The following is a 56412-nucleotide window of genomic DNA, read 5'->3' on the forward strand; positions in this document are numbered from 1 at the left end:
GCCGGTCTCCTTCGTCCGCTACCCGGACGGGCCCGGCGGCCAGATCTTCGTCACCAAGCACCTGCCGCCCGGTACACCCACCTGGGTGCACACCACGGAGACGCCCAGCAAGTCCAAGGAGTCGATCCGCCAGGTCGTCGTCCAGGACCTGCCGACCCTCGTGTGGGCGGCCAACCTGGTCGCCGAGCTGCACACCCCCCAGTGGCGCGAGGACGAGCCCGGGATGGCCGACCGCCTCGTCGTCGACCTCGACCCGGGGGCGCCCGCCGACATCCTGGCCTGCCGCGACGCGGCGCTGCTGCTGCGCGAGCGGCTCGCGGCGGACGGGCTGACCGCGTACGCGAAGACCTCCGGCTCCAAGGGGCTGCATCTGCTGGTGCCCATCACGCCGACGCCGTCCGCGCAGGTGACCGCGTACGCCAAGGGCCTGGCCCAGGAGCTCGCCGACGCGCACCCGGGGCTGGTCGTCACGACGATGGCGAAGAAGGAGCGTCCGGGCCATGTGTTCGTCGACTTCTCGCAGAACGCGGCCGCCAAGACGACTGCTTCCCCTTATACAGTGCGCGCCCGGCCGACGCCGACCGTTTCGGCGCCGGTCACCTGGGAGGAGTTGAAGGCCGCCGGGGACGCCGCCGAACTCTCCTTCACCATCGACGACATGCCCGCCCGCATGGACGAACACGGCGACCTGCTGGCGCCGTTGCTCAACCCGCGGAGGGCGGGGAACATCCCGGGGCCGGGGGCTGCGGGGGCATCGGGGGCTTCGGGGGCTTCGGGGGCGTCTGACGAGCGTGGGCGGGCGGGGGTGGCGAGGCGTACGCCCGCACGAGCTGCGTCCGATGGGGGTTCCGGGGGTTCTTCCGGCGCGGCGAGCCCCTCGCGCGCCGCAGGTTCGTCGGTCTCTCCGGCCTCCACTCGTCCGCTCGACCCCCCGCTTCAGGTGATGCGCCCCAAGGCGGTCCGCGAGGTCCCGGCCGAGGACGCGCTGCCGGGCGGCACGCAGTACTCCATCAAGCTGGACGGCTGGCGGGCCCTCGCGTTCGCGCGCGGCGACGCACCGGCCGTCCTCCAGTCCCGCTCCGGTCGCGACCTGGCACCCGACTTCCCGGGCATCGCGGCGGCGGTCGCCGGTCTGCCCGAAGGCGTGGTGCTGGACGGCGAGTTGTGCGCGTGGCACGAGGGGCGGTTCGCGTTCGGGCAGCTCGTACGCTCGGCGCGGGCCCGGGCGCGCGACGCCGTACAGGTCTCGTACGTCGCCTTCGACCTCCTCGCGGTGCCGGAACGCGACGTACGGGCCCTGCCGTTGTGCGAGCGCTGGGACCTCCTGCACACGCTGCTCGCCGAGGCCGAGCCGCCGCTGCAGATCGTGATGGCCACCAACGACCGTGCGGAGGCGCTGAGTTGGCGGGAGGTGCTGGCGCCGACCGGGGTGGAGGGGCTGGTCGCCAAGGGGCTGGACACCGCGTACCGTCCGCAACTCCGGCGCGGCTGGCTCAAGATCCGCGACGCGGACACCGTCGACGCCACCGTCATCGGCCTCACCGGGACCCCGCGCCGCCCGCGGGCACTTCTCACGCGCCTCACCGACGGCACCGAGGCCCTCACCTCACCGCAACTCGACGCCCGCCAGGCCACCGAGGTCGCGGCAGCCGCCGCGCACCGCACGCACGAGGCCGTCGACCACCCCGAACACGGACGCATCCACCCCACCGACCCGCTCCCAGCCGAGGTGCTCCGCGACCCGGGTCGTACCCCGTACGTCCGCTTCATCCGTCTCCGCGGAGACTGACCGAGCACCTGGTGGATGTCTCCCAGTGCTCCCAACTCCACTAATGGGAGAGTGCCCAGGCGGGCGACCGCCTGGGCACTCTTTCTCTTCTGCGCGCTGTTTACCGGTACGCGCTGTTCCGATTTCGTTGAAATCAGCCGCCGTGTTCCCAGCCGGTCGCCAGGTGGGCCCAGGATTCGTTCTTGTAGATACCGACGTCCGCGACGAGCTTCACCGCCCGGTTCTTTCCGTAGCGGTAGACGGGGCCGGCGTAGTAGCTGAAGTTCCCGTAGTTCGTGGTCCACGTGGAGCCCTCGCTGATCAGCTTGATGCCGGTCCAGGTCGGGTGCCCGTAGAAGTTGTTGCGGTCCGCGATGTTCTGCTTGAACGTGTAGGCGCAGTTGTTGCCGTTGGCCGGGTTGTACGCGAGCACGGCCTGCCCGAGCTGGAAGACGGTCCCGCTCACGGACCGGTACGAGACCGGGTACGTGTCCACCCACTTGTAACCGCTGCCGCAGATGGCCGTGACGCTGTTCGACGGCGCCGCATGCGCGGTGCCCGCACCCATGACCCCAATTCCGGCGGTCATCGCAACAATGGTGCCGGCGGTCAGCGTACGCCGAAGTGCCGAGTTCATTTCATTCCTCGTCTCTGCGGAGTCCGGGGACGTACGGACGAATTCGACTCCGCCGGCGCAACAGTAAGCGGGCCCGAAAAAACCGGTCAATGATCGCCGAATGATCACCATGGAAATGGTCGATTAACTTCCGATCAACAACAGATGCGTTCGCGCGTTCCGGACAATGACAGTTTCCGCGCTCCGGAATGACGCACCGTGATCACGAGCGGGCGCTCTCGTATGCTCGTTCCATGCAGCTGGGTGACTGGGCCTACCGCCTCGCCGAGGACACGCTCGCCGAACCACTGCCGCGCCGCTGGGCACACTCCCAAGGCGTCGCCCGACGCGCCGAATTGCTCGGACCCGTCCTCGGCAAGGACGCCGAACTCCTGTACGCAGCAGCCGTATTGCACGACATCGGCTACGCACCCGCACTGATCGCGACCGGCTTCCACCCCTTGGACGGCGCCCGGTACCTACGCGACATCGCACACGCCGACACCCGCGTGACCCGCCTCGTCGCGCACCACTCCTGCGCCCTCGTAGAGGCCGAAGAGCGGGGACTCGCACGGGACTTGGCCGACGAGTTCGAGATCGAGGAGCTGTCCCTCGTCGACGCGCTCATCTACTGCGACATGACCACCACACCGGACGGCGAACCCACCACAGCCGACGCGCGCATAGCGGAGATCCTGAGCCGCTACGGCAACGACAGCATCGTCGGCCGCTTCATCCACCGCGCCCACCCCGACCTCCAAGCCGCCACAGCCCGCACCCACCACCGCCTCTCCCCCTGACCGAACACGCGCCCCCAACAGCCGAAAAACGCAGCCCCCCCGCCCCACACAACTTCGCCCCCACGCCCTCTTGCGTAATCACTCGGGGACACGCTGTCATCAGATGGACCCGCGCCAAACCACCGAGGGAGTGCCATGCGTCTTCGCTTCGTCGGCACCACATCCAAGGACGGCGACTGCCCGACCCTGTACGAGACCGACACCGGGGACTTCGTCGTCCAGGGTGAGCGGCTCACCGACCCGGAAGCCTTGGAGCAGCTGCGGGATGTCAAGGACAGCGAGACGTTCGTCGTCGTCCCCCGCGAACTGCTCGCACGTTTCGCACCCAAGGAGTGACGTGCCCGAACTGATCACCGGGCCGGGCATCACCGAGTTCTTTCGCCACGGCTTCGAACACACGGCGTGGCGCCTGGAGTCCAGGCGCGCGTACGGCGTGGCGTCCGAGACGGAAGCGCTCCAGGCATTCATGCGCGGCGAGGACGTGTCGGATCCCGGACGGCCCTGGCTGGGCATGGTCCGTGAGCAGGTGAAGCAGGGGAAACGAATCGAACGTGTACGCGTCGTCGACGAGCCGCCCACCGACTACCAGCGGTTCCTGCTGGCCGATGTCGAGGACAGCATTGCCGCAGGCGAGGACATCCGGTTCCTTTGGCGCAGCGACGCCGAGACGGCCGGCCTTCCGTCACGGGACTTCTGGGTGTTCGACTCCCGACTGCTCGGCCGCTTCCATTTCGACGGCGACCGGTCGCTCGGAATGGAGCTGTTCGACGGTGAGTCCGCGGTCCTCGCGGCGTGCCAAATTCGTGATGCGGCATGGCACTTCGCAGCCCCGTACACGCTGTTTCAGTCCCAGGTAGCGTCACGCATGTGAGCACCGACCACCAACATGCGCGCGCATCGCTCGGTGCGCGGCTGCGGGAGCTGCGCACCGACGCGGGTCTGACCGGCCGGGAGGTCGCCCGCCGTCTGGACTGGCCGCCTTCGAAGGTGTCGAAGCTGGAGACCGGCAGGCAGACTCCGAGCACTGGCGACCTGGAAGCTTGGGCCCGCATCGTGGAGAGGCCCGACGCCGCTCACGAACTGTGCGCCCTACTGCGCAGTTTCGAGACCCGGTACCGCACGTGGAAGCGACAGCTCGCCACCGGCCACCGGGCGCGCCAGGAGGCCGGTGTCATCGAGATGCAGCGCACCCGCACGCTCCGTGGGTTCGAGAGCGGCATCATTCCCGGCATCTTCCAGACCGCGGACTACGCACGGAATGTCCTGACCCGCTACGCCGAGCTGCGCGGCACTCCGCGCGACATCGAGCCTGCCGTCAACGCGCGCATGAAACGCCAAGAGGCGTTGTACGCACCCGGGCGCCGGATCCATGCCTTGCTCTGGGAAGGCGCGTTGCGCGTCCTGGTGTGCCCGCCCGACGTCCTCGCGGGACAACTCGACCGGCTGAGCGGTGTCCTGGGCCTGAGCAACGTCTCGCTCGGCGTCATCCCGTTCGAGGCGCCTCTGGGCGTGGCGCCGGGCGACGGCTTCTGGATCTACGACCACCGGCTCGTGATCTCCGAGACCTGGCACGCCGAGATGTGGCTCGACGACCACGACAGCATCACGTTGTTCACCACCATCTGGGACTCGCTCAGCTCGGCCGCGGTCCACGGGCAGAAGGCGCAACGTCTCATCGCACGAGCGCACGCCGCTCTGCGTACCGGCTGAGCAACGCCGAGACTTCTTCGACGAGCTTCGAGAAATCCCGAGAAGCACCCGCGTTCGCCACAGTCACACGCTCCTACCGTCGACTGATGGCGAGCGACACCACACCCGGACGGCAAACGTGCGTCGGCCCGAGCGGCGATCCTGAGCGGCCCGTCGCGGTCCGGCTCCTCGCGGGCGGCGCCCCCGAACACCTCAGCCGCGAGGACGCGTGGCGACTTTGGCATCAGCTGCAAGCCGAGCTCGTCCGCACATTGCCGTATCCGCCGCCGTACCCGCCCACCCGATAAGTCGGCGCCGACCCACCGCGCGCCAACGAGGGCAAGGCGATACCCATGTTCATGACCCGGTTCCGCTTCTGGGACTACGGCGGCGTGATCGTCGAGATCCCCGTCGACGAACCCGACGACACCGTTCCACCCACCCACTTCAAGGACGTCCCGGCGCATTGGCCCCGATCAACCGTCCGAAGATCACCCACCCCGGCCGCCGACCGGCACCCCGCACAACCTCCCGGCTAGGACCAGGATGCGAGGGCGCCAACTGCTCGGTCTGAAGCGGCTGTTTGTGCCGTACGCGATCCGCCCGACCCATGTCGGGCAGCTGCGGGGCGGGGGGTGCGGGAATGAGTCGACCCCTGCCTGTTGTGCCAGGTCAGGGGTCGGCTCTGGTTCTGCTGTGCGGAGGGCGTGGGATTCGAACCCACGAACTGGGTCACCCCAGTTAGCGGTTTTCAAGACCGCCGCCATCGGCCGCTAGGCGAGCCCTCCAGGCCCGCGGTCCTTGGGGGTTGCGGGCCTGGACAGTCTCTCATGGGCGGGCGATGCGATCACCGGGGATTCGGGGTCGGCGCGTCAGCCGGACTGGTCGCCTTCGCGCTGGCCGAGGGTGACCTCGGTGGTGGCCTCCTTGCCGTCGCGCTGGTAGGTGAGCTTGACCTTTTCGCCCGGCTTGTGGCTCCAGATCTCGCTGAAGAGTTCCTCGTAGCTGGTCACCGGGTGGTCGTCGAGCTTGGTGATGACGTCGCCGGCCTTGAGGCCGGCCTTGTCGGCGGGGCCGCCGGGGGTGACCGGGGCCTGGCCCTGGACGGTGTTGGGGCGGATGCGGGCGCCGACGCCGGTGTACTCGGGGTCGGGGATGACGCCGACCTGGGCGTACACCGGCTTGCCGGTCTGGATCAGGGTGTCGGCGACCCACTTGGCCTGGTTGATCGGGATGGCGAAGCCCAGGCCGATGCTGCCGGCCTGCTGGCCGCCGAACGGGTCGGAGCCGCTGCCGGCCGAGCGGATGGCGGAGTTCACGCCGATGACGCGGCCCTGCGCGTCGAGGAGGGGGCCGCCGGAGTTGCCGGGGTTTATCGACGCGTCGGTCTGCAGCGCGTTCATGTACGAGGTCTGCTGCTGGTCGCCGGAGGCCACCGGGCGGTTCTTGGCGCTGACGATGCCGGTGGTGACGGTGCCGTCCAGGCCGTACGGCGAGCCGATGGCCAGGACCGCGTCGCCCACCGCGACGTTGGCGCTGTCGCCGAGCGGGAGCGGCTTGAGGTTCTGGACGCCGTCGACCTTCACGACCGCCAGGTCGTAGCCCTCCGCGCGGCCGACGATCTTGCCCGGCACGGTCGTTCCGTCGGAGAACGTCACGGTGAGCTCGCCGCCGTCGGCGGCGAGGGAGACGACGTGGTTGTTGGTGAGGATGTGGCCCTGGTCGTCCATGACGAACCCGGCGCCGGTGCCCTCCTGGGCGGTGCGGCCGGTGCCGCTCTTGGTCTTGATGGTCACGGTGCCGGGGAGTGCCTTGGCCGCTATCCCGGCGACCGACTCGGGCGCGCGGTTGAGCGAGGCCGGGTCGACCGGGCCGTTGGTGGAATTGACGCTGGACGACGCCTTGTTGTCGTCGCGGTCGGCCACCCAGGCGCCGATGCCGCCGCCGATGCCGCCCGCGAGGAGTGCGGTGAGGACGGCGGTGGCCACCAGCGGGTTCGGCCGGCGTCGGCGCCGGGCCGGGACAGGTGCGCCGAAGCCCGGGTAGCCGGGGTACGGCGCCGCGGGGAAGCCATACGGCGGGGTGCCGGGCGGGGCTCCCGGGGGCGCGGTCGCGGCGCCGACCGCGGTGTCACCCATACCGGCGGCCGCCCCCTCGTGGGGCGCGGGCATGCCGAACGCGGCGGCGGCGACGGATTCGGCCCCGGCCTGAGGTGCGGCCTGGTGTGCCGGTGCCTCCGGCTGCGCGGCGGGAGTGTCCTGGGGCAGGCCCACCGGGGCCTTCGAGGGCTCCGGGCCGGCCGCCGCGGCGCCCGATGCGGCGGCGGGGAAGGCCGGGGGCTCGGACGGCTCGGCAGGCTGCCGGGCGGACGGCTCCGCGGCGGAGGCGGACGGCTCGGGCGCGCCCGCCGGCGCGGCGGGGTCGGGCCCCTGCTCCACCGGGTCCGGGCGATGTGCCTCGCCCGGGGGTACGCCAGGGTTCTCGCCCGGGAATTCGCGATCGCTCATGCGGCCACCTCGCCACGTTCGGCGCCGCGTCCGCGAAGCCCGCCCCCCACATTGGTTCGCACGGTGAGCTCGCTCACGCGGCACCTCCACTCATCGGAAACTCGGCACGACCAGGGTTGCCGATGACCTGTCGGAACACGGTTAACACGTAGGCCGGATCGGTGCGGGACTCTTTATCCCGGGATTATCCGGCAGTGCGCGCGAGCGTGCCCGGCGACGCGTCCGAACGGACACGCCGCCGCGGGGCGAATGCGGGCGGACCGGCCTGAACACCCCTCGTACCAGCCCCGTCGGGGCCGCGGTCCGCGGCTGGGCCGATCAGCCGAACACCCCGATCAACCGAACACCGATCAACCGAGGAACCGATCAGTCGAAGAGCTGCTGCATGAAGCTCTTGCGGCCGTGGCGCCCGTGTCCGTAGTAGCCGCCGTGGCCGCCGCGGCGGTGGCCGTAGTAGCCCTGCTGGTGGCCACGCCGGCCGTGGCCGTAGTACGCGTGCCCGCCCTGCCCGTGCGGCGCCGCCGCCGGGTAGGGGGCCGGCACCGGGGCGACGTACCCGGGGGCGGCGGGCGGCGGCGGGGCCTGCTGCGGGTAGCCCTGCTGGGGGTACGGCTGCTGCGGGTACTGCTGCTGGGTCCAGCTCTTCTCGGCGTTCATGATGTGCTCCAGCTCGCCGTGGTCGAGGAAGATCCCCCGGCACTGGGTGCACTGGTCGACCGTCACACCGGCACGCTGGTAGGTCTGCATCATTCCGCGGCAGCGCGGACAGGTCAGGTTAGTCATGTCCGCAAACGTACTCGCGGATCGCCGCTGTGGTACCCCACCTCTGGGAGGAGATCGCGGCTGCGCGTACTCTGCCCTGCAAACCAATCGCGGGAGCTCGGACGAACCGGGCTGAGAGGGCGGCTGGAAGCGACGCTTCCCGGGCCGCCGACCGCTCGAACCTGACCGGGTAATGCCGGCGTAGGGAGAAGAGGAGAGCCATGTCGGCTCCTGCCGCCACCGAACCGCGTCCGAATTCGGGTGGTATATCCGGCCCGCCGGAAGCACCGCTCGTCCTCGACACGGACCCGCCGAAGCCCCTCGGCTTCCGCGACCAGTTCTCCTTCTGGGCCAACCTCGGCGTCAGCCTCATCGGCTTCAGCGGCGCCGCGGCGTTCCTCCAGCCGTACGGCTACCCGCAGTTGTCGCTGATCGCCGCCTCCCTGGCCATCGCGATCGGCACTGTCGTCGGCACCGCGATGGTCGCCGTGTCCGGCCTGCCCGGCGCGGCGACCGGCGCGCCGGCGATGGCGCTGCTGCGCGGGCTGTTCGGGACGAAGCTGTCGTACCTGCCCACCGGCATGAACATCGTGCAGTGCGTCGGCTGGGGCGTGTTCGAACTGACCGTCATCGCGATGGGCATCGAGAAACTGACCGACGGCAAGGGCCCGCACTGGCTGTACGTCGTGATCGCCGGCGTCGTCACCACCGCGATGTCGCTGCGCCCCCTCGGCATGCTGCGCATCCTGCGCCGCTACGTCACCATCGCCGTCGGCGTCGCGATGCTCTACTTCACCGTGCAACTGGTGCGCGCGGGCGTACCCGACCTCACCGAGGGCTCTTGGAAGGGCTTCCTCCCCGTCGTCGACGCGTCGGTGGCGCTCGCGGTCTCGTGGGTCCCGCTCGCGTCCGACTACACGCGCCATTCGCGCGACGGGAAGACCGCGTTCTGGGGCGCGCTCGGCGGCTACTCGACCACCGGCATCTGGTGCAGCCTCCTCGGCATCCTCGCGCTCGCGCAGACGAAGCCCGACCAGGACGTGTTCGACACCCTGCTCGGCATCTCCGCGGGTTGGCTGTTCTTCGCCGTGCTGGTGGTCCGCGAGGTCGACCAGAGCTTCGCCAACGTGTACTCGACGGCCATGTCGATCCAGAACCTCGTGCCGCGCCTCGACCGGCGCTTCATCTGCGTTGCGGTCGGCGCGCTCGTCACCGGGTTCGCGATGCTCATCGACGACTTCTCGAAGTACGAGAGCTTCCTCTACCTGATCGGCTCCGTCTTCGTGCCGCTCCTCGGCGTCACGGCCGTCGACTGGTTCCTCGGCCGCGGGCGCACCGCGTGGAACCTCGGCCAGGACGCCCCCGCGCGCTGGGCGATGCTCGTGCCGTGGGTGCTCGGTTTCGCGGTGTACCAGCTGATCAACCCGGGATCGATCGGTTGGTGGGCGCGTTTCTGGACAGATGTCCAGGACACCCTGAACGTGCACCCGCAGAGTTGGACTTCGGCCACGCTGTTCGCCTTCGCCGCGTCGGCGCTGGGCACGCTTGCCCTGGTCCGGCTGGACAGGGCCCGGACAGCGGGCCGCAAGACCCGCTGACCGGATGGCCGAAAAGGTGACCACCACGCGTCGACGGGTGGTCACCTGCTGTTGGGGACGAAGTGGCACGATGGCGAGGTGACCGCTCATTCCGCGGCGACCGTGCACGTGGTCGCGCACCGTGGCTCGTCCGAGGACGTACCCGAACACACGCTCGCCGCCTATGTGAAGGCGATCGACGACGGCGCCGACGCCCTGGAGTGCGACGTACGCCTCACCGCCGACGGCCACCTGGTCTGCGTGCACGACCGCCGCGTCAACCGCACCTCCAACGGACGCGGCCTCGTCTCGACGCTCGAGCTCGCGGACCTGTCGACGCTCGACTTCGGCTCGTGGAAGGCCGGCGGCCTGCACGGCAACGACCCCGAGGCCCCGGAGTGGGACCGCAAGTCGGTCCTGACCCTGGACCGGCTGCTGCAACTGGTCGTCGACGCCGACCGCCCGGTGCAGCTGGCCATCGAGACCAAGCACCCCACGCGGTACGCCGGTCTCGTCGAGCGCCGCCTCGTCGAACTCCTGGAGCGCTTCGGCCTCGCCCGGCCGCCGGACGACGGCCCCTCGCCGGTCCGCGTCATGAGCTTCAGCCAGATGTCGCTGCGGCGCATGCGCTACCTGGCCCCGCGCCTGCCCGCGGTGTTCCTGATGGAGCGCGTGCCGCTGCGCTTCCGGGACGGCACGCTGCCCAAGGGCGTGCGCATCGCGGGCCCCAGCATCGAGATCGTGCGCGCCCACCCGCGTTTCGTGGCCCGCCTGCACCGGGCCGGTCACCGCGTCCACGTCTGGACCGTCGACCGGCCCGAGGACGTGGAGCTCTGCCTGCGCCTCGGCGTCGACGCGATCATCACCAACCGGCCCGGCAGCGTCATCGCGCAGGTGACCGGCGGCTGAGCCGCCGACCCGGGGGCGCAAAAGCCGCTTCGCGCGCCAACTGACCTTCCGGGCACGGGAATCCGTACCAGAGTGTGTCGGGTGGCGGCGCGGATCGCGGCCTGCCCGGTGGTGGCATCGGTAACAACTCCTCATCAGGACCGGCCACCCCCTCAGCTTCCTCCGCCCATAGGGGGTAGAAATGGGGGCGTACGCCGGTGCCCGGCGCCGACACCCACGGCGCGGGGGCGGGGCCCGGCGTGGCGGGGGGACCGTCCCGGATCGCGCGGGCGGATGACGAGACTGTTTCCGATCGACGCACACCGGGCATCCCATGCCCGACGTGTGGGTGAGAAGGAGGTCCGGGGGTGGCAATGGTCGTGGCCCGTGGGGTGCCCGATTCAGAGGCTGTACTCGTCCCGCACGCCTCCGTCGGCGTCGGTGCCGCCCGGCACCGTCTGATCGCCGACCTCACCGATCGCGGACTGCCCGCAGTTCTCGTCGACGACGCCGCTCTGGTGCTGTCCGAACTGCTGAGCAACGCGCTCAAGCACGCGCACGCCCTGCCGTCCGGCAGTGTGCGGGCCGCGTGGGCGGTGCGTCCGGACGATCTGCTGGCCATCGAGGTGACGGACGGCGGCGGCCCGACCCGCCCGCGACAGGCGAGCCCGTCGCTGACCGCGCGCGGCGGACGCGGCCTGTCGATCATCGACGCGCTGGCGGCGGACTGGGGGGTGCGCGGCTCGGTCGACGAGGTCACCGTGTGGGCCCTCCTGCCGACCTGCCGCGAAGAGGCCGAGGAACCGGCGGAGAACTGGGAGTTCGACTTCGACGCCGCCGAGCCGCTGTAACGCGCGGCGGATCCCGCCGGTGCCCGCGCGGTGCCGGGGGTGAGGCGCCCGACGTCGCGGAATGGGCTATATGCCGGGAGCGGACTACGCTCGGCGGTCGTCAATCGTCTATCACGCGATCCGCGACCGGGAGAGATCTCAGCATGGGCAAGAAGGCCGCGCGGAAGGGCCAGCACAGCACGAAGACGACCACCGCCACGGACACGGTTCCGGTGGTCGGCGGGCGTGAACCCTGTCCTTGCGGCTCGGGCCGCCGCTACAAGGCGTGCCACGGTCGGGAGGCGGCCACCGCCGCCGAGACCCTGGTGCACCGGCCCTTCGAGGGACTGGCCGACGAGTGCGACTGGGTCGCGCTGCGGGAGCTGGTTCCGGCCGCGACGGCGCAGCTGAAGCTGGCCGCCGGGGTCGACGACGCGGACCGCTCGGTCACGCTCGCGACCGTCCTGCCGATGGCGTGGCCGGCGCTGCGCCGCGACAACGGCTCGGTGCTCATCGGCCTCCAGACGCACACCAGTTCCGGCGACGTCAGCCGCGACCTGGCCGACGCCCTGGAGCGCGCGCTGGCCGCCGAGGACGGTACGCCGGTCACTCCCGGCCCGCTGCCGGGCCCCGGGCCGCGCCTGCAGGACCTGCTCGACGTCTCGGCGCCGCTCGCGGTGACCGTGCACGAGGGCTTCGACTTCTGGGTCGAGGACGCCGAGGCCGCCACCGGCGACGTCGCGGCCTCGCTGGAGCGCGCGAACGCGGCGGCGACGCCGACCGCGCGCCTCACGTCGGTGGACGCGGCGTACTGGTGCAGCATGCGTGAGAAGAATCACCTGCGCTGGGTCATGCCGCACCCGGAGGAGGAGCTGCTCGACGCGATCGCCCGGCTGCACGCCGCCGAGTCGTCGTCGCTCGGCGAGGGCACCCGCTTCGTCGGGTCCTTCCGCGCGCACGGCCTGCTGGTCCCGGTCTGGGATCTGCCGGGCGGGATGACCGCCGACGACGTCGAGAAGCCCGCCGCGGACTTCGGCGTACGTTTGGCCGAATCCCTCGCAGACACAACGCCTCTGACTACTCGTCAGCGCAGCGCGCGGAACGGCCTCCTGAACCGCCAGATCACCCTGAACTGATGCCCCGCGGCCGCCGCGTGGACCACGCCGAGTGGTCCGCGCGGCGGCTTCCTTGATACCGGCAACTGTCGGCAAGAAGCGGGCTGGGAACCGGCGATCTGCGGGCCGTCAAGTCGGGATTCCCCGTGAAGGGAGCCCCGCCACACATTGGACTAGGTCCAATTACGCCCCGGACTTGGGTACTGGGAAGTTGCCTGTTACCTTTGATCCAGCCCGGCCGCTGATGCATCCCCCGTCTTCAGCGGCCGGGCCCTTTTCTTGTTCGGGTACCGGCCCGCTCCGCACCCGATCGGCCCCTCGCAAACGCCAGGTTCCGGCCGTACGGACGACCCCCGAACGGCCGGATCTCGCCGTCGCCGGACGCCCCGTCGGCGGAGCGCAGCCACGCAACCCGAGCCACCCGCACAACCGACCGAGCGGCGCGTCGAAACGTCACCCCGGGCGCGCCGCCGAACGGGTCGGGTGGGCGGGTCGGGCGGGTCGGGGTACGCGGGTCGAGCGCGGCCGGGTCAGCCGGCGGCGGACGCCGTACCCGCGCGCAGCACCTTGTCCGCGCCGTCCTCGGTGGCCACCTCGGCGATCGCCGACCACTCCGCGAGCGCGCTGTCGGTGCGCAGGCGCGGCGTCTCGCACACGCCGTCACCGGACTTCGCCGCAATGGTGCAGCGCATCTCGACGGTGCCCTCGTCCGGGCGCAGCAGGCCGAGGACGAGGAGCAGCGGCTCGGCGGTCGGGTTGCGGTAGTAGACGCGCCCCCACACCTCCCCGCCCTCGCGCTCGACGCAGGTCTGTGCGCGGACGCCGCCGGCGACCTCGACGGCCTTGCCGCACAGCGCGTTGGACACCGGGGTCGAGGCGGCCGCGGCGGGCGCCGCGGGGGAAGTGGCGGACGACGCCTTCGCGGACGGTGCCGTGCTGGCGCCCAGGAGCTGCTTGACCGCCTCGACACCGTCGGGCGCACTCGGGTCGACGCCGTTGCCGAAGTCGTGGGCGCCGGACGGCCCGGGCCTGCCGGACGGGGTCGCCGTGCCGCCCGCGACCGGAGCCTTGCCGGGCGTCTTGCCGTGCGATCCGTCGGCGGAGGCCGCGGCGAGGGGGATGAGCAGGCAGAGCCCGACGGTCGTGCCGAGCGCCGCCGTGCGAACGCGTGCCGTACGTGCCCGCTGCATGGTGTCTCCTCGCACGAAGGCCGCGTCCGCGGTGCGGATTCCGGGGCCTGGTCACCTGGTGTCCGAGCCTATCGCCTGGACCGGCCCCGAACGATCACCGCGCGTCCCGGAACTGCCACAGCCACGCCCCGGATTCGCGCCGCGCCGGACGCCCTCGCGATGTGCTTGTCATACCGCTCGCACGGGTTCGCACAGTTGTCGCACGGGTCCCGAGGACCTTCCCGAAGACGCCCGGTCCCGCGCCGCGCTCCCCCGTACTCCCCCGGCCCCCACTCCGGCGGCCCGCGTTCCGGCGGCCCGCACTCCCGCGCTCAGCCCGCCATCGGGCTGGTGGCGAGCCAGCCGCCCGGGGCCATGCCGAGGACCACGCCGTGGCAGCCCTGGGCGTACGCGCGCAGCGAGAGGTTGATGCCCGGCTCGCCGGTGCCGACCGGCGGATCCAGCTCGGTGAGCTCGTCGACCAGCTCGGCGAGATGCAAGTGTGCCTGGCTCCACGGCAGTTCCTGGGATCCCGCGGCACCGAGCGCGCGCAGGACGGCGTGGTGCGCACGCCCGAGTACGTCGTCGACCTCGTTGTTCCCGGTGAGCGGGCGCGGCAGCATCTCCAGCAACGCGCCCGCGTCGTCGAGCACATGGCGGATGTGGTCGGGGTCCCCGGCCGGCGCGAGGTCGTCGTCGCCGGGTGTGCGGCCGTCCACGACGGCCTGGAGCACGGCGGCGGCGGCCAGCGCGTACGCCGCGTTGCGCTCGAACGCGAGGCGGCGTATCCCGTTGTAGTGCGCGTACACCAGCGATTCGAGCTGCCACGCCACGGTGGTCCGGGGCTGGAAGGCGGCCCCGGACTCGTCCTGGCGGGCGCGTTCGTAGGCGACCCGGACCTTGCCGACCGACAGGTCGGCGGTCTCCAGGGCGAAGTCCATGTCGACGCAGAGCCGCGCGAGGCTTTCCAGCCCGCAGGAGACGGCCGGCGGCAGCTGTGAGCCGTCCCACCGATCGTCGGGCGCGGCACGGTCCGGTTCACGCGCGCCACGGTCCGCGAACTCCCCCGCGATACCGGCCTCGTACCCGTCCGGCTGACGCATAGCCGCCCTCCCCGAGCCGCCCGATGGCCTCACGCTACCCCCGTGCCCACCCCTCGCGGGAGTCATGCGGCGACTCCACGGAAGCGGAACACGACGCACCGTATCGGCCGCCCCGGACACCCGCCACGACGACCCGTCGGCGGGTCGCCGCGGGGGCCGGGCGGCGATCCGGCCGGGTCTCAGGCCGAACGGCGCACCTGGGTGACCGAGTGGCAGGTGTCGACGAGCGTGCGGACCAGGTCGGACACGTGCGGCAGCCACGGTGCCGGGGCACCCGGGACCGCCTCGCCGACGGGCGGCTCGATCCAGCGCAGCGGCCCGCCCGGTACCCGGGAGGGCGGCAGCGCCAGGTATCCGTCGTCGCCGTGGCAGCGCAGGGTGAAGGGCACGGCGCCGTAGCGGTCGAGGCCGTAGCGGTCGAGGAGGTCGGCGAGTTCGTCGAGCGCGTACGGCGCGACGAGGAACGCGTACCGGCCCGGCGCGGCCACGATGGGACCGGTGCGCACGCCGAGCATCCGCAGTTGGCCCATTGCTCTGATCCCGGCCTCCTCCGGCACGCTCAGTGCGGCGACCCGGCGACCCGTGGCCATCACGACGGGAGCGTCCGGGAACCGGCTCCACCACCACCGCACCATGCGCTCGTCAGTGGTCGCGGCGAGAATCGGCGGCCTGCCGGTGGTGCCCGGTGACCTGCCGCTGCCGTCCGGCGCGGCGGGTGGATCCGGATGCGCGCCCGGCAGCGGGCAGTCGTCACGGCCGCAGCTGCACGTGCAGGCCCACCGGTCGAGACCGGCCCCGGGGACCACGGGCCAGTTCCACTGCGCGCACGCCAGCGCGGCGGACAGCAGTGCGGAGCGTTCCCTACGTCGCTTTCCGAGGAGTTCGCGCAGCATGGCGCTCGTTCCCTTCCGTGAGCCTGCCGGAAACTGCCGGAAACTGCTGAACTACTGGGCATTGCGTGCGCTTGGCGCTGGTCTGCGGGCGCCCGGAGGTACTTGGCAGCGCACCACGGGCTCACCGGGTGGCGGGATATGGCGCGCCCTGGCGCGGATGGGCGGAGCACTCGCGCGGTGTCCACGGCGCGGGGCGACGGGCGCCCCCTGGCCCGCTCCGGGCCATCCGCCAAACCTCGAAGTCCATCGGCCTTGCGCGGCCGATACACCCGATCAGCTCTTCTCTTCTGCAATGACGATTCGTCACGCCGCAAGGTTCCGCAGGAGGTTGTGACAACCTCCACTTTCTTTGTACCCGTTTCGGGGTATCCGGGCACGCCGCCGCGCCGCGCCCGGCGCGAGCGGGGCACGCGACGGGGTGTGCTGGGTTCTACGATCCCTTGCCATGGCACTTCAGGCATCCGGAAGCGACGCATCCGACGAGGCGACCGGGATCCCGGGGCCCACGGCGGTGGTGATCCCGGCGCACGACGAGGAGCGCAGGATCGCCGCGACGGTCCGGGCGGCGCGCGTCGTGGACGGTGTGGACCTGGTCGTGGTGGTCGACGACGGCTCGCGCGACCGCACGGTGGCGGCCGCGGCGGCGGCCGGCGCGATCGTCGTGCGGCACGGCCGCAACCGGGGCAAGGCGGCGGCGATGGAGACGGGCGCGGCGGTGGTCGCGGCAATCGACGCACGCGAGGGCCGCGACAAGCCGGACACCGCGCATCTGCTGCTCTTCCTGGACGCCGACCTGGAGGAGAGCGCGGCGAACGCGGCGGTGCTCATCGACCCGGTGCGCGGCGGGGCGGCGGCGATGACCATCGCGGTGCTGCCGCCGCAGAAGCGGGCCGGCGGCGGGCACGGGTTCGTGGTGCGGGCGTCCCGCGAGGGCATCCGCAAGGCGAGCGGTTTCGCGGCGACGCAGCCGCTGTCCGGGCAGCGCTGCCTGACGCGCGAGGCCTTCGACGCGGCTCTCCCCCTCGCGGCCGGCTTCGGCGTCGAGACCGGGCTCACGATCGACCTGGTCCGCCAGGGGTTCGCGGTACGCGAGGTCGAGGTGGACCTGCACCACCGCGTGACGGGGAAGGACTGGGCCGCCCAGGTGCACCGGGCCAGGCAGTACGCGCACGTGGCGCGCGCGCTGGCCGAACGCGGGGCGGCGGGTGCCCTGCCGGGTGCGGTGCGCGGCAAGCCGTCCCCCGGCCCGTCGGGAGCGGCGGGAGCGGCGGGAGCTGGCTCGGACGCCGATTCGGGCGCGCAGGCGGGCCCGCACTCGGGGCGGACCGGGGCGGGAAGTTGACGGTCCGTCGGCTTGTCGATTCATCGGGCTGTTTCACGTGAAACATGAGTACGCAGGTCAGAGCCGGGCGTCACTCGTATGCCTCACGCTCGGCATCGCCCTCCTGCTCCTGACCGGCCTGCTCGGGACGAGTGCGGCCCAGCCGCCGCTGCCCGGCGGGCCCGGCTGGCTGCCGCCGTACAACCTGTCCTTCGACCCCTCCGCCGCACTGGTCACCGGGCTGCTGCTGGGGTCCGCGCTGCTGGGCGCGGCCGGCCTGGGCCTGGCGATGCTCGCGCTGCGCGCGGGGTGGTCGCCGGACCCGCGGCGGCTCACCGCGGCAGGCGCGGCAGCCGCGTTCGCGGCGGTGCTGGTGCCGCCGATGGGCTCGGCCGACCACCTGGTCTACGCGGCGTACGGGCGTCTCGCCGCCACCGGCGGCAACCCGTACCGCGACACCGCCCTCGACCTGGCCGCCGACGGAGACCCGGTGGGCCGCGCGGTGGAGGCACCTTGGCAGGACACCCCGTCGGTGTACGGCCCGGTGGCGACCGCCGAGCAGTGGTTCGCCGCCAAGCTGGGCGGCACGTCGCCGCACACGACGGTCCTCGTGCTGACCCTGATCGGCATGGCCGCCTTCGTCGCCACGGGCCTGCTGCTGCAACACGCGGTCACGGACGACGACCGCGCCCGGGCCCGGATCGCGCTGCTGTGGGGGCTCAACCCGCTTCTGCTCTTCGTCGGGGTCAACGCGGGCCATCTCGACGCGCTCGCGGTCGCCTTCGCCGCCGCCGCGCTCGTCGCGGTACGCCGTTCCCCCGCACTCGCGGGCGTGCTCGTCGGCGTCGCCTGCGCCGCGAAGATCACCCTCGGCCTGTACGTCCTCGCGCTCGCCTGGGCGCTGCGCGGCCGCCGCCGCGACCTCGGGGCCATGCTCGGCTCCGGACTCGCGGTCGGCGTGCTCGCCTATCTCCCGCTCGGCACCCAGGCGTTCGACCAGATGCGGGAGAACAGCAAGCTCGTCTCGCTGGCCATGCCGCTGCGCCTGACCGTCAAGCCGCTGGAGTCCGCGCTCGACGACGACACCGCCCGGACGCTGATCGGGCTGATCGGGTGGCTGTCGCTGGTGCTGGTGGCGTGGCTGCTGGCGCCGGTCGTGGCGCGGGCGGCGGGGCGTTCGCCGGTCGCCGACCCGGCGGTGCGGGACGCGGCGGGGGTGGCCGCGCTGCTGGCCGTCGCGTGGCTGCTGACCGCGCCGTACAGCCTGCCCTGGTACGACCTGGCCGCCTGGGCGCCGCTCGTGCTGCTGGGCGGGACGGCGGTCGACGGGCTGCTGCTGGCGCGTACGACGGTGCTCGTGTGCGCCTACGTGCCCGGCCGGGCGGTCCCGCTGCCGGACGGCGTCGAGTCGTTCGCCCGGACGCTGCGGGCGGACGTCGGGCCGTACGCCGGCATCGCCCTGCTACTCGGCGCCGTGTGGCTCGGCCTGCGCGCGCGCCGCGGCACCACCGCCACCGGCCCCGCCGCCGACGCTCCCAAGGCCTCCGTCACGCGTTCCTGAGGCGTCCTCCGCCTCCTCGGCGGCGACCGACGCCAGGACGGCCGCACCCAGCGGCACCGCGATCAGCAGGGCGATGGACGGGATCTGGATGCCCGAGTCGTTGACCGCGTAGCCGACGACCGCGGTCACCCAGCACGCGATGAGCACCGGGCGCAGCCACGGCACACGGGCGTACGCGGGCGGCAACGCGGTCGCGCGCAGCCTCGGCGGTGTGAGCACCGCGACGAGCAGGAGCGCCATCAGCACCGGGATCAGGAAGGCGACCACGTTGTCGAACGACCCGAGGTTGTCCATGATCTTGCGGCGCAGCACGGTGCCGGCCTCGCCGTCGACCACGTCCTGCACGAACCGGCCCAGGTGCGAACGGCTTTCGTCGGGGCGCATCCAGTCGAGCACCGCGATGACCCCGACCACGACCACGGCCGTGAGGGCGACCAGACCGGCCTTGGCCCATGAGATGCGGGTCCCGGTGAGCAGCAGGCCGAGCACCGCGAAGCCGGGGACGAGCGCGAGGACGCCGCCGAAGTCGCTGCCGAACGCGGGCCATCCGTCGACAACGATGGCGACCAGCGCGCACCCGCCGAGGACGATCAAGGCGGTACGCCGCCCGGATGCCGCGGGGTGGGCGGCGCGGTCCGTGCCGACGGACGCGGTGTCGGCGGTGTCGGCGTGCGCGTCGGCGTGCGCGGCAGTCGCGGTGTCGGTAGCAGCGGAAGTGGCAGTGTCAGTAGCAGTGTCGGCGGGGTCGACCGGCCCGGGCTGCTGTCCGGCCTTCGCGAGCAGGTGGCCCACCGGCCATGCCGCCGCCAGCAGCACGGCCATGCCGTACACCGACCACGCCACGTTGCCGAAGCCGTAGAAGCGGCCCGCCACCAGCGGGGAGAGCCCGAACAGGGTGTTCATCTGGAGGTGCGAGCCGGTGACCACGTCGCCTGCGAGGATCACGAAGGTCGCCGCCGCCACGAACCCGGCCGGGCCGTACGGGTGCCGCCGCCAGGGGCCGGCGAGCGCCAGAGCCGTGAGCACCGCCGCACCCGCGAGCGAGATCCCGATCGTCGCGGCCTCCGGGTTCCCGGTCTCGGTCCACGGGAACAGCCCGACCAGGAAGGTGGCGGCCGGGACGGAACCCGCCGCGATCGCCACCCCCTGGAGGCCCCGGTAGAGCCGGCGCCGCGTCGCCGCCGGGGCCCCGCGGCGGCGCATGCGCACCGCACCGGCGATGCCGCAGGCGAACAGCAGGATCGGCACGAGCGTCAGCCATGTGTAGAACTGGTAGACCTCGCGGACCGTACGTGCGGCCTGCGCCCCGACGTCCAGGCGGTCCAACTCGTCCGCGGCGGCCGCGCCCGTCGGACCGCCGGTCCGGGTGACCGCCGCGCCGACCAGCTTGTCGGGCTTCGCGACACCGAGGGGGGCGAGCAGGCTGGGGGCGATGTCGGTGAGCTGGGCCATGCCGTCGTAGCGCGTCGAGGTGGACGTCAGCAGGCCGGATCCGAAACGCCCGTCGGGGCCGGACGCGAGCAGGACGCGCAGATGCGGGGTGGTGCCGTCGTCCGCGATGCCGGCGACGACCAGTTCGGCGCGCGGCGGCAGTTCGGCGGCGATGCGTCCGACGGCGGCGTCGACGGCGCGCATCCGGTCGGCGCGGGCCGGCGTACCGGATCCGTCGGCGCCGGGTGCCGCGGCGGCCACCGCGCCGAGGTCCACGAGGGTGAGCGCGCAGCGGGTCATCGCCGCGCGGTCGAGCGCCGCGGGGTCGGCCAGGTAGCCGGCCGGGCTGCGGCCGTCGGCGTCGGCCGTGGCGACCGCCGCACCGGGGCCGACCGCGGTCACGCACAGCCCGGCACCGACCGCGGCATTTGCGACCGATCCGAACTGCGGGTCGTACGAGAACTTGTCGTTGTGGTCGGCGATGCGCGGCAGATCGGGCACCGTGAGGGTCCCGTCGGCGGCCGTGACCGGGACGGGCAGCGGGCCGCACGCGCCGTCCGTGCGCTTGGCGGTGGACCGGGCGCCGGAACCGGCGGTCAGCCAACCGTCGGTCGGGCAGGTGGTCTTCTCGACCGTGCGCACCGAGAGCGCGGCCGTCGACGAGCGTCCGGTGAGCGCCGCGAGGTTCGGGGTGCCCTCGGGGGTGATGTCGGACCACAGGAGGCCGGGTACGCCGACGAACACGACGTGGTCGGCGTTCGGCTCGGCGGCGGTCGCGGCAGGCGCGGACGCAGCGGCCGGGGCGGCCACCGCGGCGGTGCCGCCGCCCGCGAGAAGGGCGGCCAGCAGCAGAAACAGGACGGGCACCACACGGCGGCGTACCAGGGCACGCGGTTCCGAGCGACGAGATCCCCGGAGACGGGATACCGCGGGGAGACGGGACACCGCGAGGCGGAACGCCGGTCGGTCGGGCGTACGCGGGCCGGGCGCGCTGAAGAGGGGCCTGGCGGGGCGGGGCGTCACGTCGGGGCTCCTCGTACGGTCCGGTGCGGTGCGGGCACCAGGCTATGCGGAGCCGGGGGCGGCCACTGGGCAACCTGCGGCCGGGCGGGCGGGGCGGACTCGGGGCGGCCCGGGCAGCAGGGCTGGGCGGGGGCCGGGCGGGGCGGGGGGCCGGAAGGTGTCAGACCGGCAGCAGCGCGTCCTTGCGCCAGCGCAGGGACTTCTCGAAGCGGATCACGGCACCCTTGCGCGGGTGGTTGCGGAGCTGCACGCGGTCGCTCATCGCCTCGATGAGGAGCAGTCCGCGGCCGCTCTCGGCGCCCGGCGCGGCGACGTGGTGCAGCGGCGTGCCGAGGCGTTCGGGGCTGAAGCCCGGGCCGGCGTCGCTGACCTCGACGCGGCAGCGGTTGCCCACGATCCCGGCCCTGACCTCGAATTCCGCGTCGGGGTTGGTGCTCTTCGCGTGCTCGACGACGTTCGCGCACGCCTCGGAGAGGGCGAGACCGATTTCGGCGGCCACTCCGGGATCGACTCCGGCGGTCTCCATGGCACCCATCAGCAGGCGTCTCACCATGGGGACGCTCGCTGTCTCCCGGGGCAGGTGGACGGTCCACCGCATGTCCATGAACGGGCCTCCGCTCAGAGGTTCGCATTCAAGATCTCGGGTGATATCGGCCGACAGTCGCTGTTGTCCGCCGACGTCTGACGTCTCGGAATAGGAGACTCAGCGCATATACCCAAATCCCATTGAAAGTCAACAATTGAATTTTTCCCCGATTGCGGCCGCCCGTATCAGCCGGAACGGACTTTGACGGACCTTTGAGGGAGTTGCGAGGGAGCGTCCCGTGCCCGGCCGCCTCCGGCCGTCCGTGGCGAGGGCCGAATCCGGCCACCGCGCCCGAACGGGGACCTGCGTTCAGGGCGTTCCGGCGCGGTGAGACCATGGGGCGTCATGCTTGCCGTGTCCCGTCCCCTCCGCGCCGCGCGCGCCGCCGTTTTCGCCGCGGTGTGCGTCGTGCTGTCGGCGGCCGGACACGCCTTCATGACCAGCGAACCGCTGCCCGTGTGGACGGTGGCCGCCGGGTTCGCCGGGGTCTTCGCCGTCGCGTACGCCGCCGCCGGGCGCGAGCGCTCGTGGGCCGGGATCGCCGCCCTCCTCGCCGTCGGCCAGGTGGCGCTGCACACTCTCTTCAGCTTCGGCATGGCCGCCTCGGCGACCGCCATGAGCGGGCACGCGGGCGGCACCGCGCCGCTGAGCGTGCTGGACCGGCTGCTGTGCGGCGGCCGCGACGCGTCCGGGCACATCATCCTTCCGCCGGGCTGGTCGGCCCGCGACATCGTGGCCGCGGCCGGGCTCGACCCGGACGCGGCGGGCGCGCTGCCGACCTCGGTCCCGGCGGCCGACGCCGCGCACGGCGCCGGGCCGATGCTGTTCGACGGCGGCTTCGGCATGCTCGCGGCGCACCTTGCCGCCGCCCTGGCCGCCGCGTGGTGGCTAAGGCGCGGTGAGGCCGCGTTGTTCGGGGTCCTGCGCCGACTGCACGCGGTGGCGGTCGCGCCGCTGCGCGCGGTGCTGGCGCTGCTGTTCGGCACGGTGCCCGCGGGGTACGTGCCGTCGGCCGCGCGCCGGGTCGGGCGTACCGCCGCGAGGCCGCGTACCGCACACCTGCGCCACGACGTCGTACGCCGCGGGCCGCCCGCGTTCGCCACCGCCTGCTGAGCGCGCCGCCCCGGGCGGAACGCGCGGTTTCACCCGTTCGGCCGTAGCGGCCGCACGGCCTGGACCGGACGGCAGGCGGACTCCGTACCGCGCTTCCTGCCCCGCCCGCACCTCGCAGACCGAGGTCCGGGCCCCGGTCCCGCATGCCCCGGCCCGCTGTCACGGGCCGCGCGGGCGTGCGCCCATCCACGGAGTTACGACCATGCAGCCCACCACCATCCGCCGTCGCGCCGCCGTGCTCGCGGCCGTGTCGACCGCCGCCGTACTCGCGCTCGCCGCACCCGCGTCCGCGCACGTCTCGGTGCAGCCCACCCAGGCCGAGCAGGGCGGCTACGCGGGCGTCACGTTCCGCGTGCCGAACGAGAACGACAGCGCGGGCACCACCAAGCTGGAGATCAACCTCCCCGAGGACAAGCCGCTCACCTCGGTGCGCACCCGCCCCTTGGCCGGGTGGACCGCGACGGTCGAGAAGAAGCCGCTGGCCACCCCGATCACCTCGCACGGCAAGCAGATCACCGAGGCGGTCGCCAAGGTGACGTGGACCGCCAACCCGGGCGTGCGCATCAACCCGGGCCAGTACGAGGACTTCGAGGTGTCGATGGGCCAGCTGCCCACCGACACGGACAAGTTGGTCTTCAAGGCACTCCAGACCTACGACAACGGCGACGTCGTGCGCTGGATCGACGTGCCCGGCGCGGACGGCAAGGAGCCGGAGAAGCCCGCCCCGACGCTGAAGCTCGTGCCCAAGGGCGGCGCGGCGGCCCCGGCGGCGAGCCCCGCCGCCGACCAGGCCGGCGCCAAGTCCGGCGCCGGTGCGGCGGACCAGAACCTGACCGCCGCCGCGTCGTCCTCGGACGACAAGAGCAGTGACTCCACCGCCCGTGCGCTCGGCATCGCGGGCCTGGTCGTCGGCGCCCTCGGCGTGGCCGTGGGCGTCTTCGGCATCACCCGCGGCTCCCGGCGGACCGCGAACTAGTACCAGTTCCAGCACGACCGTCACGTGAACGGGAGAACCATGCGCAAGGCACTAGTGCGGACCGCGGCACTTGCGGCGGCGGGCCTGCTGCTCGCCACCGGCTGCTCCGACTCCGGCTCCGCGGAATCGCCGGCGGGCAACGGCGGCGCGGTGAAGATCGTTTCGTCCGGGCCGCCCTCCAAGTACCGGGGCACCGAACTGGGCAGAACGCTGGAGAAGCCCGTTCTCACGCTGACGGACACGTCGGGGCAGGCGTACGACTTCAAGGCGAAGACCGCCGGGAAGGTCACCCTGCTGTACTTCGGCTACACGCACTGCCCCGACGTGTGCCCCACCACCATGGGCGACATCGCCCTGGCACTGACCAAGATCTCGCCCGAGGACCGCGCCAACGTCAACGTGGTGTTCGTGACCACCGACCCGGAGCGCGACACCCCGGCCGAACTCGGCGAGTGGCTGCACGCGATCGACCCCTCGTTCGTCGGTCTGACCGGACCGTTCGACCAGATCACCGCGGCCGCGAAGAGCGTCGGCGTGAACATCGACCCGCCGCAGGTCGCCGCGGACGGCAAGGTCACCAGCACGCACGGGACGCAGGTGATCGCGTACTCGCCGGACAACGTCGCCCGGGTGATCTACCTGGCGAGCGTCGGCATGAACCCCGACGGCACCCCGGCCGGCAGCACCGCGGAGAGCTTCGCCCACGACCTGCCGATCCTGATCCGTCCGGAGGGCGGCACGTCATGAGGTACGCCGAACTCCGGCACCCCCGCCGGGCGGTGGCCCTGGTCGCGGGCGGCGTGCTCGCGGTCGGCGCGGGAGTCGGCCTGGTCGCGTGCGCGTCGGACGGCTCGGGGAAGTCCGACCGTCCGGCCGCCGAGTCGGCGGCCGGACCGCAGGTCAAGGTCGTCGACCCGTACATCCCGCAGCCGGTGAAGGGCGGCATGGCCGCGGGCTACCTGGTCCTGCAGAACGACGGCGGGACGGCCGACCGCCTCGTGTCGGTGACCACCGACATCGCACCGAGCGCGACGCTGCACCAGACCGTCGACAACCGCATGCAGCAGGTCGAGGCGATCGACATCCCGGCGCACGGCAAGGGCGTCCTGGGACGCGGCGGTGCGCACATCATGTTCGAGGAGACCACCCGACCCCTGAAGAAGGGCGACACCGTCGACGTGACGCTGACCTTCGAGAAGTCCGCGCCGATCACCGTGCGCGTGCCGGTCCTCGGTATCGCCGAACGGCCCGGCGACGCCGGTGCCGCCGGCGGTACGACCGGTTCCGCGGGTCAGCCGGGCGCCACGACCGAGGACCACACGGGCCATGGCGGTTGAGGTCAAGCGGGCCGACGTCACGGTGGCCGACGTCACGGTGGTCGGCGTCACGGAGGCCGACGCCGTCGCGGACGGGGTCCCGGCGCCGCCGACCACCGGCCGTCGGACGGCCCCGCGGCGCCGGCTGCTCACCTGGCTCCTCGCGCTGCCCGTGCTGCTGGCCGCCCTGGTGGTCGGCGGCGCGGGCCCCGCGTCGGCGCACGCGGAACTGGACTCCAGCAACCCCGCCGCCGAGTCGACGGTGCCGACCGCGCCCGCGACCGTGACGCTGCGCTTCACCGAAGGTGTGGAGACCGGGCTCGGCGGCGTCAAGGTCCTCGACCCGCAGGGCAAGCGGGTCGACACCGGTGACGCGGAACACGGCATCGGCGGGCCGTCGACGGTCACCGTGAAGCTGTCCCCGGGCCTGGCGCCGGGGACGTACACGGTCGCGTGGCGCGTGGTGTCGGAGGACTCGCACCCGATCGCGGGGGCGTTCACGTTCAACATCGTGCGCGCCTCGGCGTCGTCCGCGAACATCGGGTCGCAGGGCGCGGATTCGTCGGTGACGTTCGTCGACGGGTTGGCGCGCGGCCTCGCGTTCGCCTCGTACGCGCTGCTCGCGGGATCGGTGCTGTTCCTGGTCGCGCTGCGGCCCGCGGCGGTCGGCCGGTTCCGGGTGTGGATGCTGCTGTTCGCGTCGTGGGCGGGTCTGCTGGTGTCCACCCTCGCGGCCCTGATGTTGTACGGGCCCAAGGCGTCGGCGCTGCCCTTCTCCTCCGCGTTCGACCTCGACGTGCTGCGCGCGACGCTGGAGACGAAGCTCGGCCGTGCTCTCTCGGTCCGCATCCTCGTCCTGGGTGCCGCCGGGGCACTGCTCGGCTACCTGGTCGCGGTGCTCCCCGGCGCCGGCCGCCGCAGACGCCAAGTGCTGGGCGCCGCCTGGGTCCTGCTGTCCGCGGGCCTCGCGGCTACGTGGTCGCTGTCGGACCACGCGTCGGTAGGCATGCAAGCGCCGCTCGCGGTCACCGCCGACATCGTGCACCTCCTGGCGATGGGCACCTGGCTCGGCGGCCTGGCCGTCATGGTCCTCCTGCTGTTCGGCACGGAGCGCGACGAGGACGGCGAGCAACTCCCCGGTGCCCTCGACGTGCCGACTGTGGCGTGGTTCTCGAAGATCGCGATGATCTGCGTGTCCGTGCTGATCGTCACCGGCGTGTACGCGTCGTGGCGGCAGGTCGGCTCCTTCGACGCGCTGTTCTCCACGACGTTCGGCCTGCTGCTCATCCTCAAGGCGAACTTCGTCACGCTGATGATCGCGGCGGCGTGGACCGCCCGCCGCTGGCTCCAGGCCCGCCTGCGGGCGAGCGCCGGCGCGCGGGCGGGCGACCCCATGGGGCGCAAGCAGACGATCCGGCGCGCGGTGGCGGCGGAGGCGGCGCTCGCGATCGCGGTGATCGCGGTGACGACGGTGCTGGTGAACACCGAGCCCGCACGTACCGCGTACGCCCGCGAAGAGGCCGCCAAGCCGCGCATCGCCTCGGGCAGCACACCGTTCGACGCGGGCGGCTCGGCCGGCAAGGGCATCGTCGACGTGGCGATCGACCCGGCGAAGGCGGGGGTCAACACGATCGACGTATTCGTCCGCGATCCGCTGCGCAATCCGGTCGACCCGCCGGAGGTCACCGTCACCGTCGCGCTGCCGGACAAGCAGATCGACGCCATCGTCGTGCCGGTCGAGCACATCGCCCCCGGGCAGTGGCGTGCGCAGGGCGTGTCGCTGCCGCTGGCCGGCACCTGGCAGGTCTCGATCGCGGTACGCACGACCGACATCGACCGGGCCATCGTGACCGTTCCGTTGAAGGTGCGCTGAGCATGGCGAAGAAGAAGCAGGACGGGGAGAACGGCTCGGGCCTGTCCCGGCGGCGTTTGCTGGGCGCGGCCGGGGCGGCCGGGGCTGGCGGCCTGGTCGTGGGAGCCGCGGGCGGCGCCGTCGGCGCGTCCATGGCCTCCGACGACGGGGGTTCGGGCGCCCGGCTCACGTCGCTCGGCACGACGGCGGTGCCGTTCCACGGGACGCGCCAGCCGGGCATCACGACCCCCGCGCAGGCGCGTACCGTGCTCGTCGCGTACGACCTGGAGCCGGGCACCGACCGGGCCGGGACCGCCGCCCTGATGCGGCGGTGGTCGGACACCGCGGCCCGCCTCGGCAGGGGCGAACGCCCGGACGCCGACGGGCAGGTGGCGCTCGACGCGGGCCCTTCGTCGCTGACCGCCACCTTCGGGTTCGGCGGCTCGCTGTTCGACAAGCTGGGACTGGCCGACCGCCGCCCCGGCGCGCTGAAGGCGCTCCCGTCGTTCCCCGACGAGGAGTTGGACGCCACACGCAGCGACGGTGACATGCTGGTCCAGGTGTGCGGCGACGACGCCCTGGTGTGCTTCCACGCGGTACGCACCCTCCAGCGGCTCGCCCGGGGCGTCGCTCGGGTGCGGTGGCAGATGACCGGCTTCACCCGCTCCCCCGGCGCGACGCTGCGGCCGATGACGCACCGCAACCTGATGGGCCAGGTCGACGGCACCGGCAACCCGCAGACCGGGGACGCGGACTTCGACGCGAAGATCTTCATCGGGGACGAGGGCGCGGCCGGCGGCGCGGCGTGGGCGCGCGGCGGCTCGTACGTCGTGGTCCGCCGCATCCGCATGCTGCTCGACGCCTGGGACGACCTGGACGTCCCGGCCCAGGAGCACGTCATCGGCCGCCGCAAGGACACCGGCGCGCCGGTCACCGGCGGCGACGAACGCACCGAACCCGACTACGGCAGGCGCGGGCCCGACGGCCGCCTCGTCATCGCCGAGAACGCCCACATCCGGGTATCCGCCCCGGAGTTCAACCGCGACGCGACCATGCTCCGCCGCGGCTACTCCTACCACGACGGCTTCCGCCCGGACGGAACCCCGGACGCCGGCCTGCTGTTCATCGCCTGGCAGGCCGACCCCCGCCAGGGTTTCGTCCCGGTGCAGCAGAAACTCGCCCGAGGCGACGCCCTGTCGGCGTTCGTCCGGCACGAGACCAGCGGATTGTTCGTCGCCCCACCGGGCTGCCCGGAGGGCAGGTATGTGGGACAAGAGCTGCTGGAGGCGTGACGCAGTGGGCAATTGCCGGTAGCTGCCCGCTGGTTGCGGGTGGGCGCCGCCCACCGGCTATTCGCGCGGTGGCGGCGCCGCGCCCCACATGAGCTGCACTCGGTCGTACTGGCCGGTGATGATGGCGGCCTGGTTGTCGAGGCTGTCCGGGTGCTTGGGATTCCAATAACCGCTGTGGCCGCGGGCCCCGTCGGTGGTGAACCGGTTCGCGCCGAACTCGCGGTCGTCAGGGGTGACTCCGATGACCGGCGCTGTGTAGGCCATCCCACCGAGCACCGGTACGTGGTCACCCTCGGCGCGTGCGACCCACACGTGCTCGCGGCCCACCCCGAACTGCGCCGCGTCGTGGGCGTGCATGCCGGGGCTGCCGACGGCCACGATGTCGTCCGCCCCCAAGCCGTCCGGGCCACGCGCCGCCTCGCCGACGACGAGCGAGCCGTAACTGTGGCCGATCACCGTGACGTGGCCTCCCGCCGCGGGGTCGTGGGTCGCCCGTAGACCGCTCACGAACTTGCCGAGTTGAGGCGCCGCGTCTTTGGCCTGCTCGGGGTTGAGCGCGTGGGTGAGCGAGTCGGGGGTGTCGTAGCCGAGCCATGTGATGGTCGACGTGTCGCGGCCTCCGGCATCGCGGGCGGCCGTCCACAGGGCGCGTACGCGGTCGACCTCTTTGTGGGCGTCCTCGATGCCCACGCCCATGCCGGGGACGAACACGGCGGTGTTGCGGGCCCGGTCGGGATCACCGACCGCGACGACCGCCCTGCCGTCTCCCTTGGCGGAGAAGCCCAGCAAGTAGGAGACGGCCGTACCGGGACCGTCGGGGGCGAAGTCCAGGCGGGATCGCAGCGCCTCGATCGCGCCCAGACGGGCGGACAGTTCGTCGATCCGCACCGCGAACCGTACGCCGGAGCCTCGGGTTCCTCCGGTGACGCCCGCCAACTTCGCTTGTTCTGCGGCGAGTTCCTTGCGCAAGGCGTCCTCGGTGGCGCCGAGGACGACGCGGTTCGCCCGATCGCGTACGACGGCCGGCAGTCCGTCGAGGCCGCCGAGGATCTCGGGGCACGCCACCAGGAACCGCCGACGGTCGCTCTCCGGCAGGGCGTCCCACCACGCCCGTACGGCCTCGGGGCCGCCCTGCGGAATGCGGGACGCGTCGATGCCCGCCAGCATGGCGACCATGCGTCCGTCGGCGACGGCGTCCGCCCAGCGGTCCATCCCGTCGCGTACCGCGTCGGGCGCCAGGCGGCCGACCGCGTCACCGAGAAATGCGTCGGCCTCGGCGGCACGGGCGAGGACGTCGGTGATGGCGGCGGCCAACCGGGTCGCGCGCGCCTCCTCGGTGGCCTCGGCACCGGGCGGCGGGGTGACGCGGCCGTCGTCGGCCACCGCAAGTCCGTACCGCGAGGCGTCGGCGAGCAGCGCGACGAGCGAACTTTGCGCCGACCGCAGCTCGGTCGCCGCGGTCTCGACCAACGGCCCCACACCGCACGCCTCTTGGGCCGCGAGCCGCAGTTCGGTGTCCTGCCGGTCCAGGGACCGGTACCCCGCATCGGCGTCGGCTCCGGTCCAGCCCGAGGCGAGCAGCGGACCTGCGACGCCGGACGCGGTGCGTGCACCCGCGCCGTCGAGATCCACGGCGAGGGCGGTCCAGTCGCGGGCCGCCGCGTCGAGGGCGTTGAAGCCCGCGTCGCGGAGCTGGGCCAGCGTCACCACAGGATCACCACGGCGTCATCACCTACTCCGGTCTCTGGTCGGCGTGTTCGAGGCAGCGGTCGGTTCATCGCGGCACGGTCCAGGACGGGCCAGTACGCGACCGTCCGCACGCGACAGTCAGTACGCGACGGTCAGACCCGGCGGTCAGTACGCCGCGGTCAGTGCGTCGCCGTCAGCACGCCGCGGTCAGCGCACCGCTCCGTCGAACACCTCGGCGGCGGCGCGATCGGCACTCTCGTCGCTGTCGGCCGTCGCGGTAAGCACGGCGGCGGTATTCGCGAACGCCCCGCCTACCGCGGCGAGTCGGGCCCGCCACGCGTCGGCGACGGCGACGAGCGCGGCGCCGGTCGCGAACCCGGGGCATCCGGCGGACACCGCCTGTGCGCTGGACACGACGTCGTCGGCCAGCACGGGGAGTTCGGCGGCGAGGTGTTGTGCGCCCGCCGAGGCGGCACGCAGGGCTGCGGGGTCGGCGCGCATCATCGGCGACTCCGGGACGGTCGGTTCCGACGCGGCGGAACGGACGGGCCACCCGCAGTGCGTACGGGCGACGGGCGTGCTGCGAACGCCTGGTGCGAAGCTAGCCCGAGAACTCCGACGGAACGGTCGGTTGGCTGATCATTCACCGAAAAGAATGGCGAACTCCTGGTTTATCCACAGCCCTTCCCCGGCTTATCCCCAACAGTGACCCGGGTTTTCCACAGCCACACGCGGGGATCCACAAGCGCACTGCCGGAATTCGCCTAGCTTGTCGGGCTGTTCGTCTGCGGCCGCATGACGAGCCCGCGGGCGACGCACTCGAGGACGGCCGCCACGGCGACGGCCTCGGTCGCCAACAGCGCGACGAGGACGAAGAGTTGCACCGCACCCGCGTCCACCGGGGACGCACCGCCCAACAGCATCCCGACGAACGCCCCGGGCAGCGTCACGAGGCCGACGGTGCGGGTCTGGTCGAGAGCGGGGATCAGCGCACCGGAGGCCGCCGGGCGGCAGATCTCCAGGCGGGCGTCCCGATCGGAGAACCCCAGCGACAGCGCCGCCTCCACCTCGCCGCGCCGGGTCTCCAGTTCTTCGAGCGAGCGGCGGCCCGCCAGCACGGTCGCGGTGAGCGCGCCACCGAGCTGGCTGCCGGCGATCGGGATCACCACGAGGCCGTCGAAGGGGATCAGCCCGGTGGCCGCCAGCAGCCCGAGCACCGGAAGCGTGGCGGCGAGCAGGGTCAGGGCCACCCAGACGTCGACGCGGGTGCCGGTGACGCGGCCGGACGCGGTGACGGCCGCCACCGCGTACATGAGCGCGACGAAGAGCAGGGTCGCCCACCAGCGGTCGACGACGTGGGTGATGACCGCGGAGACGACAAGCAGTTGCAGCGCGGCGCGTACGCCGGCCACGAGGATGCCGCGCCCGTGTCCGAGGTGGGCCAGGGCCGCGACCAGCACCGCGGCGAGCAGCAGGCCTGCGACCACCCCGCCGAGCGCGGGCGTCACCGGCAGCAGTGACGCCGCGACGATCATGGGCTCGCTCATAGGAGGACGGTAGGCCGCGGTCGAGGGATCCCCGCGGAGCACACCGCGGCAGGCGGGGCGCGGGTGGGCTGCCATGCGGACGGGTGGGCTGCCATGCGGACGGGTGGGCTCCGGAAGCGGGCTACAGTGGCCGACATGTCTCCCAGTGCCTCGGCCGGTGCCCCCCGTTGGACCTATCTCGGACCCGAGGGGACCTTTACCGAGGCTGCGCTGCGTACCCTGCCCGGGGCCGGCGAGGCCGTGTCGATTCCGATGGCCTCGGTGCCGGCCGCGCTCGACGCGGTGCGCCGCGGTGAGGCGGACGGAGCCGTCGTCCCCCTGGAGAACTCGGTCGAGGGCTCGGTCTCCATCACCCTCGACGAGCTGGCGACCGGCGAACCGCTGCTCATCGAGCGCGAGATCCTGCTGCCGATCTCGTTCGCGCTGCTGGTGCGCCCCGGCACGGCGTTCGAGGACATCAAGACGGTCTCCAGCCACTCCCACGCGCAGCCGCAGGTGCGCCGCTGGCTGGCCGCGAACCTGCCGGACGCGCACTGGTCCTCCGCCGCGTCCAACGCCGATGCCGCGCGCCTGGTCCAGGAGGGGCGGTACGACGCCGCGCTCGCGGGCGAGTTCGCCGCCGCGCGGTACGGCCTGGTGCCCCTGGTCACCGACATCCACGACGTCGAGGGCGCGGTGACCCGGTTCGTGCAGGTGCGGCGCCCCGGATCGGTCGTCGCGCCGACCGGCGCCGACCGTACGTCCGTCGTCGCGTTCATCGTCGACGACCACGCGGGCGCGCTGCTGGAGATCCTCCAGGAGTTCGCAGTACGCGGCGTCAACCTCGACCACATCCAGTCCCGGCCCACCGGCGACGGACTCGGCCACTACTTCTTCGCGATCGAGGCCGAGGGGCACATCGCGGACGCCCGGGTCGGCGAGGCCCTCATGGGGCTGCGCCGGGTGTGTGCCGCGGTGCGGTTCCTGGGCTCCTACCCCCGGGCCGACGGCGTGCGCCCGCAGGTGCGGCGCGGTACCTCGGACCCGGAGTTCGCGGACGCCGCCGACTGGCTCGACCGCTGCCGCCGCGGCGACGGCTGACGGCTGACGGCTGACGGCTGACGGCTGACGGCTGACGGCTGCCGGCGAGACCTTAAGCCGCGACACCCGACGCTGCTACTCCCCCCGGGCCGGGCCGCGTCGCGCGGCGGTACGCGACCGCCGCCCGCTATGCCGGGAAGTCGAAGCGGTACCCCTGGGCGACCAGCCACGGCAGGAGCTTCGTCAGCGCCGCGACGGTCTGCTCGCGGTCACCGCCCGCGTCGTGCATGAGCACCACGCCGCCGGGCCGCAGTTCGCGCTTGACCGTCGCGAGGATCCGGTCGGCGCCGCCGCGCTCCCAATCGCGGCTGTCGACCGACCAGTCCAGCGGCTTCATGCCGAAGGACGCCGCCGTGCCGCGGACCGCCGCGGTCCAACTGCCGCCCGGGGAACGGAACCACGGGATGCGCACGCCGGGCACGGCCTTGAGGATCGCGTCCCGCGCCATCGTGATCTGCGACCTCAGCTTCGCCTGGGGCAGCCGGGCGATGCGCTCGTCGTGGGTCTCGGAGTGGTCGCAGAGCTGATGGCCCTTGGCGACGATCGTGCGCAGGAGGTCCGGGTGTTCGCGGGCCTGCTCGCCGACGACGCAGAACGTCGCCTTGGCGTCGTAGCGGTCGAGGAGGGCCAGCACCTGCGGCGTCCACTCGCTGCTGGGCCCGTCGTCGAACGTGAGCGCCACCGTGCGGCCGGACGACGCGGTGCCGCGTACCAGGGTGTCGGCGACGGGCGTCGGCACGGTGTTGAAGGCCGGCGGCAAGGCGGGCTCGGCAGCCGGGGCAGCCGGGGGCGCGGCCCGGCCGAGCCGTGGGTCCGGGGCTGCCCGCGGAGCTCCGGCCGACCGGTCGGCGGCCGACGACGGCGCACCGTCGGCGCCCGTACGGTCCTGGCCCCCGCCCGCTGCGTCGGCCTGCGCGTCGGGCCGCCCGCTCCGCGCGCCCCCGGGCGTCCCTCCGTCCGTCGCACACCCGGTCGCGGCCAGGACGAGGAGCGCGAGCAAGGCCACGGCACGATGTACGCGGGATCCCCGGGCAGTTCGGGCCCGGGCGGCACGAGCCGCACGAGCGGCACGAGCCGCACGAGCGGCACGGGCCCTACGACCCGCAACGGCAACCTCGGCGGGTGGGACGGCCTGGGCGGCATGCGGCACGGATCCTCCTCGTGGCAGGCGGTCGGCCGGTGCCCGGCCGCGGACCGGCCGGTCCACCGTGCCACGCCACAAGGGTGATTTGTCCGATTTTCAGGTCTTTTGATGATCGTGTCGCGCGTCCGACACCCCGTCGGCCCCACCGTCCGGACGGTCCGGGGCCACGATCTCGACGACGTCGTCCGCCACCGGGAACGGCTCCGCACGGGCCTCCGGGCGCACCGCGACCCGGCCCTCGGGCACCCGTACGACGAGCGCCCCGGGGCGTACCCGCACCGCGAGACGCGTGCCGGGCCCGATCGGGTCGCCGTCCAACTCGCGCGGCTCGGGCCGGGCCGTCGTGACCTCCACCGAACGGCCGGTGAAATGCTCGATAGGCCGCCACCGCCGCTGCCGCGGCGGCACTTCCGGCACGTCGCGCCGGCGGCGCCCTATGACGCGTACGGTCGCGTGCGCCCAGCCGGTCATGCCGTACGGCGCGAACACCACGACGTCCAGCAGCCCGTCGTCGGGCTCCGCACCGGGCAGCAGCTGCATCCCCGCCTGCAAGGCCCCCACGTTGCCGACCAGCACCATCCGGGCCCGGCGCTTGATCGGCTCGCCGTCGTCGATCCGCAGCGTCACCCGCATGCGCGCGTCCCGCAGGTGGCGCCCCGCCGACACCGCGTACGCCGGCCAGCCGACCTTCTTCTTCAGCGCGTCGGGCGCGTCCGCGACCATCGCCGCGTCCAGCCCGATCCCGGCCATCGCGGTGAAGTACCGCCGCTCGCCGTCCGGCTCGTCCGGCTCGATGCCGCCCAGGTCGATGTGCCGGTCGTGCCCGTGCACCGCCACGTGCACCGCGTCCGTCAGGTCGATCGGCAGGCCCAGGTTGCGGGCCAGCAGGTTGCCGGTGCCCGACGGCACGACGGCCAGCGGCACCCCCGTCCCCGCCAGCGCGCCCGCACACTCGCGCACCGTCCCGTCGCCGCCCGCGACCACCACCAGGTCGACGCCCTCCGCCAGGGCCGCGCGCGTGGCCCCGCCGCCCGGGTCCTCGATCGTCGTCTCCAGCCACAGCGGCGGCGCCCACCCGGCCTCGGCCATGATCCGGTCGATGCGAACCCGGTCGTCCGCGGAGTCCAGCTTGATGGGGTTCACCACGAGTGCGGCCCGCGGCACGTGGCCGTTCTCGCCGGTGTGCCGCAGATGGCCGCCTGCGCCGCCCCACACCGCGCGCGGCGACAGCACCGCCGCGTTCATGATCACCAGCACCGCCGCGGCACTCGCGAACGCCGCGACGACGTCGCTCAAATGGCTGTCACCCCGATACACGCGGGACAACCCGACCGCGAGGGGGACCAGCAGGCACAGGACACGCCAGACCCAGACCCGGACCTTGCCCTGGAGGCGGTGGGACAGCAGGACGGCGATGCCGCCGTACAGCGCGAGGGCGGCACCCGTGTGCCCGGAGAAGTAGGACCCGTCGCCCGGCACGTCGTCGAGGCGCTCGACGTCGGGCCGGTCCCGGTCGACGAAGGCGACGGTCAGGCCGTACACCGCCGTCTGCGCGAGGACGGTGCCCAGCAGGAACAGCGGGGCCCGCCACGACCGGTAGACCGCGTACGCGATCGCCGCGGCGACCAGCGCGACCCCGATGACCGCGGGCGCCGACGAGGCGACCGACAGGACGCGCGAGACCGCGTCCCACAGGTCCGAGCGGTGGTCCTCCAGGGTCCGCACGAGGTCTTCCTCGCGCGAAACCGGCCACACCCCGTCGAGCGCGCGAGTCACCAGGAGGCCGAGGCCGACCACCACCAAGGCCGTCGCCACCAGGGGCAGGGCGATCCGCCGCAGGAACCGTCCTGCTTCCGTGAGCATGGTCGCAATTCTTACCCAGGCTCGCGGCCGTCCGGACGGCCCACGTCGATCCCCGTGTCCGCGTCGGACGTGATCTCCGCCTCCACCTCCGGGTCCTCGGGCACCGCACCGGCCGATTCCAGGGGGTCCCACAGCGCCGTGACCAGCACCCAGAACACCGCGAGCACGACGACACCGAGCGCCCAACCGGCGACCACGTCGCTCAGGTAGTGCACCCCGAGCGCGATCCTGGTGAAGCCCACACCCAGCACCGACACCACCGCAACGACCACCGCGACGGGCCGCACCCGGCGCGGCAGCAGCGGCCACAGGCCGATCAGCAGCACGCCACAGCCGAGCACGCCGTTGAGCGCGTGCCCCGAGGGGAACGACCATCCGTGCGCCGTCGCGATCGGATCGGCGAAGGTGGGCCGGTCCCGCGCGACGGCCAGCTTGCACAGGCCGCCGGCCGCGCCCCCGATGACCATGACGGTGACCACCCACACCGAGGTACGCCTCCTGCGCGCCGCCCACAACCCGGCCGCGAGACCTGCCGCCAGGATCCGGAACGCGTTCGGGTCCCACACCCAGTCGGTGAGGAACCGCGTCACGTCGACGACCGTCGGCCGCGCCTCCATCCAGCTGTGCAGATCGCGCGCGACCTGGGAGTCGACCCGGAAGAGGGCGTCCCAGCCGAGCGCCACGAGCAGGGCCAACGCGACGAAGACGGCGGCGGACACGATCGCGGGCACCGCGTACCGCGCGGGGAGCCACCACACGTGGTCGGCGTCGTCCGCGGTCGTGTCGGCCGGGCTCGGAGAAAGGCTGCGCACCCCCCTTTGATACCCGCTTGTTCGCGTCCCGGTGCGGAAAAGGCGTGGCCGTCGGCCATCCGGCGCCCGGTACGCTAATCCCCGTGATCGACCTGCGACTGCTCCGTGAGGACCCCGACCGCGTCCGCGCCTCGCAGCGTGCCCGCGGTGAGGACGAGACCATCGTCGACAAGCTGCTGGCGGCCGACGAGCGCCGCCGCGCGTCGGCGACCGCGTTCGACCGCCTCCGCTCCGAGCAGAAGAGCGTCGGCAAGCAGGTCCCCAAGGCGCAGGGCGACGAGCGCGCCACCCTGCTGGAGCGCGCGCAGGCCCTGTCGGCCGAGGTCAAGGCCGCGGACGCGGAGCAGGACGAGGCCGCCGCCGAGGCGCAGCGCCTGCTCCTGGAGCTCTCCAACGTGGTCGAGGACGGCGTGCCGCCCGGCGGCGAGGACGACTTCGTCACGCTGGAGGAGGTCGGCACCCCGCGCGACTTCGCGGCCGAGGGCTTCGAGCCCCGCGACCACGTCGAGCTGGGCAAGCTGCTCGCCGCGATCGACGTCGAGCGGGCCGCCAAGGTCTCCGGCGCCCGGTTCTACTACCTGACCGGCATCGGCGCGATGCTGGAACTGGCTCTGGTCAACATGGCGATGGCCCAGGCGAACGCCGCCGGGTTCACGCCGATGATCACCCCTGCCCTGGTGCGTCCCAAGGCGATGGAGGGCACCGGCTTCCTCGGCCAGGCCGCGGAGAACGTCTTCCATCTGGAGAAGGACGACTACTACCTGGTCGGCACCGCCGAGGTCCCGCTCGGCGCGTACCACATGGACGAGATCATCGACGCCCGGCAACTGCCGCTGCGCTACGCCGGGTTCTCGCCGTGCTTCCGCCGCGAGGCCGGGACCTACGGCAAGGACACGCGCGGCATCATCCGCGTGCACCAGTTCGACAAGGTCGAGATGTTCGTCTTCACCACGCCCGAGGAGGCCGCCGCCGAGCACAAGCGCCTCCTCGACTGGGAGAAGGAGTTCCTGACCGCGCTCGAACTGCCGTTCCGGGTCATCGACACGGCCGCGGGCGACCTCGGGTCGTCGGCCGCCCGCAAGTTCGACTGCGAGGCGTGGATCCCGACGCAGGGCAAGTACCGCGAGGTCACCTCGACCTCGAACTGCACCGAGTTCCAGGCCCGCCGCCTGTCCGTGCGCATGCGCGGCGAGGACGGCACGCGGCCGCTTGCGACGCTCAACGGCACGCTGTGCGCGGTCCCGCGCACGATCGTGGCGATCCTGGAGAACCACCAGCAGGCCGACGGCTCCGTGCGAGTACCCGCGGCGCTGCGCCCGTTCCTGGGCGGCCGCGAAGTCCTGGAGCCGGTGGGCGCCGCGTGACGGCCGGCCCCTTCGGGCTGGTCGCGACCGACCTCGACGGCACTCTCGTACGTGACGACCACACCATCTCCGGTCGTACGCGCGCGGCGCTCGACGCCGTGCGCGCGGCCGGCGCACACCACGTGATCGTCACCGGCCGCGCCGTCTCGTGGTCGCGCCCTGTCTTCGAACACCTCGGCTACCAGGGCCTGGCGGTGTGCTCGCAGGGCGCGCAGGTCTACCACGCGGGCGAGGACCGGCTGCTGACCTCGGTCACACTCGACCGCGGCGTGGCCCGCTTGGCCGTCGAGAAGCTGGTGGCCAACCTGGGCCCGGTCGCGCTCGCGGTGAGCCGGGCGGGACTGGACGGCGAGGTGGTGGTCGAGCCGGCGTACGCGTACCGGCTCAGACTGCCCGTGCGCACGGTCGCCGACCGCGCCGAGTTGTGGGCAGAGCCGATCCTGAAGGCGTACGTCCAGCTCCCCGGCCTCGACGACGACGAACTGGCCGCCCGCGCCCGGGAGATCTGCGACGGCCTCGTCGACATCACGCACGCGGGCCCCGGGATAGTGGAACTGCTGCCGCCCGGCCTGGCCAAGTCGATCGGGCTGTCCCTGGTGGCGCGCCGCCTCGGCGTGCGGGCCGCCGGAACGATCGCGTTCGGCGACATGCCCAACGACCTGTCGCTGCTGCGGTGGGCCGGGCACGGCGTCGCGATGGCCAACGCGCACCCCTCGCTCAAGGCGATCGCCGACGAGGTGACCGCCTCGAACGATGAGGACGGTGTGGCGGTCGTTCTGGAGCGCCTGTTCCCGACAGGCTGACCGGCTTCCCCGGCGCCCGGCCCGACCGCGCGCGACGCGCCGACCCGCGTATCCGCCTACAGGTCGCGGACCTGCGGCAGGCCGTCCGCGACGATCCGCTCGAAGACCTTCTCGTCGGTCCCGAACACGGTGCCGGGCACAGGCAGGTGTACGGCGATCTCGGTGATGCCCACGGCGGCGTGGCGGCCCGCGTGGTCGACGAAGGCGTCGACGGAGTCGAGCACACGTTCGTCGGTGGAGCCGCTGAGCAGCACGCGGCCGAGTTCCTTCGGGTCGCGCCCCTCGGCGATGCAGGCGTCTTCGAGGCGGTGCACCTGGTCCGCGATGTCGGCGGTGTACTGCGCGGCGGTCTGCCCCGTCAGACGCTTCGGGTCGCCGAAGGTGACCCACTGCTGCCCGAGCCGCGCCGCGAGGCGCATGCCGCGCGGACCTGTCGCGGCGACGGAGAAGGGCACGCGCGGCGTCTGCACGCAGCCCGGGATCATGCGTGCCTCGACCGCCGAGTAGTACGTGCCGCGGTACGTGGTCGCCGGCGCGGTGAGGAGGCGGTCCATCAGGTCCAGGAACTCCTCGAAGCGGTCCTGGCGTTCGCGCGGCGGCCAGGGGTCCTGGCCGAGTGTGGTGGCGTCGAAGCCGGTGCCGCCCGCTCCGATGCCGAGCGTGATGCGCCCGCCGGAGATGTCGTCGAGGGTCATGACCTCCTTGGCGAACGTCACCGGGTGCCGGAAGTTCGGCGAGGTGACGAGCGTGCCCAGGCGTACCCGCGAGGTCACCGCGGCGGCGGCCGCGAGGGTCGGCACCGTGCCGAACCAGGGCTTGTCGCGGAACGTGCGCCAGGACAGGTGGTCGAAGGTCCAGGCCGTGTCGAACCCCGCCTCCTCCGCCGCGCGCCAGCGCGCGAGCGCCTCTTGGCCTGAGTAAATCGGGAGGATCACGACACCGGTTTTCATGATCCAAGACTAGATCGGCCCCGATGTGCGGCAAATTGCGACAAGCCGACGGGCATCCGTGCGGGCGGGGTAGCCCGCGGCGCGGAGGTGTGCCCTGCATCTCCACGGACGCGTAAGCGAGGATGTACGGCGTGACTGCCTCTCCGCGCCCGCGCCTCGTCGCCACCGATCTGGACGGCACCATCGTCCGCAGTGACGGCACCATCTCCGACCGCACCCTCGCCGCCCTGGAGGCCGTGGAGGCGGCCGGTGCGGAAGTCGTGTTCGTGACCGGCCGACCGCCGCGCTGGATGGACAAGGTCGCGGAGGTCACCGGACACCACGGCCTGGCGATCTGCGGCAACGGCGCGGTGGTCTACGACCTGCGGGCCGAGCGCATCGTCGAGACGCATCCGATGGACGTCACCGCGGCCCGCAAGGTCGTGGGCCTGATCAAGGCGGAGATCCCCGACGTGTGCTTCGCGGTGGAGACGGCGACGGGGTTCGCGCACGAGCCCGCGTACCCGCCGCTGGAGCGCGACCTGTCGATCGTGCACGCGGTGGCCCCGGTGGAGGAACTGCTCGACGGTCCGGTGCTGAAGCTGCTGGCGCGGCACGCCTCGCTCGCCCCGGACGAGTTCCTGGCCCTGACCCGGGCCGCGGCCGGCCGATACGCGGAGTTCACGCACTCCTCCAAGATCGCGCTTGTGGAGATCAGCGGCCTCGGCATCAGCAAGGCGACGACGCTCGCGTCCTTCGCCGCCCGGCACGGCATCACCGCCGCCGAAGTGGTGGCGTTCGGTGACATGCCCAACGACCTGCCGATGCTCACCTGGGCCGGCCACCCGTACGCGGTCGCAAATGCTCATCCGGCGGTCTTGAAGGCCGTCCCGAATCACACAGCCGGCAACGATGACGACGGTGTCGCACTGATTCTGGAAAAACTCTTCTCGTAACTCTGCGTAGAGATAATGTAACTCTATGCACACAACCCGCGCGGGGCGATCCCCGCTGTCCGCGCTGCTCGGCCACTACGCGGTCGGCACCGCGGTGGGGTTCCGGCCCATCGCCGAAGGGCTGCTGAACCGAGGATACGAAGTGACGACCACCGAGGGCCGGTGGTTCCTCAAGCACTACCTCGACCAGACGCCCGCGGCGATCGCCTTCCAGCACCGTGTCACCGAGCGCCTGCGCGCGGCCGGCATCCCGGCGCTTCCGCCGGTCGCCGACCGGGAGGGCACCACCGCACGCCGCGTCGCGGGCCGCTGGTTCGCGCTGTTCCCGTGGGTCGAGGGCCGGCACCGCGGCGGCGGTGAGCTGGACGACACCGAGTGCACGCAGCTGGGCGGCCTGCTCGGCCGGGTGCACGCGCAGCTGATCCGCATGCTGCCACCCGTGCAGCAGCCGATGTTCGCCCCCGCGGCCGACGCCGCACACTCGATGGGGGTGGCCACCCGGCTGCTCGAACGCATACGCGCCCGTGCCGTCCGCGAACCGTTCGACGAACTGGCCGAGCACCGGCTGATCGAACGCCTGCGCATGCTGCGGCGGCTCGCCCACCGACGGCCGGCCGACCACGACCGGCCCCGGACCGGCTATGTGCACGGCGACTTCCACCCGCTGAACCTGCTGTACGCCGAGCGCGACCCGGTCGCGATCATCGACTGGGACCGCTTGGCCGCGCTGCCCGACACCGAGGAGACGGTACGCGCCGCGCTGCTGTTCTTCACCGCCTCGGCGACGGGCACCCTCGACCTGCCGCGCGTACGCGCCTTCGTGCACGCCTACCGGGCGGTCAGCGACCCGGGCGACGACGAGTTGGCCGCCGCGGTGCAGCGCCTGTGGTGGGAGCGGCTCAACGACTTCTGGATGCTGAACCGGCACTACGACGAACGCGACCACCGCTCCGACCCGTTGTTCCCGGCGTCCGCCGCACTGATCGTGTGGTGGACCCGGCACTACGAGGAGGTGATGGCCGCGTTCGTGGAGTGATGTCCGCTATCCGGCGGGGTTCGACGTCGGCGGGGGCCCCGATGTCGCCGGCTTGGTGTTCGTCGCCGGGTTCGACGTCGGCGGGTCGCTGGTCGGCGGCGCACTCGTCGCGGGCTTGGTCGTGGTGGGCTGCGACGACGTGCTCGGCGGCCGCGACGTCTGGTTGTTGGTCTGCGGGTTGCCCGAGGGCGCGGTCTGGCCGGGGTTCGGCGCCGTGCGCGGCGGCGACGACGTCCGGGTGGTCTCCGACTCGGTGTAGGTCGGGTCGGGCAGCGGGTTGTTCGCGCCCGGGGAGCTCTCGTCGGTCTGCGTCTGGGAGTTGGACGTCACGGTCCCCGGCGCGTTCGGGTTCTTCTTGTCGCCCTCGTCGTCCCCGGGCTTCATCAGCGTGAGCACCGCGAACGTCACGCCCGCGATCACCATGACGACGACCACCGCGATCATCGCGTAGAAGAAGCCCGACCGGCGGCGTTCGTCGCGGTCGTCCTCCACCATCGGCATCGCGCCCGTGCCGCCGTCGTTCGTCGGCAGGGACAGCGGGCCGCCCGGCAGGGGGCCGGTGCGCATCGAGTCCGGACCGCCCGGCACCGGACCGCCGAGCCGCGCGGTCGGGGCGGCCGCCATCGATCCGGTGGCGCCCGCCGACCACGCCTGGTGCTGGCGCGTGGTCCCGCCGGGCGGCTGGGCCGGGATCCTGGTGGTGGGCGGCGCCACGTGGACGGTCTGGCCCGCCAGCACGCGCCGGATGTCCATGCGCATCTCTTCGGCGGTCTGGTACCGGTCGTCCGGGTTCTTGGCGAGCGCCTTGAGGGCGATCGCGTCCAGGTGCGCCGGGATCCGCGCGTCCGAGGCGGACGGCGGACGCGGGTCGTCCTGCACGTGCTGGTACACCACGGACAGCGGCGTGTCGCCGTTGAAGGGCGGCCGCAGGGCCAGCAGTTCGTACAGCAGGCAGCCGCTGGAGTAGAGGTCGCTGCGGGCGTCCACGGTGCGACCCAGGGCCTGCTCGGGCGACAAGTACTGCGGGGTGCCCATGACCATGCCGGTCTGCGTCATCGTCGTCGCGGCGCTGTGCAGCGCGCGGGCGATGCCGAAGTCCATCACCTTGACGGCACCCGAGTTGGTGATGATGACGTTGGCGGGCTTGATGTCGCGGTGGATGATGCCGTGCCGGTGGCTGTACTCCAGTGCCTCGAGCACACCCTCGGTGATCCGCAGGGCCTGCTCCTGCGGTATCGGCGATCCTTCGGACAGCAGTTCGCGCACCGTGCGGCCCTCGACGCACTCCATCACGATGAACGGCACCAGCTCGGGGCCGATGCGGTCCTCACCCGTGTCGTACACGGACACGATCGCGGGGTGGTTGAGCGACGCGGCGTTCTGCGCCTCGCGGCCGAAGCGCGAGCGGGCCACCGGATCCTGCGCGAGATCGGGGCGCAGTGTCTTGACGGCGACGGTACGGCCCAGCCGTACGTCGTGGGCCATACTCACCTCGGCCATGCCGCCGCGGCCGAGCTGACGCCCCAGCTCGTAGCGTCCCGCACCGACGGTCCTGACCTGGGTCCCGGAGACCTCGTCGTCCGGGCGCTGCGGCTGACCCATCACTCCTCGCCGTCCGTCTCGTCACGGTCCGCCGGGAACGGACTCGCTCGTCCCAACGATCGCCGGGCCGCAAAGGCACGGCGGGTCCCGGCCCCGTGCGCACATGGCATTGTCCCGCAATCCGGTATCCGAGTCACCGTACCGGCAGCAGGGCCATGCCATCAGGCTTGAACGGCCCCCACGGCGAGATATAGCTCACCGCAACGCCATTGACGCGGGCACGCCAGGATAACCCGTGACGGCTACCCCGTTGCCACGAAGGCAAGCACGGCGGCGACCAGAAGTGCCATGCCGATGACGAATACCAGCGCGCGGCGGCGCGATCGGCTGCGTCTCTGCGCCCTTCGTGTGCCCTGCACCGGCACCGGACCGCGCCCCGGCGCACGCCTGCGGTGGCCGCCCGCACCGGGGAGCATGCCCCCGCCCGAATCCGACACCTCGTCAGGGATGATGCGCGCGACTGCCGCCCGCATCTCCTTCGCGGACGCGAAACGCAGTTGGGGGTCCTTGCGCAGCGCGTGCAGCACCAGATCGTCCACCGCTCCCGGCACGTCGCGGTGCGCCGACGGCGGGAGCGGTTCGTCGCGTACATGCTTGTACGCCACGGTGATCGCGCTGTCCCCGTCGAACGGCACGTTGCCGACCAGCAGTTCGTAGAGCAGGCAGCCCACCGAGTAGACGTCGCTGCGCGGTGAGGCCGGATGGCCCAGCGCCTGCTCCGGCGAGAAGTACTGCGGCGTCCCCATGATGTGCCCGGCCGCGGTGAGCGACGCGGATGTGCCGTGCACCGCCCGCGCGATGCCGAAGTCCATGACCTTGACCTCGCCGTGCTGCGTCATCATGACGTTCACCGGCTTGATGTCCCGGTGCACGATCCCGTGCCCGTGGCTGTACTCGAGCGCGTCGAGGACGTACGCGGCGATGCGCAGCGCCCGGCGCCAGGGCAGCGGCCCCTCGTGGCGCAGCAGCGCACGCAGCGTGTAGCCCTCGACCAGCTCCATGACGATCCACGGGATCGGACCGCCGGACACGTCGTCCTCGCCGGTGTCGTAGACCCGCACGATCGCCGGGTGGTTGAGCGCCGCCGCGTGGTGCGCCTCGCGCGCGAAGCGCGAGCGGGCCACCGCGTCCTCGGCGAGGTCGGTGCGCAGGCGCTTGACCGCGACTATGCGGTCCAGCGCCACGTCGTGGGCCTCGTGCACCACCGCCATGCCGCCGCCCCCGATGCGGCGGAGCGTGCGGTAGCGCCCGTCGCCGAACAGGGTTCCGGCGAACTCGTCGTGCCGGTCGTGCACCATCCCGCGGCCCCCCGTGGTGCGGCGTCGAGGCGGCGGTACGGCGGGTCGCGACGCGCGTCCCGCCGTACCGTGCCGGGAGTCTGCTTTTCCGGGTGTGCACCCGGCGTCCACCGGTGCTCTACAGATACGGGCCGGACGCGCCGGCCGGACCGCCCTCGCCGGGCCGCCCCGGCATCGCACCGGGCGGCAGCGCCCTGCGCATCGTCTCCAACTGGGCGCGCGCCGCCATCTGCTGCGCGAACAACGCCGTCTGGATTCCGTGGAAGAGACCCTCGAGCCAGCCGACCAACTGGGCCTGGGCGATGCGCAGCTCGGCCTCGGTGGGGACGCTCTCCTCGTTGAACGGCAGCGTCAGGCGCTCCAGCTCCTCGACGAGCTCCGGGGCGAGGCCCTTCTCCAGCTCCTTGATGGACCCCTTGTGGATGTCCGCGAGCCGCACCCGGCTCGCCTCGTCGAGAGGCGCCGCACGCACTTCTTCGAGCAGTTGCTTGATCATGCTGCCGATGCGCATGACCTTGGCGGGCTGCTCGACCATGTCGGTGATGGCGAGTTCGCCGTTCTCGCCGCCTTCGGCGCCGCCCACCGCCATGCCGTCGGGGCCGACGATCACGACGTGCGGGTTCTCGTCCTGCGATTCGTTGTTCGGCATGCTCATGCCCCCATCCTCTCCCGTCGGCGGCGGCCCCCGCCACGGGGACCGCTCCGACGGGAGAGGATGCCTGCCTGCGAAGGGGCTTGTGAGCGGGCCGTTCACCCGCTCCGCGGCCGCATGACCTCGCGCGACCGCGTGCACAGCGCCGCGATGGCGGCGGCCAGCAGCGGAATCACCACCAGTGCCAGGCCCATCTGCGCCCAGGGGATGACCACGACGATGTCCGGCAGTTTCGACGTGTTCTGCAGTCCGCCTTCGGCGATCGCGGCCTCCTGGGCCCGCTCGGCGACCTCGGCGGTCTTCCAGCGCAGCGCGGCGGCGGGCAGCAGGCCCACGACGACACCGAGTGATGTGCCGATCAGGGCGATCACCCAGCTCTGCGCGGCGGAGAGCGCACGCCGCACTCTCGGCGGCGCGCCGACCGCGCCGAGGGTGGCGAGGTCCTTGCGGCCGTCCGCGAGGGCCAGTCCGGTCGCCACGCCGGAAGCTCCCAGGGCGACCAGGACCGCGGCGGCGCCGAGCAGCAGGATCTGGGTGCTCGGACGCCCCTGGTAGCCGCGTTCGACCTCGACGCCGCCGCCGCCCAGCGCGTGCAGCGCTTCCTGGGCCCGCTGCTGGGCCGCCTCGCTGGGCATCTTCGTGGTGTCGTAGACCAGTTGCGTCGGCTCGACCGGGATGCCGGTGAGTTTCGCGGGCTCCGGCCCCAGGATGACCGCCGCGTAGTCGAAGCCGTCGGACTCGACGTACAGCGCGGGGACGTCGAACGTGCGCGGTGGCGGCAGGGGGTCGTTCGGCGGTTCGGGCATCTGCCCGCCGGGTCCCGGCTCGGCCGAGTAGATCGTGCCGATCGAGATGGTGACCTTGCCGTCGTGGATGTACCGCTCGTCGAAGACCACCGCGCCGTTCTTCAGTGCCTCGGGTATGCGCGGGTCGGTGCTGCCGTTGACGCGCCGCACCAGATCGGCGTCGCCCACCGGCAGGTTGACCATGCCCCAGAACTCGTTGCTGCCGGGTGCGCAGCGGGGGTCGGTGCGCGCGGCGGCCACCTCGGCCTCCGTGGGCACCGGGTTCTCCCCCTGGTCGCCGGAGTACAGCGGACACTGGTTGGCCTCGGGGATGAAGGCGGAGACCGTCGTGCACGTCTGGCCGGGAGGGCAGTAGCTGGAGGCGTACCCCATGACCATTCCCTCGCCGGTGACCGGCAGGTTGTCCTCGATGGCCTTGGTGAAGCCGGCGTCCAGGGCACGGCCGGGGGGCGGGTACGCGACGACTTGGCCGTGGCCCGCGCGCGGCCGGTAGCTCTCGCGGTCGTCGTGGTCGGTGCCCGCCCAGTACGCCGTCACCGCCACCGCTCCGGCCACCGCCGCCATGACCGCCGCGACCGCGGGCGCGGTGCGCGGCCGGTTGCGGGCGGCGTCCCGCAGCGCGAGCCGGGGCGTCAGCGGGAGGATTCGGCCGAGCCGCCCGGCCATGCCCACCAGGGCGGGACAGCAGGCGATCACGCCGAGTTGGGCCAGTACGCATCCGGCCAGCAGGACGATGTCGTTCGGGTTGACGGCCGCGCCGTAGTAGGCGACGCCGAGTCCCGCGGCGCCGGCGGCGGCGCCGACGACCGGCAGCACGCGTGAACCGCGCCGCACGCCGCGCCGGCCGGTCAGCGAGTCCACGATGTTCTCGCGGGCCGCGAGGAACGCCGGGACGGCCGCGGCGATCATGCCGATGACGATGCCGAGGGCCACGACGGCGGCGAGTTCGAGCGGGCGTACCTCGTAGTGGCCCAGCTCCTTGCCGGACATGTCGGCGAACCAGCCCCGCGAGAACCAGGCGGCGCCCAGCCCCAGAACCGTGCCGAGCGCCCCGGCGATCACGCCGAGGACGACGCCGTCGGCGAGCACGATGGTGCGGATGTGCCGCTGGTCGCCGCCCGCGACCCCGACCAGCCCGAAGTCCCTTCTGCGGCGCCGCGCTCCGACGGCGAAGGCCGGTCCGGCGAGCAGCACGACCTCCAGCAGCGCCATGCCGAGCACCACGACCCCGACGGCCACCGCGAGATCGCTCACCTGGTCGACCCCGAAGGCGAGCTGCCGGTACGGGACCTCGCGGTCCGCCAGCTTGCTCCCGTCGACCTCGCGCGAAGTCGCCACGATGCCCTTGGCGTTGAGCTCGCGGACCTTGTCCCAGGTGTACGTGCCCGCCGGTGCGTCGACCAGGTACTCGTATTCGAGCGGGGGACCGGGCCTCGGGTCCAGCTTCTCCAGCAGCGCCCCCGGCATCGCGAACACACTTCGCTGGCGTAGCGCGTCGGGCAGGTTGACGGTGCCGACGATGGTGAAGGTGCGGCCGCTGTCCGGCTGGGTGAGCGTGCCGCCGATGCGCAGGCCGCTGACCGACAGGAACTTCTCGGTGACCACGACCTCGTCGGCCTTCGCCGGCGCGCGGCCGGCGGTCTGCCACACGATGCCCTTGGCCAGGGGGTGGCGGTAGTCGAACTCGACGAAGTCCGCCGTGGTCATGCCGTGCGCGGTGCGGAGCGAGAGCGGGATCTGGACCCTGGGGACCACCGTGGAGCCGGCGGGGACGGAGCCGAGGACGTCGGGGTGGAGCTCTTCGGGAGGCTGGTACGCCCCCGGCGTCCCGGAGGGCAGCGACTGCAGGATCATCGCCTGGGCCATGTCGTCGCCGTTGTCGGGGTCCTGCACGACGGCGGCCTGGACCCTGGCGTCCCGGACGAGCGCGTCGGCCTGCCCGATCTTGCGCTCCAGGCGCTCGTTCCGGTCCAACTGCTGGCTGCGGTACACGATGTCGGCCGAGCTGCCGGCGAACACCGGCAGGGCGATCATCAGCACGATGAGCAGACTGCGCCCTTTGGCGCGCCATGCCTCGCGCCGGGCTATGCGCAGCGCGGCGCGCCACGCGGGGACGTTCATCGGCTGCCCTCGCGTGCGAGCAGGTTCTCGGGGACGTCGTGTCGGCCGGTGTCGTCGACGAGGCGCCCGTCCCGCAGGAAGACGATGCGGTCGGCCCAGGCCGCGTGCCGTGCCTCGTGGGTCACCAGGACGGCGGCCGCACCCGCGTCGCAGCGGGCGCGCAGGACCCGCAGGACGGCTTCACCGGTCGCCGAGTCGAGGGCGCCGGTGGGCTCGTCCGCGAGTACCAGGCGGCGGTCGCCGACCAAAGCGCGGGCGATGGCGACGCGCTGCTGCTGGCCGCCGGACATCTCGTCGGGGAAGCGCTCGGCGAGTTCGGCGACGCCGACCTCGCCGAGCGCGTCCTGAGCCGCGGTCCGGGCTTTGCGCACCGACGTTCCGTCGAGTTCGAGGGGCAGGGCGACGTTCTCGGCGGCGGTGAGGGCCGGGATCAGGTTGAGGTCCTGGAACACGTAGCCGACGCTGCGCCGGCGCAGCGCGGCCTGCCTGCGGCGCGGCAGGCCGCTGATCTCCTCGCCCTCGACCAGCACCATGCCGGTGGTCGGGCTGTCGAGCCCGCCGGCCAGCATCAGCAGGGTGGACTTGCCGGAGCCGGACGGGCCCATGACGGCGAGCAGTTCGCCCGCGGAGACGGTGAGGTCGACGCCGACCAGGCTCTGCACCTGGGTCTCGCCACTGCCGTACGTGCGTCCCAGGCCCCGCAGTTCGAGCACCGGCACGTCCGACGCACCGGCGTGGGCGGTGGATTCCGTGGCCGTCGGTCCGGTCATCGTTTCCCCCTGCGGATCCGGCCGCGCTTGGGCGGGCCGTCCTGCGCTGCCGCCTCCCCGGGCGGCGGTGCGGTGGGCAGCGGCTCGGCGGCGGGCGGGACGACGTCGCGACGGGCGAGCCGGGCCTCGCAGTGGTCGAGCCAGCGCACCTCGGCCTCCGCCTGGAACACCAGGCTCTCGAGCACGAGTTGCCACGCGAGGTCGTCCTCGGCGGCGCGGACCTTGAGCCGTGTGTAGTCCTGGAGGGCGCGCAGCGTGTGGGCGCGCTGGGTCTGCACGACGGCCGTGACGTCGACGCCGGGCACGGCGACCGCCATGGCCAGCTTGATGGCCAGCTCGTCGCGCGGGCGTCCGGCGCGGGAGACCGGTTCCTCGAACCACTCCTGGAGCTCGCGGCGGCCCTCGCCGGTGATGCGGTAGAAGACGTGGCCCTCGCCGTCCTCGCCGTCCGGTACGACCAGCCCGTCCCGGTCGAGGCGCCCGAGCGTCGTGTAGACCTGGCCGACGTTGAGCGGCCAGGTGGATCCGGTGCGGGACTCGAACTCGGCCCGGAGCTGGTAGCCGTAGCGGGGCCCCTGGTCCAGGAGGGCGAGCAGTCCGTGCTTGATTGACATACTCAGTATGTATACCGGGTATGCTCATTTCCACAAGGCCTCTGCGCGTACCGGACACCCGGACACCGGTCCGGGCGGGCCGGGTGGGCCGGGCTGCTCAGGAGGCCGGAGCTGCTGTCCGTACCGAAGCTGTTGGCATGGGAGCCGTCACCACCGGGGCCGCTGATACCGGAGCCGCTGGTGCCGGAGAGCCGCTGGTACCGGGCCGTCGGTCAGACGCAGACGACGTCGATGGTGATGGCCCGCGTCTGCGCGTAGACCGCGGGCTGCAGAATGCGGAGCTGCACGGTGCCGCGCACCCGGGTGCCGTCGAAGCGAAGGCCCACCGGCCACGGGATCTGGAGGCTCTGCTGCCGCGGCCCGGTGCCGGTGAAGTGCAGTTGGTCGGGCGGCCACGCGCGGGCGTTCTCGAAGAACCACTGGTAGACGATGTCGCCCTGGCCGCCGTCGACCATGATCGTCGCGGCGATGACGACCTCTTCCCGGTCGTTGCAGCGGATCTGCGCGCCCGGCCCGTGGTCGCTGGTCAGCACCACGCTCACCACGCGCATGCGCGCCGAGACGGGCGCCACGTCATCGTCGTCGTCATCGGTGCCGGGCACCTTGCCCGGCGGCTGGGTGGAGAATCCGGGGCCTTGTGTCGCCGGGGGGCGCGTACCGGCCGGCGGCGCGGCGGAGGCGCCGGAACCCGATGCGCCGGAGCCGCCCGTCGCGGCCGGGGTCGACATCGGCGATGCAATGGTGCCGCCGGCGGACGGCGCGGTGCTCGGCACCGCCGGGGTCTCGCTCGGCGCGGGCACGGGCACGACGACGGCGGGCGGCCCGTCGGTCGTCGCCGCGGGACTCGGCATCGCGTGCTCTTCGGCGGGCAGTTGCGGCGGGATTCCGACCACCGGCTCGGAGGGCGCGGCCTGCTCGGCGGCGCCGTCGGTGCCGTAGAAGTTGACCAGGGCGAGGACGCCGACCATCAGCAGGGCGATGATCACGGGCCCGACCGGGACACGCCGAATGAAGGCGCGAACTCGGTGCATCCGGCCTCCTTCCCGCCGATCGGGGTCCGCCCCCTGCCGACCGGGGGGCCACCGGCCCTGGCGGGCCTCCTCGCCGCGCTCCCCGTCCGGATGGCCAGGGGCGAGGTGGCACTGCCGGAAACTATCGCGAATCAGGCCCCGCCGTCTCCGATGTGACCGCCTTGATGAGACTGCACTCTTCTCGGGAGTTGCACCAGACGGCACCCGGCCCTGTGGCCACATCGGTACGCCACGCGGACATGACTGCACGTCATATTGGCGCCTCGGCGGAGCAGTTGCGGACGGCCGGGAGGGTCAGGACCGGCCGCGTCGGCGGCGCGCGGCGATGCGTACGAAGGCCGTGCCGCCCGCCACCAGCAGCAGGCCCAGCGCCACGAGCTGCACGGTTGCCCCGAGACCGGTCTTCGGCAGCCCGGGGGACTTGGGTTCGTCCGGAGCCGCCCCGGACTCCGGGGCGGCGGACCCGGTGGGAGCGGGCGGGAGCGGCGGAGGGTTTTCCACGTACCACGCCACCGTTCGACCGCCGGAGCGCACGGCGCTCACGCCGGAGCGCAGACCGGGGACGACTTCGATCCCGGCGGCCCGCATCGCGGCGATGCCCTCCGGCCCGCCGGACAGGACGAGTTCGTGGTCCACGGTCAGGGCCGGCATCCCGGAGACGTCGACGACCGGCGTGATGCCGAGCGGCGCGACGCGCGCCAGCAGTGCGTCGCGGTCCTCGCGCGTCGGCCGCGCGGTGCTGTCGGTACGACCCGGCAGGCCGCGCTCGCGTGCGCCGCCCGTTCCCCCGGGAGCCGTCGAGGGGTGTGGGTCGGGATCCGGCCGCAGCCCGGGCACCCCGGCCCGCGGCGCGGCGGTGGCCACCCCTGCCGGGGTGCTGCCCGGCGCGTTCTGCGGGACGCCGGGCGGGGCGTTCCCCGCGGCATTCTCCGGAGCGTTCGCCCGCGCACCGCCCGGCGCGTCGACGCGGTCCCCCGCGGGTGCGCCCGCCGGGACGTCGCCGGGCGCGTCGGCCCGCGCCGCCGTGGGCGCGGGCTCGGGCGGCGCCGCCCAGGCCGAGGGCACGGCGAGCGCGGACAGCACCAGGTATGCCGCGACTGCACGGGTCCGCTTCACGGCCACCTTCCCCAGCGCCCCTCGCACCGGACCTACCGGTGGTGCTTGGCAGCCTAGGAAAAACGGACTATTCGTTCAATAACCGACATTCCGAAAGTTCGGTGTGATCACTTCCGATCACCCGGCACCGCCAGGACGACCTTGCCGACATGTGTGCTCGCCTCGACGATCCGGTGTGCCTCCGCGGCATCGGTGACCGGCAGGACGCGGTCCACGATTGGCCGCACCCGGCCGGCCGCGATCAGCGGCCACACGTGCTCGCGCACCGCCGCGACGATCGCCGACTTCTCCGACAGCGGACGGCCCCGCAGCGAGGTCGCGGCCAACGCCGCGCGCTTGGTGAGCAGCTGGTTCAGGTTGATCTCGGCCTTGACCCCGCCCTGCAGGCCGATGATCACCAGGCGGCCGTTGACCGCGAGCGCGTCGACGTTGCGGGCGAGGTACTTCGCGCCCATGTTGTCCAGGATCACGTCGACCCCGGCCCCGTCGGTCTCCTCCGCGATCCGCGCGGCGAAGTCCTCCTCGCGGTAGTTGATCGCGACGTCCGCACCCAGCTCGCGGCAGCGGGCGAGCTTCTCCTCGGTGCCCGCGGTGGTGAAGATCCTCGCACCGACCGCCCGGGCCAGCTGGATCGCCATCGTGCCGATGCCGCTGGAACCGCCGTGCACCAGGAACGATTCGCCCGGACGCAGGTGCGCGACCATGAACACGTTCGACCAGACGGTCGTCACGACCTCGGGAAGCGCGGCCGCCTCGACCAGGCCGACACCGTCCGGCACCGGGAGAAGCTGGCCGACGGGGACGCGCACGTACTCCGCGTACCCGCCGCCCGCCAGCAGCGCGCACACCTCGTCGCCGACCGCCCAGCCCGCGACGCCCGCACCGAGTTTCGCGATCCGGCCCGACGCCTCCAGGCCGGGGTACTCCGACGCGCCGGGCGGCGGCGGATAGAAGCCCTGGCGCTGCATCAGATCGGCGCGGTTGACCGCCGTGGCGGCCACCTCGACCAACGCCTCGCCGGGCCCCGGCTCCTCGTCGGGGACCTCGGTCCAGGCCAGTGCCTCCGGCCCGCCCGGGGCCTTGATCGTGATCGCGTGCAACGCTCTCGCTCCTCGTCGTTCGGCGTACGGTCCGTCCGCCGCCGCTCAGTGCCGTTCGGACGACGGTGTCACTATCCCGGTACCCGGCTGGCCGATGCTGCGGATCACCACGAGCCGGTCCCCGGCCGCCAGCTTGGACGCCTCGGGGTCGTCGTGCCGCAGCATGCGGTGCCCGCGTACGACCGCCACCACCAGGTCGCGGCACTGCGACGGCGACTTGCCGGCCTCGCGCTTGTCCACCGGCCGCTCGATCAGGTCCATGCCCGAGCCGTAGTGCAGCAGGTCCTCGACGACCTCACCGACGTTCGGACTCAGCATCGACACCCCCAGCAGGCGCCCTGCCGCGCTCGCCGTGGTGACGACCGAGTCCGCGCCGCTCTGCCGGATCAGCGGGGAGTTCTCGTCCTCGCGCACCGCGACCACGATCCAGGCGCGACGGTTGAGCTGACGTGCCGTCAGGGTCACCAGGGCCGCGGTGTCGTCGCGGTTGACCGACACGATCAGGTTCCGTGCCCGCTCGAACTCGGCGCGACGCAGCACCTCGGCGCGCGTCGCGTCGCCGGTCACCACGACCAGGCCGTCCTGGTCCGCCGCGTACGCGGCGGTCTCCGGATCGGGGTCGACCACCACGATCCGCTCCTTGGGCACACCCTGCGCCAGCAGCGTGTGGATCGCGCTGAAGCCCGTGGTGCCGTACCCGACGACGACAGTGTGGTCTCGCAAGGTGGACCTCCAGCGGGACAGCCGCCACTGCTCCCGGGTGCGTTCGGTGAGGACTTCCAGGGTGGTGCCGACCAAGATGATCAGGAACACCACGCGCAGCGGCGTGACCACCAGGATGTTGACCAGCCGGGCGGACTCGCTGGCGGGCACGATGTCGCCGTAGCCGGTCGTGGACAGCGTGACGGTCGCGTAGTACGCCGCGTCCAGGAACGACAGTTCCCCGCCCGCGTTGTCCTTGTAACCGCCCCGGTCGAGGTAGACGATCAGCACCGTCGCGAGCAGCACCAGCAAGGCCATCCCGAAGCGCCGCAGCACCTGCTTGAGCGGCCCCGGCCGATCGCGCGGGATGCTGATCGCCGCGGCACCCGGCCCCATCGCCTCGGCCTCCGCGTCGCGCGCGACACCGGGGATCGGCCGGGCCAGGGCGCCCATCGGCCCCCTGCGGTCGGACGGCTGGTCGTCGGGCGTGCGCACGGTCTTCATCGTGGGACCCGCAGGACCTCGGCGCGGTCCCCCGCCCGGAGGCCGCCCGGCGGCACGACGGCCATCCCGTCGGCCACCGCGAAGCCGCGCAGCATCGACGGCCCCGAGAAGTGCAGGGGTACGTCCCCGGTCATCGGCACGAGCCGGGTGTCGCGCGGATGCCCGGTGACCGCGTCGGCCACCCGCACCCGCCGCGGCCTCGGCTCCGCACGGCCGGAGAGCCTGCGCAGCAGCGGGACCGCGAGGGTGAGCATGCCGGACACCGCCGCGAGCGGATTGCCGGGCAGGGCGACCAGAAAGCGCCCGCCGCCCGGCCGCGCGCCCGGGAGGTGGGCCAGCGCCATCGGGTGCCCGGGGCGTACCGCGACGCCGTCGACCAGGAGTTCGGCCCGCAGGTCGCGCAGCAGGGGGTGTACGTGGTCGACCGGACCGCCCGCCGTACCACCGGTCGTGATCACGACGTCGGCCTGCGAGTTGTCCACCGCCCGGCGGAGCGCGGCCAGTTCGTCGCCCACCCGGCGCACCCGGCGCACGTCCGCCCCCAGCAGCCGCAGCCACGGGGTCAGCAGCGGGCCGAGTGCGTCGCGCACGCGCCCGTCGCGCGGCAGGCCGGAGTCGAGCAGTTCGTCGCCGAGCACGAGGACTTCGACGCGGGGGCGGTCGACGACGATCAGCTCGTCGTACCCGGCCGCCGCGGCGAGCCCCGCGACGCCCGGGGTGACCACAGTCCCCGCCGGCAGCAACTCGTCCCCACTGCGGCACTCCTGGCCCTGCGCGCGGATGTCGCCGCCCTGCTGCACGTCGCCGAACAGGAGGCGGTCGTCCACCTTGCTGCGCTCGCTGCGCAGCACCCCCGTGGCCCCGCGCGGCAGCCGCGCCCCGGTGGCGATCTCGACCGCGTCACCGTCGCGCAGCGGCGCGAGCACGCCCGAGTCGTCGCCCGCGAGCACCCGCCCGCGGACCTTCCACGGGCCCGGACCCGCGACGGCCCAGCCGTCCATCGCCGACGTGTCGAACGGCGGCAGGTCGGTGAGCGCGGTCAGCGGCCTGGCCAGCACGTGGTCCCGCGCGTGGTGCAGGGTGCGGGACACCGCGGGCAGCGGCCGACCGGCGGCCCGGGCGCGCGCCCGGGCGTCGGGCCAGGGCAGATCGTGGTGATCAGACACACCGCCACCTCACCCTCATGCCGCCACCCCGCTACGCTCGGCGGCCGCATTCGCGAAACGCATCCTCTTATTGATTCGCTCGCTCCGCTCGCTCATGCCGCCACCCCGCCGCACCCGGCAACCGCAATCGCGAAACGCGTCCCTGGTTCTGCTTCGCCGCTTCGCTTGTTCACTGCTCGTTGCCTTGTTCGGGGCGCTCGTAAGCCGCGGCCAGCGCCTCCGCCTTGCGCAGCGCCTCGGCGACGGCCGCCTCTCCGCCGCCCGCCTGCGCCGCCGCGTACCCGACCAGGAACGCGGTCAGCGGGGCCGCCGGGCGCACGACGTTGTGCGCCGCGACCTTGGTCATGTCCAGCAACGCGGCGATGTCGACGTCGAGCTCGACGCCCAGTTCGGCCTTCACGGCCTCGATCCAGTCCTCCAGCACGTCTTCCATCCTCCCGGAACGGTCCCTTGCAGCCCGCACTTGAGGCCAGGTGTCGCAGTCGAACGCGGCGCCCTCGGCGTCCACCGCCCGAACCAGCGCCAGCGGTGCGAGCAGCCGCCGCAGCGCGGCGCCGTGCGGTTCGCCGAGCGCGGCCAGCGCATCACGCAGGGCCTCGGTCCGGTACGCCGCGAGCAGCATCTGATCACGTCCGTCCGCGTCGACGAGCAGCGCGCCGTCGGGCGGCGAATTCGCGCCGTCCGCCGGCCGCACCAGCGCGTCGAGGAGACGGCCCGTCACCTCCCGGGTCACGAACGGGAGATCGGCGGCCAGCAGCAGGACGTACGGCGCGTCGACCGCGGCCAGCCCGGCCGCCACCGCGGCCACCGGCCCGCCGCCCGGCGGATCCTCGCGCACCCAGCGCACCGCCGCCTCGGTCGTACGCTCCGGCCCCACCACGACCACGCGCCCCGCTCCCGCGCAGGCCTCGACCGCGCGGTCGAGAAGCGTGCGTCCGCCCACCCGCAGCGCGGGCTTGTCCCGGCCGCCGAGCCGCCGCGCGACTCCGCCGGCCAGCACGACCGCGTCGAAGCGCGGCACGGATCCGGCGAGTTCGGACCCGGCGTTTTCCGCGGCAGCGTCCGTCACGTGCTCACACCCCGCTCGGCGGCAGGTCCTCGGGGGCGACGTGCCGCACCACCCAGGAGTGCATCGCGATCGCCGCCGCGGCCCCCGCGTTGATCGACCGCGTCGAGCCGAACTGGGCGATCGAGCACACCAGCGAAGAGGCCGCCCACGCCTCCTCGGTCAGCCCGGGGCCCTCCTGGCCGAAGAGCAGGACGCAGCGCCGGGGCAGGACCGTGGTCTCCAGCGGCACCGCGCCGGGCAGGTTGTCGATGCCGATGACCGGAAGGTCCTCGGACTTCGCCCACTCCGCCAGGTCCGCGACGCCCGGGTGGTGCCGCACGTGCTGGTACCGGTCCGTCACCATCGCGCCGCGCCGGTTCCACCGGCGTTTGCCGACGATGTGCACCTCGCGGGCGAGAAAGGCGTTGGCCGTGCGCACGACCGACCCGATGTTGAGGTCGTGCTGCCAGT

The 56412-nt window shown here is 72.9% G+C and carries 51 protein-coding genes, 1 tRNA gene, 1 pseudogene and 1 riboswitch (2 of these 54 cut by a window edge); of the genes and pseudogenes, 24 read left to right on the plus strand and 29 right to left on the minus strand.

Features of this window, described 5'->3' with window-relative positions; genetic code table 11:
- Together ligD and AB0C36_RS00800 are read left to right on the plus strand one after the other, a co-directional pair.
- Positions 1–733: pseudogene (gene ligD, locus AB0C36_RS00795) on the plus strand (non-homologous end-joining DNA ligase); its annotated part reaches 146 nt to the left of the window's first position; the annotation flags it as partial.
- Between the two features lie 210 nt (positions 734–943).
- Complete coding sequence (locus AB0C36_RS00800) at positions 944–1789, plus strand: ATP-dependent DNA ligase (protein ID WP_358347311.1); 846 nt, start codon at positions 944–946, stop codon at positions 1787–1789.
- A 133-nt stretch (positions 1790–1922) separates the two neighbouring features.
- On the opposite strand, the gene AB0C36_RS00805 is transcribed toward AB0C36_RS00800, so the two are convergent.
- Positions 1923–2357, minus strand: a complete 435-nt coding sequence (locus tag AB0C36_RS00805; protein WP_358347163.1) for a hypothetical protein — start codon at positions 2355–2357, stop codon at positions 1923–1925.
- Between the two features lie 281 nt (positions 2358–2638).
- On the opposite strand from AB0C36_RS00805, the gene AB0C36_RS00810 reads away from it, so the two are divergent.
- The 5 genes from AB0C36_RS00810 to AB0C36_RS00830 all read left to right on the plus strand — a co-directional run bounded on the left by AB0C36_RS00810 (position 2639) and on the right by AB0C36_RS00830 (position 5412).
- Positions 2639–3184, plus strand: a complete 546-nt coding sequence (locus tag AB0C36_RS00810; RefSeq protein ID WP_358347165.1) for an HD domain-containing protein — start codon at positions 2639–2641, stop codon at positions 3182–3184.
- A gap of 135 nt (positions 3185–3319) precedes the next feature.
- The gene (locus AB0C36_RS00815) at positions 3320–3520 is read left to right on the plus strand and encodes a hypothetical protein (protein WP_358347167.1); all 201 of its coding nucleotides are present in this window, start codon (positions 3320–3322) and stop codon (positions 3518–3520) included.
- A 1-nt stretch (position 3521) separates the two neighbouring features.
- Complete coding sequence (locus tag AB0C36_RS00820; RefSeq protein WP_358347170.1) at positions 3522–4055, plus strand: DUF6879 family protein; 534 nt, start codon at positions 3522–3524, stop codon at positions 4053–4055.
- Positions 4052–4894 carry a helix-turn-helix domain-containing protein gene (locus tag AB0C36_RS00825; RefSeq protein WP_358347173.1) on the plus strand — a complete coding sequence of 281 codons (843 nt, stop codon included), beginning with the start codon at positions 4052–4054 and terminating at the stop codon, positions 4892–4894. The genes AB0C36_RS00820 and AB0C36_RS00825 overlap by 4 nt, the downstream gene beginning before the upstream one ends.
- A 332-nt stretch (positions 4895–5226) precedes the next feature.
- Positions 5227–5412, plus strand: a complete 186-nt coding sequence (locus tag AB0C36_RS00830; RefSeq protein ID WP_358347176.1) for a hypothetical protein — start codon at positions 5227–5229, stop codon at positions 5410–5412.
- 160 nt (positions 5413–5572) lie between these two features.
- Here the strand turns inward: AB0C36_RS00830 and AB0C36_RS00835 are convergent.
- The 3 genes from AB0C36_RS00835 to AB0C36_RS00845 form a co-directional block, all read right to left on the minus strand.
- Positions 5573–5661, minus strand: a tRNA-Ser gene (locus tag AB0C36_RS00835).
- Between the two features lie 84 nt (positions 5662–5745).
- Complete coding sequence (locus tag AB0C36_RS00840; protein ID WP_358347179.1) at positions 5746–7380, minus strand: S1C family serine protease; 1635 nt, start codon at positions 7378–7380, stop codon at positions 5746–5748.
- Between the two features lie 366 nt (positions 7381–7746).
- Positions 7747–8163 carry a TFIIB-type zinc ribbon-containing protein gene (locus tag AB0C36_RS00845; protein ID WP_435838951.1) on the minus strand — a complete coding sequence of 139 codons (417 nt, stop codon included), beginning with the start codon at positions 8161–8163 and terminating at the stop codon, positions 7747–7749.
- Positions 8164–8242: 79 nt separating this feature from the next.
- Positions 8243–8367: riboswitch (TPP riboswitch) on the plus strand.
- Between AB0C36_RS00845 and AB0C36_RS00850 the strand changes: the two genes are divergently transcribed.
- From AB0C36_RS00850 to AB0C36_RS00865, 4 genes are all read left to right on the plus strand, one after another.
- Positions 8364–9740, plus strand: a complete 1377-nt coding sequence (locus AB0C36_RS00850; protein ID WP_358347182.1) for a purine-cytosine permease family protein — start codon at positions 8364–8366, stop codon at positions 9738–9740. Its footprint overlaps the riboswitch before it by 4 nt.
- Positions 9741–9818: 78 nt before the next feature.
- Complete coding sequence (locus AB0C36_RS00855) at positions 9819–10628, plus strand: glycerophosphodiester phosphodiesterase (RefSeq protein ID WP_358347185.1); 810 nt, start codon at positions 9819–9821, stop codon at positions 10626–10628.
- A gap of 353 nt (positions 10629–10981) precedes the next feature.
- On the plus strand, positions 10982–11458 hold the full coding sequence (locus tag AB0C36_RS00860) for an ATP-binding protein (RefSeq protein ID WP_358347315.1): 477 nt from the start codon (positions 10982–10984) through the stop codon (positions 11456–11458).
- Positions 11459–11601: 143 nt separating this feature from the next.
- Positions 11602–12573 carry a DUF5926 family protein gene (locus AB0C36_RS00865; RefSeq protein WP_358347187.1) on the plus strand — a complete coding sequence of 324 codons (972 nt, stop codon included), beginning with the start codon at positions 11602–11604 and terminating at the stop codon, positions 12571–12573.
- A 509-nt stretch (positions 12574–13082) separates the two neighbouring features.
- On the opposite strand, the gene AB0C36_RS00870 is transcribed toward AB0C36_RS00865, so the two are convergent.
- The 3 genes from AB0C36_RS00870 to AB0C36_RS00880 form a co-directional block, all read right to left on the minus strand.
- Positions 13083–13742: a hypothetical protein gene (locus AB0C36_RS00870; RefSeq protein ID WP_358347190.1), complete on the minus strand. Its 660-nt coding sequence runs from the start codon at positions 13740–13742 to the stop codon at positions 13083–13085.
- Positions 13743–14053: 311 nt separating this feature from the next.
- Positions 14054–14824: a hypothetical protein gene (locus tag AB0C36_RS00875; protein ID WP_358347193.1), complete on the minus strand. Its 771-nt coding sequence runs from the start codon at positions 14822–14824 to the stop codon at positions 14054–14056.
- A gap of 179 nt (positions 14825–15003) precedes the next feature.
- Positions 15004–15717, minus strand: a complete 714-nt coding sequence (locus AB0C36_RS00880) for a bifunctional DNA primase/polymerase (RefSeq protein WP_358347196.1) — start codon at positions 15715–15717, stop codon at positions 15004–15006.
- A 445-nt stretch (positions 15718–16162) separates the two neighbouring features.
- Between AB0C36_RS00880 and AB0C36_RS00885 the strand changes: the two genes are divergently transcribed.
- Together AB0C36_RS00885 and AB0C36_RS00890 are read left to right on the plus strand one after the other, a co-directional pair.
- The gene (locus tag AB0C36_RS00885) at positions 16163–17059 is read left to right on the plus strand and encodes a glycosyltransferase family 2 protein (protein WP_358347199.1); all 897 of its coding nucleotides are present in this window, start codon (positions 16163–16165) and stop codon (positions 17057–17059) included.
- 37 nt (positions 17060–17096) lie between these two features.
- On the plus strand, positions 17097–18599 hold the full coding sequence (locus tag AB0C36_RS00890) for an MptA/MptB family glycosyltransferase (RefSeq protein ID WP_358347202.1): 1503 nt from the start codon (positions 17097–17099) through the stop codon (positions 18597–18599).
- Here the strand turns inward: AB0C36_RS00890 and AB0C36_RS00895 are convergent.
- A complete protein-coding gene (locus tag AB0C36_RS00895; RefSeq protein ID WP_358347205.1) occupies positions 18501–20897 on the minus strand; it encodes a hypothetical protein in 2397 nt (798 codons plus the stop codon). The genes AB0C36_RS00890 and AB0C36_RS00895 overlap by 99 nt on opposite strands.
- Before the next feature lie 316 nt (positions 20898–21213).
- Positions 21214–21657: an ATP-binding protein gene (locus AB0C36_RS00900; protein WP_358347207.1), complete on the minus strand. Its 444-nt coding sequence runs from the start codon at positions 21655–21657 to the stop codon at positions 21214–21216.
- A 327-nt stretch (positions 21658–21984) separates the two neighbouring features.
- Here AB0C36_RS00900 and AB0C36_RS00905 point away from each other — a divergent pair, with 327 nt between their 5' ends.
- From AB0C36_RS00905 to efeB, 6 genes are all read left to right on the plus strand, one after another.
- Positions 21985–22752, plus strand: a complete 768-nt coding sequence (locus tag AB0C36_RS00905) for a hypothetical protein (protein WP_435838952.1) — start codon at positions 21985–21987, stop codon at positions 22750–22752.
- Between the two features lie 202 nt (positions 22753–22954).
- On the plus strand, positions 22955–23728 hold the full coding sequence (locus AB0C36_RS00910) for a YcnI family copper-binding membrane protein (RefSeq protein ID WP_358347212.1): 774 nt from the start codon (positions 22955–22957) through the stop codon (positions 23726–23728).
- Between the two features lie 39 nt (positions 23729–23767).
- Complete coding sequence (locus AB0C36_RS00915) at positions 23768–24475, plus strand: SCO family protein (RefSeq protein WP_358347214.1); 708 nt, start codon at positions 23768–23770, stop codon at positions 24473–24475.
- Positions 24472–25065, plus strand: a complete 594-nt coding sequence (locus AB0C36_RS00920; protein ID WP_358347216.1) for a copper chaperone PCu(A)C — start codon at positions 24472–24474, stop codon at positions 25063–25065. The genes AB0C36_RS00915 and AB0C36_RS00920 overlap by 4 nt, the downstream gene beginning before the upstream one ends.
- Positions 25055–26917, plus strand: a complete 1863-nt coding sequence (locus AB0C36_RS00925) for a copper resistance protein CopC (RefSeq protein ID WP_358347219.1) — start codon at positions 25055–25057, stop codon at positions 26915–26917. The genes AB0C36_RS00920 and AB0C36_RS00925 overlap by 11 nt, the downstream gene beginning before the upstream one ends.
- Before the next feature lie 2 nt (positions 26918–26919).
- On the plus strand, positions 26920–28188 hold the full coding sequence (efeB, locus tag AB0C36_RS00930) for an iron uptake transporter deferrochelatase/peroxidase subunit (RefSeq protein ID WP_358347222.1): 1269 nt from the start codon (positions 26920–26922) through the stop codon (positions 28186–28188).
- A 57-nt stretch (positions 28189–28245) separates the two neighbouring features.
- On the opposite strand, the gene AB0C36_RS00935 is transcribed toward efeB, so the two are convergent.
- The 3 genes from AB0C36_RS00935 to AB0C36_RS00945 form a co-directional block, all read right to left on the minus strand.
- Complete coding sequence (locus AB0C36_RS00935) at positions 28246–29895, minus strand: alpha/beta hydrolase (RefSeq protein ID WP_358347225.1); 1650 nt, start codon at positions 29893–29895, stop codon at positions 28246–28248.
- Positions 29896–30084: 189 nt separating this feature from the next.
- Positions 30085–30381, minus strand: coding sequence for a hypothetical protein (locus AB0C36_RS00940; protein WP_358347227.1), 297 nt, complete (start codon positions 30379–30381; stop codon positions 30085–30087).
- Positions 30382–30641: 260 nt separating this feature from the next.
- Complete coding sequence (locus AB0C36_RS00945) at positions 30642–31424, minus strand: ABC transporter permease (protein ID WP_358347230.1); 783 nt, start codon at positions 31422–31424, stop codon at positions 30642–30644.
- A 135-nt stretch (positions 31425–31559) separates the two neighbouring features.
- Here AB0C36_RS00945 and pheA point away from each other — a divergent pair, with 135 nt between their 5' ends.
- Positions 31560–32504, plus strand: a complete 945-nt coding sequence (gene pheA / locus AB0C36_RS00950) for a prephenate dehydratase (protein ID WP_358347233.1) — start codon at positions 31560–31562, stop codon at positions 32502–32504.
- Positions 32505–32631: 127 nt separating this feature from the next.
- Here pheA and AB0C36_RS00955 read toward each other — a convergent pair whose 3' ends face one another.
- The 3 genes from AB0C36_RS00955 to AB0C36_RS00965 all read right to left on the minus strand — a co-directional run bounded on the left by AB0C36_RS00955 (position 32632) and on the right by AB0C36_RS00965 (position 36323).
- Complete coding sequence (locus AB0C36_RS00955) at positions 32632–33510, minus strand: polysaccharide deacetylase family protein (RefSeq protein WP_358347236.1); 879 nt, start codon at positions 33508–33510, stop codon at positions 32632–32634.
- A gap of 234 nt (positions 33511–33744) precedes the next feature.
- Positions 33745–35511 (minus strand): bifunctional phosphatase PAP2/diacylglycerol kinase family protein, encoded by a 1767-nt coding sequence (locus AB0C36_RS00960; protein ID WP_358347239.1) that lies wholly within the window; start codon positions 35509–35511, stop codon positions 33745–33747.
- Positions 35512–35522: 11 nt separating this feature from the next.
- Positions 35523–36323: a phosphatase PAP2 family protein gene (locus tag AB0C36_RS00965; RefSeq protein ID WP_358347242.1), complete on the minus strand. Its 801-nt coding sequence runs from the start codon at positions 36321–36323 to the stop codon at positions 35523–35525.
- A gap of 83 nt (positions 36324–36406) precedes the next feature.
- On the opposite strand from AB0C36_RS00965, the gene serS reads away from it, so the two are divergent.
- Together serS and AB0C36_RS00975 are read left to right on the plus strand one after the other, a co-directional pair.
- Entirely contained in the window at positions 36407–37687 is a 1281-nt protein-coding gene (serS, locus tag AB0C36_RS00970) for a serine--tRNA ligase (RefSeq protein ID WP_358347245.1), read from the plus strand.
- Positions 37684–38490, plus strand: a complete 807-nt coding sequence (locus tag AB0C36_RS00975) for an HAD family hydrolase (RefSeq protein ID WP_358347248.1) — start codon at positions 37684–37686, stop codon at positions 38488–38490. The genes serS and AB0C36_RS00975 overlap by 4 nt, the downstream gene beginning before the upstream one ends.
- Positions 38491–38546: 56 nt before the next feature.
- Here AB0C36_RS00975 and AB0C36_RS00980 read toward each other — a convergent pair whose 3' ends face one another.
- Entirely contained in the window at positions 38547–39440 is an 894-nt protein-coding gene (locus AB0C36_RS00980; protein WP_358347250.1) for an LLM class flavin-dependent oxidoreductase, read from the minus strand.
- Between the two features lie 122 nt (positions 39441–39562).
- On the opposite strand from AB0C36_RS00980, the gene AB0C36_RS00985 reads away from it, so the two are divergent.
- Positions 39563–40375: an HAD family hydrolase gene (locus AB0C36_RS00985; protein WP_435838953.1), complete on the plus strand. Its 813-nt coding sequence runs from the start codon at positions 39563–39565 to the stop codon at positions 40373–40375.
- A gap of 25 nt (positions 40376–40400) precedes the next feature.
- A complete protein-coding gene (locus AB0C36_RS00990; protein ID WP_358347255.1) occupies positions 40401–41411 on the plus strand; it encodes a phosphotransferase in 1011 nt (336 codons plus the stop codon).
- Positions 41412–41417: 6 nt separating this feature from the next.
- Here AB0C36_RS00990 and AB0C36_RS00995 read toward each other — a convergent pair whose 3' ends face one another.
- The 13 genes from AB0C36_RS00995 to AB0C36_RS01055 form a co-directional block, all read right to left on the minus strand.
- Positions 41418–43013, minus strand: coding sequence for a protein kinase domain-containing protein (locus AB0C36_RS00995; protein ID WP_358347258.1), 1596 nt, complete (start codon positions 43011–43013; stop codon positions 41418–41420).
- A 242-nt stretch (positions 43014–43255) separates the two neighbouring features.
- Positions 43256–44311: a protein kinase domain-containing protein gene (locus tag AB0C36_RS01000; RefSeq protein WP_358347260.1), complete on the minus strand. Its 1056-nt coding sequence runs from the start codon at positions 44309–44311 to the stop codon at positions 43256–43258.
- A gap of 118 nt (positions 44312–44429) precedes the next feature.
- Positions 44430–44966, minus strand: a complete 537-nt coding sequence (locus AB0C36_RS01005; RefSeq protein ID WP_358347263.1) for a bacterial proteasome activator family protein — start codon at positions 44964–44966, stop codon at positions 44430–44432.
- A 95-nt stretch (positions 44967–45061) separates the two neighbouring features.
- Positions 45062–47890, minus strand: a complete 2829-nt coding sequence (locus AB0C36_RS01010; RefSeq protein WP_358347265.1) for an FtsX-like permease family protein — start codon at positions 47888–47890, stop codon at positions 45062–45064.
- Entirely contained in the window at positions 47887–48660 is a 774-nt protein-coding gene (locus AB0C36_RS01015; protein WP_358347268.1) for an ABC transporter ATP-binding protein, read from the minus strand. The genes AB0C36_RS01010 and AB0C36_RS01015 overlap by 4 nt, the downstream gene beginning before the upstream one ends.
- A complete protein-coding gene (locus AB0C36_RS01020) occupies positions 48657–49274 on the minus strand; it encodes a PadR family transcriptional regulator (protein ID WP_358347270.1) in 618 nt (205 codons plus the stop codon). The genes AB0C36_RS01015 and AB0C36_RS01020 overlap by 4 nt, the downstream gene beginning before the upstream one ends.
- Positions 49275–49486: 212 nt before the next feature.
- On the minus strand, positions 49487–50305 hold the full coding sequence (locus AB0C36_RS01025; protein WP_358347273.1) for a hypothetical protein: 819 nt from the start codon (positions 50303–50305) through the stop codon (positions 49487–49489).
- 294 nt (positions 50306–50599) lie between these two features.
- Positions 50600–51421 (minus strand): hypothetical protein, encoded by an 822-nt coding sequence (locus AB0C36_RS01030; protein ID WP_358347276.1) that lies wholly within the window; start codon positions 51419–51421, stop codon positions 50600–50602.
- Positions 51422–51528: 107 nt separating this feature from the next.
- Entirely contained in the window at positions 51529–52521 is a 993-nt protein-coding gene (locus AB0C36_RS01035; protein WP_358347278.1) for an NAD(P)H-quinone oxidoreductase, read from the minus strand.
- 45 nt (positions 52522–52566) lie between these two features.
- Positions 52567–53619, minus strand: coding sequence for a potassium channel family protein (locus AB0C36_RS01040; protein ID WP_358347317.1), 1053 nt, complete (start codon positions 53617–53619; stop codon positions 52567–52569).
- A 104-nt stretch (positions 53620–53723) separates the two neighbouring features.
- A complete protein-coding gene (locus AB0C36_RS01045) occupies positions 53724–54893 on the minus strand; it encodes a molybdopterin molybdotransferase MoeA (protein WP_358347281.1) in 1170 nt (389 codons plus the stop codon).
- Between the two features lie 169 nt (positions 54894–55062).
- Positions 55063–55962 (minus strand): NTP transferase domain-containing protein, encoded by a 900-nt coding sequence (locus tag AB0C36_RS01050; protein WP_358347284.1) that lies wholly within the window; start codon positions 55960–55962, stop codon positions 55063–55065.
- Between the two features lie 4 nt (positions 55963–55966).
- A protein-coding gene (locus AB0C36_RS01055) for a TrmH family RNA methyltransferase (RefSeq protein WP_358347286.1) crosses the window boundary here: on the minus strand, positions 55967–56412 show its 3' portion. It continues 214 nt past the right edge of the window; only the last 446 of its 660 coding nucleotides appear in the window; its start codon lies off the right edge, out of view — the gene reads right to left on this strand; its stop codon occupies positions 55967–55969.

This window comes from Streptodolium elevatio (assembly GCF_040649515.1).
In the GTDB taxonomy this organism is placed as follows: Bacteria; Actinomycetota; Actinomycetes; order Streptomycetales; family Streptomycetaceae; genus Yinghuangia; species Yinghuangia elevatio.

Coding starts and splice junctions, on each gene's coding strand:
- AB0C36_RS00940 (WP_358347227.1), bottom strand. CDS start 30,381: ATGATGCGCGCCGACCCCGCAGCCCTGCGTGCCGCCTCGGCGGGCGCA.
- AB0C36_RS01025 (WP_358347273.1), bottom strand. CDS start 50,305: ATGCACCGAGTTCGCGCCTTCATTCGGCGTGTCCCGGTCGGGCCCGTG.
- AB0C36_RS00925 (WP_358347219.1), top strand. CDS start 25,055: ATGGCGGTTGAGGTCAAGCGGGCCGACGTCACGGTGGCCGACGTCACG.
- AB0C36_RS00875 (WP_358347193.1), bottom strand. CDS start 14,824: ATGCGTCAGCCGGACGGGTACGAGGCCGGTATCGCGGGGGAGTTCGCG.
- AB0C36_RS00850 (WP_358347182.1), top strand. CDS start 8,364: ATGTCGGCTCCTGCCGCCACCGAACCGCGTCCGAATTCGGGTGGTATA.
- pheA (WP_358347233.1), top strand. CDS start 31,560: ATGTCTCCCAGTGCCTCGGCCGGTGCCCCCCGTTGGACCTATCTCGGA.
- AB0C36_RS01000 (WP_358347260.1), bottom strand. CDS start 44,311: ATGGTGCACGACCGGCACGACGAGTTCGCCGGAACCCTGTTCGGCGAC.
- AB0C36_RS00985 (WP_435838953.1), top strand. CDS start 39,563: ATGTACGGCGTGACTGCCTCTCCGCGCCCGCGCCTCGTCGCCACCGAT.
- AB0C36_RS00920 (WP_358347216.1), top strand. CDS start 24,472: ATGAGGTACGCCGAACTCCGGCACCCCCGCCGGGCGGTGGCCCTGGTC.
- AB0C36_RS00840 (WP_358347179.1), bottom strand. CDS start 7,380: ATGAGCGATCGCGAATTCCCGGGCGAGAACCCTGGCGTACCCCCGGGC.
- AB0C36_RS00800 (WP_358347311.1), top strand. CDS start 944: ATGCGCCCCAAGGCGGTCCGCGAGGTCCCGGCCGAGGACGCGCTGCCG.
- efeB (WP_358347222.1), top strand. CDS start 26,920: ATGGCGAAGAAGAAGCAGGACGGGGAGAACGGCTCGGGCCTGTCCCGG.
- AB0C36_RS00910 (WP_358347212.1), top strand. CDS start 22,955: ATGCAGCCCACCACCATCCGCCGTCGCGCCGCCGTGCTCGCGGCCGTG.
- AB0C36_RS00915 (WP_358347214.1), top strand. CDS start 23,768: ATGCGCAAGGCACTAGTGCGGACCGCGGCACTTGCGGCGGCGGGCCTG.
- AB0C36_RS00880 (WP_358347196.1), bottom strand. CDS start 15,717: ATGCTGCGCGAACTCCTCGGAAAGCGACGTAGGGAACGCTCCGCACTG.
- AB0C36_RS01020 (WP_358347270.1), bottom strand. CDS start 49,274: ATGTCAATCAAGCACGGACTGCTCGCCCTCCTGGACCAGGGGCCCCGC.
- AB0C36_RS00860 (WP_358347315.1), top strand. CDS start 10,982: ATGGTCGTGGCCCGTGGGGTGCCCGATTCAGAGGCTGTACTCGTCCCG.
- AB0C36_RS00810 (WP_358347165.1), top strand. CDS start 2,639: ATGCAGCTGGGTGACTGGGCCTACCGCCTCGCCGAGGACACGCTCGCC.
- AB0C36_RS00885 (WP_358347199.1), top strand. CDS start 16,163: ATGGCACTTCAGGCATCCGGAAGCGACGCATCCGACGAGGCGACCGGG.
- AB0C36_RS00945 (WP_358347230.1), bottom strand. CDS start 31,424: ATGAGCGAGCCCATGATCGTCGCGGCGTCACTGCTGCCGGTGACGCCC.
- AB0C36_RS01010 (WP_358347265.1), bottom strand. CDS start 47,890: ATGAACGTCCCCGCGTGGCGCGCCGCGCTGCGCATAGCCCGGCGCGAG.
- AB0C36_RS00830 (WP_358347176.1), top strand. CDS start 5,227: ATGTTCATGACCCGGTTCCGCTTCTGGGACTACGGCGGCGTGATCGTC.
- AB0C36_RS00870 (WP_358347190.1), bottom strand. CDS start 13,742: ATGCAGCGGGCACGTACGGCACGCGTTCGCACGGCGGCGCTCGGCACG.
- AB0C36_RS00980 (WP_358347250.1), bottom strand. CDS start 39,440: ATGAAAACCGGTGTCGTGATCCTCCCGATTTACTCAGGCCAAGAGGCG.
- AB0C36_RS00845 (WP_435838951.1), bottom strand. CDS start 8,163: ATGACTAACCTGACCTGTCCGCGCTGCCGCGGAATGATGCAGACCTAC.
- AB0C36_RS01040 (WP_358347317.1), bottom strand. CDS start 53,619: ATGGGGCCGGGTGCCGCGGCGATCAGCATCCCGCGCGATCGGCCGGGG.
- AB0C36_RS00900 (WP_358347207.1), bottom strand. CDS start 21,657: ATGGACATGCGGTGGACCGTCCACCTGCCCCGGGAGACAGCGAGCGTC.
- AB0C36_RS00990 (WP_358347255.1), top strand. CDS start 40,401: ATGCACACAACCCGCGCGGGGCGATCCCCGCTGTCCGCGCTGCTCGGC.
- AB0C36_RS00905 (WP_435838952.1), top strand. CDS start 21,985: ATGCTTGCCGTGTCCCGTCCCCTCCGCGCCGCGCGCGCCGCCGTTTTC.
- AB0C36_RS00960 (WP_358347239.1), bottom strand. CDS start 35,511: ATGCTCACGGAAGCAGGACGGTTCCTGCGGCGGATCGCCCTGCCCCTG.
- AB0C36_RS00815 (WP_358347167.1), top strand. CDS start 3,320: ATGCGTCTTCGCTTCGTCGGCACCACATCCAAGGACGGCGACTGCCCG.
- AB0C36_RS01005 (WP_358347263.1), bottom strand. CDS start 44,966: ATGAGCATGCCGAACAACGAATCGCAGGACGAGAACCCGCACGTCGTG.
- AB0C36_RS00995 (WP_358347258.1), bottom strand. CDS start 43,013: ATGGGTCAGCCGCAGCGCCCGGACGACGAGGTCTCCGGGACCCAGGTC.
- AB0C36_RS00805 (WP_358347163.1), bottom strand. CDS start 2,357: ATGACCGCCGGAATTGGGGTCATGGGTGCGGGCACCGCGCATGCGGCG.
- AB0C36_RS00865 (WP_358347187.1), top strand. CDS start 11,602: ATGGGCAAGAAGGCCGCGCGGAAGGGCCAGCACAGCACGAAGACGACC.
- AB0C36_RS01015 (WP_358347268.1), bottom strand. CDS start 48,660: ATGACCGGACCGACGGCCACGGAATCCACCGCCCACGCCGGTGCGTCG.